Here is a 41393-nt window from a genome sequence, read left to right on the forward strand (position 1 = left end):
GGGCTCCGGTGCGGCAGCGGGTGCGGGTGCGGCGGCTTCTCCTGCTGCGCCGATCACCGCGAGCTCTCCGCCGATCTCGACGGTCTCATCCTCGTGCGCGACGATCTTGGTCAGCACGCCTGCCACCGGGGAAGGGATCTCGGTGTCGACCTTGTCAGTGGAGACCTCGAGCAGGGGCTCGTCGACTTCGACCGTATCTCCTTCCTGCTTGAGCCACCTCGTGACAGTCCCCTCGGTAACGCTCTCACCAAGAGCTGGCATCTGGACGGAGAAGGCCATGCTTTTGACTCCTCGACAGTTGTGTTCGGGTTGTTGAGTTTGCCGACTTGTGGTCGAAATTCATTGTGCGGGTCGTACTGGGTCCACGGGGCGTGTTGCGACGCGGATCCTCGCGGTCCCCATCCTGTCATTGATCGGATTCGCCCGTCCTATGAGGGCCTCGTCACATGTTCCACATTCGTTTCTCAGCAAGCGCTGGCAAACTCGAAACTGGACAGAACGGGCGGTCGCGCCACGGTGGGAGGAGGTAGGACGTGGGACTTTTCAGCAGGCTCTCGAGGGGACGTGCGGGTTCCGGCCGACACGGCATGCGGGGACCCGACGCCCAGTACCTGGCGAACTGGGCGCACACGCGCACCGGAGTCGAGGCCTACGTCGAGCCGCAGACCACCGTCACGCCGGTCACGGTCGTGCTCGTCGCGAACGACGGGGAATGGACGCGACGCCCGGTCGGTGGAGCGCACGGCGCCCGCCGCCTGGGCGAGGATCTGCACATTCCTGTGTACGACGTCCGCAAGACCGGGTATCCGCAGCGGATGCGCGACTACGACGCCCGGCAGAAGATCCTGCGCAACCGCGCCCGCGAGGCCTAGGCGACGGCGTCGCCCGTGAGTCTTTCCGGCCCGAGGAGGGGCCGGAAAGACTCACGGGGCGTCAGCCCTGCTGCTCGATGTCCTCGAGGACGCTGATCATGGTCCGCACCGGGACCCCGGTTCCGCCCTTGCCGGTGTAGCCGAACGGCCCACCGGTGTTGTACGCCGGACCTGCCACGTCGATGTGGGCCCACTGCACGCCCTCGGCGACGAACTCCTTGAGGTAGATCGCGGCGGCGAGCATGCCGCCCCACCGGTGGTTGGTGACGTTGGCCAGGTCGGCGACCTTCGAGTTTAGGTCCGCGCGCAGCTCGCCGGGCAGCGGCATCGCCCAGGCGTTCTCGCCGATCTGCTGCGAGATGCGGGCGACGCGGTCGCGGAACTCGTCGGTGCCCATCACGCCGGGCGTGCGGTTGCCGAGCGCCACCATCTGCGCCCCGGTCAGGGTCGCGGTGTCGATCAGGTAGTCGGGCTTTTCCTCGCAGGCACGAACGATGGCGTCCGCCAGGATCAACCGCCCCTCGGCGTCGGTGTTGATGACCTCGACCGTGGTGCCGCCGTACTGGGTGAGCACGTCGCCGGGGCGCTGGGCGGTGCTCGACGGCATGTTCTCGGCCATCGGTACCCAGGCGTCGACGCCGACCTTCAGCCCGAGCTTTGCGGCCAGCACGACCGTCGCGACCACCGCAGCGGCGCCGCCCATGTCGGAGGTCATGTTCTCCATGCCCGCGGCAGGCTTGATCGAGATGCCGCCGGTGTCGAAGGTGATGCCCTTGCCGACCAGGGCAACGGACTTCCCGCCGGATCCCTTGTGGGTGAGCCGGACCAGCCGCGGCTGACGCGAGGAGCCCTTGCCGACGCCGAGGATGCCGCCGAAGCCGGACTTCTCGAGTGCCTTCTCGTCGAGGATCTCGACCTCGAGCCCGGCCGCGGTGCCGAGCGCCTCGGCGCGGGCGGCGAACTCCGCCGGGTAGAGGTGGCTCGGCGGGGTGTTCACGAATTCACGCGCGGTGGCGACGGCCTCGGCGATCGCGGCGGATCGGGCGAGGGTGCTCGTGGACTCCTTGTCGCCGGGCTCCTCGACGAGCAGTTCCACCCGGGCCAGCGGCTTTCCGTTGTCCTTCGGCGCCGACTTGGCCGACTTGAACCGGGTGAAGGTGTAGGCGCCGAGGGAGAAGCCCTCCGCCGCCGCGCCGAGGTCGAGGACGGACAGCGTGGTGGCCGCGACGGTGGTCCCGGTCAGTGCGCGGGCCGCGACGCCGGCGCACTCGCGGATCCGCTGGGCGTCGACGTCGTCGGGGTCGCCGAGTCCCACCGCCAGGATGCTCGCGACGCCCGAGCCCGCGGGCGCCGGGATCCGGGTCAGCTCCTCCGCCTTGCCGGTGGCACCCACCGCGACCAGCCCGGCCAGCACCGCCTCGGCGGTCGCGTCGTCGAGCGCATCGCCGACCGAGGCCTCCGGGCCCTCGGTGCCCGTGGTGAGACCGATGACGAGGACCTCCGCCGACTCGGCGACGGATCCGGCCAGCGCGAGCTCGGGGCCGAGGGGTGCGGTGGGGGGCTTGGCGGCACTCACTTCGATCTCCTGATCTGTTGGTGAACAACTGCGCGCCAACTCTAGTGCGGGTGCGAAGCCCCGGTCGGCTAGCGTGGACGCCCATGAGCGACGCTGAACTCTTGCAGGGCCCCCTCCGCGCGGTGCACGCCGAACTGGGTGCCACCTTCGCCCCGTTCGGTGGCTGGGAGATGCCGGTTTCCTATGCGGGTGTGGTGGCCGAGCACACCGCGGTGCGCGAGAGTGTCGGCGTCTTCGACGTGAGCCACCTGGGCAAGGCGCTGGTCGTGGGCCCGGGTGCGGCGGAGTTCGTGAACGCCTCTCTCACCAACGATCTGGGCAAGATCGGACCGGGCCAGGCGCAGTACACCCTCTGCGCCACCGAGACGGGCGGCGTCACCGACGACCTGATCGCCTACTACGTCAGCGACGACGAGGTCTTCCTCGTCCCGAACGCGGCCAACACCGCGGCCGTCGTCGCCGAGCTGGCCGCAAAGGCGCCCGCCGGGATCACCGTGACCGATCAGCATCGCGAGTTCGGTGTGCTCGCCGTGCAGGGCCCGAAGTCCGCGGAAATTCTTGCCGCGCTCGGGCTTCCGTCCGACATGGAGTACATGTCCTTTGCCGACGCCACCTTCGGGGGAGTCACCGTCCGGGTGTGCCGCACCGGCTACACCGGTGAGCACGGCTACGAACTGCTCCCCGCATGGGACGACTGCGAGAAGGTGTTCCGCGCGCTCGTCGCCGAGGTCCGTGCTGCGGGCGGCGAGGTCGCCGGGCTCGGCGCCCGCGACACCCTGCGTACCGAGGCGGGCTACCCGCTGCACGGTCACGAACTGTCGACGGAGATCTCGCCGCTGCAGGCGCGCTGCGGCTGGGCGATCGGGTGGAAGAAGCCGGAGTTCTGGGGTCGCGCCGCGCTGGTCGCGGAGAAGGAGGCCGGACCGGCCCGCAAGATGTGGGGCATCAAGGCGCTCGACCGCGGCGTGCTGCGACAGGGCCAGACCGTCATGCGTGACGGCGCCCCGATCGGGGAGACCACCTCGGGCACCTTCTCGCCCACCCTCAAGGTCGGGATCGCCCTGGCGCTCATCGATTCGGATGCGGGTGTCGGCGCGGGCGATCAGATCGACGTCGACGTCCGCGGCAGGGCGTTGCGCTGCGAGGTCGTCAACCCGCCGTTCGTCCCCGTGAACACCAAGTAGCCGCCCGCACCCGGTTCGATAGGATTCCCGCCATGACTGGTGTTCTCGACTTCACGCGCATCCCGCACCCCTCGCCCGCCACCGCCGCGGAGCGCGATCAGGTGCTGGCTGCTCCCGGGTTCGGGAAGTTCTTCACCGATCACATGGTGACGATCGACTACACCGAGGGGCGCGGGTGGCACAGCCCGACCGTGCAGCCGTACGCCCCGCTGCAGCTGGACCCGGCGGCCATGGTGCTGCACTACGGCCAGGCGATCTTCGAGGGGCTCAAGGCCTACCGCCAGCAGGACGGGTCCATCGCCTCGTTCCGGGTGACGGCGAACGCGGACCGGTTGCGCGCCTCGGCCCGCCGCATCGCGATGCCCGAGCTGCCCGACGATCTGTTCCTCGCCTCGATCACCGAGCTGCTCGCGGTGGACCGGGACTGGGTACCGGCCGCAGGCGGTGAGGACTCGCTGTACATGCGCCCCTTCATGATCTCGACCGAGGTCGGGCTCGGGGTGCGACCGTCCACCGAGTACCGGTACCTGCTGATCGCCTCGCCTGCCAGTGCGTACTTCCCGCGCGGGGTCAAGCCGGTGAGCGTGTGGCTGTCCACCGAGTACGTGCGCGCTGCTCCCGGCGGCACCGGTGCGGCCAAGTTCGCCGGCAACTACGCGGCCTCGCTGGTCGCGCAGGCGCAGGCGGCCGACGAGGGCTGCGACCAGGTGGTGTGGCTCGACGCGAACGAGCGCCGCTACGTCGAGGAGATGGGCGGGATGAACCTGTTCTTCGTCTTCGGGTCCGGTTCCTCCGCCCGCCTGGTGACCCCCGAGCTGTCCGGTGCGCTACTGCCCGGCATCACCCGCGACTCGCTGCTGACGCTGGCCACCGATGCGGGGTTCGCGGTCGAGGAGCGCAAGATCAGCACCGACGAGTGGCGCGAGAAGGCCGCCTCCGGTGAGATCACCGAGGTGTTCGCCTGTGGCACGGCCGCGGTGATCACCCCCGTCGGCACGGTGAAGTCGGCCGCGGGTGAGTTCACCATCGGCGACGGGGAGTCGGGCGAGGTGACAATGGCGCTGCGCGACACCCTCACCGGGATCCAGCGTGGCACCTTCGCGGACACCCACGGCTGGATGTCCACGCTGGCCTGAGCGGTCGCAGCCTTGTGAGGCGCCGGCACCGGGTGTACATCTGGAGCCATGGGCGTCGCACGTCAGATCGGCTCGATGCGCCGGGTGTTCCCCACGGCGCGCCGCAACAAGTCGGACGCTTTCCGCTGGCTCGGCAGGCGACCGCAGCTGCTCGCGGCGATCGCCGTGCACGAGGCCGCGCTGGTGACCAGCGGGAGGGTCGACATGCGGCTCAAGGCGCTGGGTGAGATCAAGGCGGCCGCGCTGACCAACTGTGAGTACTGCCTCGACATCGGCTCGGCGTTCGCCCGCGACCTCGGCCTGACCGAGGCGCAGCTGCGCGCCCTGCCGACCTTCCGCGACAGCGGCGAGTTCGACGACACCGAGAAGCTGGTCCTCGAGCTGGCCGAGGCGATGAGCCGCACGCCTGCCCACATCGGCGACGATCTGCGCGCGCGGCTCCTCGGCAGGTTCAGCAGGACACAGCTCACGGAGCTCGCCGCGGCGATCGCATGGGAGAACCATCACGGTCGGCTGAACCAGGCCCTCGGTATCCGGCCATCGGGGTTCTCCGACGGCGGGTTCTGCGTCGTGCCGGAGAAGTAGCGCCTGAGCCCGACCCGACCCGGGTATCGTTCAGCGGGCTGGCGTCAGGCGCCGGGCGAGCATCCGTCCGACGCTGTGCAGTGGAGCCGGATCCTGTTGTGCCCTGGCGAGAACGAGCGCGCCCTCGAGTGCGGAGAGCGTCAGGACCGCCTCGTCGGCGGCCTCGTCGGGCGCCCAGCCGTCCGCCTCGAGCTTGGCGGCGAGCAGGGACAGCCAGGAGTCGTATCCGTCGGCGCAGGATGCCCTGATGACGGGCGATTCGGTCGCGGCGTCCAGGGTGGCGGTGGCAAGCGCGCAGCCGCGTTCGTAGTCGGATTCCACCAGCCGGGCCGCCAGTGCCGCGGCGAAGGCGGCCACCGCCGTTCCGGAGTCGGGCGAGCTGTCCAACAGGTGCGAGATGAAGGCCGCCATCGTCGAACCCCTGTGTCGCAGAGCGACTCCCGCGAGCTCCTCCTTTCCGCCAGGGAAATGGAAGTACAGCGATCCCTTGGTCGTGCCGCTCTCCGTCAGAACCTCGGCCATACCGGTTCCTGTGTAGCCGCGGCGCTGCAGCAGGTCCGCGGCCGCCTCGACGAGCTGATCACGAGTAGACATGTCGCACACTGTACCAGTCGGTATACATCGGTTCAGCGTTATACGTGCGGAAATGCTTCGAATCATTGACAGGCTAGACCGTTCGGTACAGGATTTGGCTCACCGCGGTGCACGGGTGCCGCCGAGACAGAAGGGTGGTTGGCATGAGCGAGACGATCGAACCGACGGTGCTCGGTCCCGACGAGGATCCGGCGGGCACCCTCGCGTCCTCCGGGGCGCGAATCATGGTGCGCGACAATCAGACCGACGGAGGCTTCTCCCTCGTCGAGCATCGGGTCCCGCCGAAGCGGCTGACGTCGCCGGTACACCGGCACGCCAGGGAGGACGAGTACACGGTGGTGCAGTCGGGGCGGGTCGCCGCGCTTCTCGGCGACCGGGTGGTCTATGCCGAGGCAGGCGCGATGATCTTCAAGCCGAGGGGGCAGTGGCACGCGGTGTGGAACCCCGACGACCGCGAGGCGCGATTCCTCGAGATCATCACCCCAGGGGGACTCGAGGGCCTGTTCGAGCAGGTTCCGGAGCTGCAGGCCGACGGCGGTGTTCCCGATACGACCGCCCTCGCCGAGCGTTACGGCATCGAGTTCGACCTGGTCGCCACCGCGGGCCTCGTGCACGCCCACGGGGTGAGCTTCGGCCCCCATTCCGGATAGCGACCACGTCCGGACGGGCGGGCCCTTGGGTTCGTGCTCAGCCGCCGAGCGCGAACCCAACGGCAACCACCGTCACCGTCACCTCGACCGCCGCGCCGAGCACGTCCCCGGTGACGCCGCCGAACCGGCGGACGCAGTGCCGCGTCAGCAGCGCCGTCGCGCCCAGCGCCGCGAGCACCACGACCGGGCCCTGCCACCAGCGTCCTGGCACCGCGAACGCGGCGGCCGCGGTCAGCGCCAGGGACCACAGCGCGCACGACCACCGGCCCTGGCTGTCGGCGACCAGCGCACCGAATCCGGTCGGGCCCGCCGCGGGAACCCCGCGCCTGCACACGAGCACGACCGCCACCCGGCCCGCCGCCACCGCGACACCGATCGCGATCCACTGCCCGGACTGGGCCAGCGCGCCGAACGAGAGCGCCTGCGCGCCGATGCAGACGATGAGGGCGACGACGCCGAAGGGACCGACGCCCCCGCCGCGCATCACCTCGAGGGCGCGCGCGGGCGGCCCGTAGCAGCCGAGCCCGTCGACGGTGTCCGCCAGCCCGTCGACGTGCATGCCGCGGGTGAGCAGGGCCAGTGCCGTCACCGCGACCAGCCCGGCCAGGGCCGTATCGAGCGAGGCCGCGAGCAGCAGCCAGAGCAGGCCGGCGCAGGTGGCGCCGAGCAGCAGCCCGACCACCGGGGTCGCGGCGATGGCCCGACGGCCCGCGGCCCTGTCGATCGGCTGCGCGTCGGGATCGTGGCGCGCGGGCAGCACGGTCAGCCAGGACAGTGCGAGCCGGATCCCGCCGAGTGCGGCAGTCACCGTCAGTGCGCCTCGGCTTCGGTCTCGTCGTCGGCCGTGGAATCGGTTGCGGACTCCCCGGATTCGGTGCTCACGCCCGCGTCGGCGAACGTCGCCATCTCGGCGAGGGTGGCGACCGCGGACTGCAGCACCGGCAGCGCCACCAGCGCGCCGGACCCCTCGCCGAGCCGCATGCCGAGGTCGAGGATCGGGTCGAGACGCAGGTGCTTGAGCGCGATGGTGTGCGCGGGTTCGGTGGAGCGGTGCCCGGCGACCCACCACTCGCGGGCGCCGGGAGCGAGGTCCTCCGCGACCATGGCGGCGGCCGTCACCACGACGCCGTCGAGGATGACGGGGGTCCGACGCAGCGCGGCCTGGGCCAGCAATCCGGCCATCGCCGCGAGATCCGCTCCCGCGCCCACCCGCAGCAGCGCGACCGGGTCGGCGGTGACGGGCCGGACCCGGCGCATCGCGTCGCGGATGGCGGCGGTCTTGCGGATCCAGCCGGCGTCGTCGACACCGGTGCCACGCCCGACCGCGGCGACCGGTTCGGTGTTGGTCAGCGCGGCGATCAGCACCGTCGCGGGGGTGGTGTTGCCGATGCCCATCTCACCCGCGATCAGCAGGTCGGCCCCGCCGTCGATCTCCTCGTCGGCGATGGCGCGGCCAGCGGCGATGGCCTGCAGCGTCTCCGACTCGCTGAGCGCGTCCTCGCGGTCGATGGAGCCGCTCGAGCGCCGGACCTTGTGTGTCGAGACGGTGGGGTCGGTGTCGGTCGCGACGGCGATGTCGACCACCCGGACCCCCGCCCCCGTTGTGGCGGCGAGCGCGTTCACGGCCGCACCGCCCGCCTGGAAGTTGGCCACCATCTGCGCGGTCACCTCGGCGGGGTATGCGGACACGCCGTGCGCTGTCACGCCGTGGTCGCCCGCGAAGACCACCACCCGGGGGCGGCCGAACGCCCGGGGCGGGCACTGGCCCTGGCAGGCCGCCACCCATCCGCCGAGCGCCTCGAGCCGGCCGAGCGACCCCGCGGGCTTGGTCAGCTGCTGCTGGCGGGCGTCGGCCTCGGCCGCGACGGCCGGGTCCGGGGGAGTGACGGCCTCGAAGGCCGCCTCGGATGGGATGCCCGATTCGGTTGTCACAGTTGACCTCTCACTTCAGCGCGGTACAGCTTGACCGTGCCACTTGAATTCGGCGTCACTTGAGTCTGGTCGCCAGCCCGGCAACCACGAGGAGCACCTCGTCGCAGACCTGGGCCATCCTCGCGTTGAGGGAGCCGATCTCGTCTCGGAACAGTCGACCGGACCGGGTCTCGGGGATCACCCCCAGCCCCACCTCCGGGCTGACCAGGACGAGTCTGCCGCGATGGTCCGCGACGGCGTCGACCAGGTCGTCGATGCGCGGGGCGAGGGTGCCTCGCGGGAGTTCCCAGGCCTGGGCCGCGTCCATCTCCGCGGTCAGCCAGGTGCCGAGATCGTCGACCATCGTCGGGGCTGCGTCGGTGCGCAGCAGTTCGGCCAGCCCGGTGCCGGTCGCGCTCTCGACGGTGGTCCACTCCCGTGGCCGGCGGCTGCGGTGCGCCTCGATCCGCTGCTCCCAGTCGGCGTCGGAGGCGTCGAGGCGGGCCGTGGCGATGTAGCGGACGGCGCTCGGCGCCGACCCGTCCATCAGGGCCTCGGCGTGGCCGGACTTGCCGGACCTGGCCCCGCCGAGCACGAGGGTGCGCAGCGGCGGTTGCGGGGCGGGGGACGGCACGGGCTAGACGGTACCAACGGCAGGGGCGCGGGCGCCGAAGCGTCGGCGGTAGTCGGCGGGTGCCAGCCCGACCTGCCGGTGGAAGTGGTGGCGCAGGAGCGCGCCCGACCCGAACCCGCAGCGGCCCGCGATCTCCTCGAGCCCGTATCCGGTCTCCTCGAGGAATTGCTGGGCCAGCAAGACCCGTTGCGTCGTCAGCCATTTGACCGGGGTCGTCCCTGTCTCGGCCGCGAACTTCCTCGCGAACGTGCGGGTCGACATCGTCGACCGCGCGGCCAGGGTCTCGATGCTGTGGGCGGCGTCGAGGTGCTCGCTCATCCATCGCAGGGTGTCGGTGATGCTGTCGTCGGCGCAGTCGACCACGGCCCGCTCGATGAACTGGCGCTGGCCGCCGTCCCGTTGCGGCGGTACCACCATGCGCCGCGCGATGGTGTTCGCGACGGCGCTGCCGAGTTCGCGCCGGACCAGGTGCAGGCAGGCGTCGATCCCGGCGGCGGTGCCCGCGCTGGTGATGAGGTTGCCCTCGTCGACGAAGAGGACGTCCGGGTCGACGGTGGTGGCGGGAAAGGCGCTGGCCAGCTCGTCCGCGTGGACCCAGTGCGTGGTGCACTTGCGGCCGTCGAGCAGCCCCGCGGCCCCGGCGAGGAACGCGCCCGAGCAGACCGTGAGCACGGTGGCGCCCGCGTCCGCGGCCTCCCGCAGCGCCGCGACGACGCCGGGCGGGAAGTCGGTGCGGGTCGCGGAGGCCGGGATCGCGACCAGGTCCGCGCCGCGCAGCCCCTCGAGTCCGTGCTCGGGGGTGATGGTGATGCCGGGGGTGACCGATGCAAGGGGCACGCCCGCCTCCGGGCCGCAGACGCGGAAGTCGAAGGCGGGCAGGCCCGCCGCGGTGCGGTCGACGCCGAACACCTCGCAGACCACACCGAATTCGAACATGGCTGCGTGGTCGACCAGGAGCACGGCGACCGAGGACAGCATGAGGACAGTCTATGGCGCGATATTGACGAAGTATGTCATTGCTGCCACTGTTGGCGGCAAATCTATGGTCGCAAAATTGCAGCCATGACCACATTCATTGCGCTCGTCCTGCTGATGATCGCTCTACAGGGAGTCTTCGTGGCGGTCGCCCGTCGCGGCCGGTACGGGGAACCTGCCGGCATCCGGCGGTACCGGTTCAACCACTTTCGGCCCGACAGTGCATCGGGTTCGGTGAACGTCGCCGATCGGGACGCCGAACGGATGCTCGCCGACCTCCAGGCCGTGCGGCACAGGGCGCCGCACAGCTGAGGGGTACCGGCTAGACGGCGTCGCCAGGGGAGACCCGGGGCTGCGGCGCCCGCATCTTCCGGATCTGAGAGGCCCGGACGAACGCGTACCAGCCCAGCTTCAGGCCGCCGTCCATGGTGTCGGGGAACCTCTCACGGACCTGCCGATTGATGGTGCGGCCCATGATGTACCCCTCGGCCAGCATGAACAACATCAGCACCAACATGGCCAGCGTCACGATCGACTGGATCGCGGGGCTCAGGAACATCGCCATGATCAGCAGCAGCGCCAACGGCATGAACAGCCCGACCAGGTGCCTGCGGGAGTCGACGAGGTCACGGACGTAGGCGCGCACGGGGCCCTTGTCGCGCGGCAGCAGGTACTTGTCCTCGCCCGCGAGCATCCGGGCGCGTCGATCGGCGGCGGTCGCCCTGCGCTCCGCGGAGGCCAGCTTGCGCTCCTCCTTGCTGCCCTGGTTCTGCTTGCGGCGAGCCCGCGCTTCCTTTGCGGTGAGCGGTGCGGGCGCGACCGGGCCGCGTCGCTTGCCCTCGGCCTCGCGGCGCTTCGGGGTGGGCCTGCCCTTGCCTTCGGTCTCGGACGTGGTGGTCAGTTCGACCGCGGTCGACTCGACGACCTCGTGGTCGCCGTTGTCGGGGGTGTCGGAGTTTCCTCGGCGCAGCAGCTTCACCCCTCCAGGTTACTTGCCGTGCGTGTGCATCGATTCGCACCCGTCCCATCGGGATGGACACGGGTCGTCCCGCTGTCGCGCTGCCGCGCGGAGCCACCGGTCCTACACTCGGCCGATGCGAGTGCTGATCGCGCCGGATTCGTTCGGGGACACCCTCACCGCGGTAGAGGCGGCCGCGGCGATGGCGGCCGGCTGGTCCGCGGGCAGGCCAGAGGACGTGCTGGCCCTGGCGCCGCAGTCGGACGGCGGACCGGGGTTCGTCGACGTGCTCGCGGCCCGGATCGGCGAGCCGATCGCGGCGACCGTCGACGGCCCGCTGGATCGGCCCGTGCAGGCGCGCTGGCTCGCCGCGGGGGACACCGCCTACCTCGAATCGGCACAGGCGTGCGGACTGGCGCTCCTCGGTGGACCGCCGGATCCGCGCACCGCGGTCGCCGCGCACAGCCGCGGCGTCGGGCAGCTGATCGCCGCGGCCGTGGACGCGGGTGCGGGCACGGTGGTGATCGGGCTCGGCGGCAGCGGCTGCACCGACGGGGGCAGGGGACTGGTCGAGGTGCTCGGTGGCGGGGCCGACCGCGCGGCCGTCGTGTCCGCGCGGGAGCGGCTAGCGGGGATCCGGCTGATCGCCGCCACCGACGTGCGGAACCCGCTGCTCGGCGAGCACGGCGCGGCCGCGGTGTTCGGGCCGCAGAAGGGTGCTGACGCCGTCGCCGTGGAGCTGCTCGAGCGGCGCAACGCCGAGTGGTCGCGGGTGCTGGAGTCGGCCGGCGGCCGCCGCGTGGCCGATGACGAGGGGGCAGGCGCGGCGGGCGGGATCGGGGCGGCGTTGCTGGCGCTCGGCGCGACCAGGGAATCGGGGGCCGCGGTGGTCGCGACCCACACCGGGCAGGAGGCGCTGCTGGCGTCCGCCGACCTGGTGCTCACCGGGGAGGGCCGGTTCGATCACCAGTCGCTGCGCGGCAAGGTGGTTGTCGCACTCGCCGAGGCGGCGGGCAGGCACGGGGTGCCCACCGTGGTGATCGCGGGCCAGGTGCAGCTCGATGCGGGCGCGGCCGAGGGTGCGGGCCTGCGCGCGGTGTATTCGGTGACCGACCACGCCGGCTCGGTTCGCCTGGCGATGTCGGATGCGGCCGGTCAGCTGCGCGCACTCACCGAGAAGGTGGCCGGGCAGTGGTCGCCCGGGGGCCGGTGACACGCCCGCTGGTGGCGAGGTGGGGGCGCGGCACGGCACACTGGAGGCAGTCCGGCCCGGAACAACGCCGACGGCGCTGTCATCGTCGTCGGCCCCGTCAGGAATACTGCACGGCAGAGTACCGTTGAAGCGTTCACGGGTTTGGTACGAGCGAACAGGGAGAGCCCATGACTGTGCAGAACGAGACGACAGCCCCGGTCGAGACGGAGGCGCACAAGGTCACCATGACCGACGCCGCCGCGTCGAAGGCCAAGGCGCTGCTCGACCAGGAAGGTCGCGACGACCTCGCGCTGCGCATCGCCGTGCAGCCGGGCGGCTGCGCCGGACTGCGTTACCAGCTGTTCTTCGATGACAGGAACCTCGACGGTGACCTGGTCGTGGACTTCGGTGGCGTCAGCCTGGCGGTCGATCGGATGAGCGCGCCGTACGTCGAGGGCGCCTCGATCGACTTCGTCGACACCATCGAGAAGCAGGGCTTCACGATCGACAACCCGAACGCCACCGGCTCCTGTGCCTGTGGAGACTCGTTCAACTGAGCCGACCCCGCGACGTGCGCGTCGCGCGAGTTCGTCGACACCTCTGACGCGGTGCCCCTCGGGGCCCGCGTCAGAGTCGTATCAGGGGGCGCCCCACGGGCGCTCTGGTCGCCGCGGCGGTGACCTGCCGGGTACCGTGGCACTTTTGCGGCACATTAGTGCCGCGGCCGACGGACGTGGCCGCGGTATCGACGAACTGAAAGGTCCCTGCGCGTGACAATTGCGGTCACCGGCTCCATCGCCACCGATCACCTGATGCGGTTCCCCGGGCGCTTCGCCGACCAGCTCCTCGCCGACCAGCTCAGCCACATCTCGCTGAGCTTCCTGGTCGACGACCTGGTGGTGCGCCGTGGCGGCGTCGGCGGCAACATCGCGTACGCCATGGGCGTGCTCGGTGGCACCCCGCTGCTCGTCGGCGCGGTCGGTGCCGACTTCGCCGAGTACCGGGCCTGGCTCGAGTCCGCCGGTGTCGACTGCGACTCCGTGCACGTCTCCGAGACCGCCCACACCGCGCGCTTCGTGTGCACCACGGACGAGGACATGGCGCAGATCGCGTCGTTCTACCCGGGCGCGATGAGCGAGGCGAGGGAGATCTCCCTCGACGGCCTGGCCGAGGGCATCGAGCTGGTCCTGATCGGCGCGAACGACCCCGCCGCGATGATCCGGCACACCGAGCAGTGCCGCGAGCTGGGGCTGCCGTTCGCGGCCGACCCCTCGCAGCAGCTCGCCCGGCTGTCCGGCGCGGAGGCGAAGCAGCTGATCGGCGGCGCGAAGTACCTGTTCACGAACGAGTACGAGTGGGGCCTGCTGCTGCAGAAGACCGAGCTCACCGAGACCGAGGTCGCGGAGCAGGTGGGGCTGCGGGTGACCACGCTCGGCTCCAAGGGCGTCGAGATGGTGGACCGCGAGGGCAACTGGGTCCGCGTCGGCGTCGTGCCCGAGAAGGCGAAGGTGGATCCGACCGGTGTCGGCGATGCCTTCCGCGCCGGGTTCCTGGTCGGGCAGAGCGCGGGCCTGAGCCTCGAGCGGTCTGCTCAGCTCGGCTCACTGGTGGCGGTGCTGGTGCTCGAGACCGTCGGCACCCAGGAGTGGACCCTCGACCGCGACGACGCGGTCAAGCGGTTGGCGGAGGCCTACGGCACCGAGGCCGCGGACGAGATCGGCGCCCTGCTGAAGTAACAGGCGGCTTCGCCGCCCGTGCGCGGTTGACGAGTCCTGAGACTCGTCAACCGCGCACAGGCGCGCAGCGCCTCTACACGTGGACCGGGTAGACCGGTTCCTGGATCTGCGGCACGATCCGCTTCTCCACGAAGATGCCGTGCCACACCATGAAGCACAGCACCGTCCACAGCCGACGGCTGTGATCCGACCCGCCGTCGCGGTGTTCGTTCAGCATCGCCGCGACCGCCGCCTTGTCGAAGATGTGGTCGGTCTGCGAGTCCGCGATCTGCTGGTGCGCCCAGTCGAACAGCTCGGTGCCGCGCAGCCAGTGCCGCAGCGGAACGGGGAAGCCGAGCTTGGCCCGGTGCAGCACGTGCGGCGGGACGATGCCCTCCAGCGCCTGACGCAGCGCGTACTTGGTGGTATGCGGCGCAGATGCGGCTCTCTTCGTTCGCCTGGTGGTGATCTTCTGCTCCAGCGGCACCCGGGACGCGACCTCGAAGACCTCGGTGTCGAGGAACGGCACCCGCAGCTCCAGCGAGTTCGCCATCGTCATCTTGTCGGCCTTGACCAGGATGTCGCCGCGCAGCCAGGTGAACAGGTCCAGGTGCTGCATCCGGGCGACCGGGTCCCAGTCCCGCGACTGCGCGTAGATCGGCGCGGTCACGTCCTGGTGCGTCCATTCCGGCCGGAAGTCGCGGAGGACGGCCCGCAGCTGCGTGTCGTTGAAGCTGCGCGCGTTGCCGTAGTAGCGCTCCTCGAGCGTCATCGAGCCGCGGTTGAGCAGGCTCTTGCCCCTGGTGCCCTCGGGGATGCGCTCGGACAGCTTGCCCGCCGCGCGGCGCAGGCCGCGGGGCAGGTACTCGAACGGCTTTAGGGAGAGCGGCTCCCGGTAGATGGTGTAGCCGCCGAACAGCTCGTCCGCGCCCTCGCCCGACAGCACCACCTTGACGTGCTTGCGGGCCTCCTTGGCCACGAAGTACAGCGGGACCAGCGCGGGGTCGGCGACCGGGTCGTCGAGATACCAGATGATCTCCGGGATCGCGTTGGCGAACTCGGTCGGGCTGACGACCTTGACGATGTGCCGGGCGCCGATCGCGGCGGCGGACTCGGCGGCCACGTCGACCTCGGAGTAGCCCTCGCGCTCGAAGCCGGTGGTGAAGGTGATCAGGTTGGGGTTGTGCCGCATCGCCAGCGCGGCGATCGCGGTGGAGTCGATGCCGCCGGAGAGGAACGATCCGACGGTCACGTCCGCGCGCATGTGCTTGGCGACCGAGTCCTCGAGGGCCTCGGCGATCTCCCGGTACCTGGCCTGCTCGGTGCCGGCCGCGAAAGGCCTGACCGGGAAGGTCGGCGTGAAGTAGCGGGTGATCTTCGGTGCCTCGCCGACCCGCACCCAGGCGTGGCAGCCGGACTCGAGGCGACGGATGTCGGCGTGCAGGGTCTCGGGCTCCGGCACGTACTGCAGCACCGTGTAGTGCTCGGTGGCGCGGGGATCGAGTTCGGTGCCGACACCGATCAGCTCGGCCAGCTCCAGCAGGCTCTTCTTCTCGCTGCCGAACGCGGTGCCCCCTGCTCCCGTCGCCAGGAACAGCGGCTTGATCCCGAACGGGTCCCTGGCCAGGAACAGGTCCTTGGTCTCGGTGTCCCAGATCGCGAACGCGAACATGCCGCGCAGCCGGCGGACCGCATCGGCACCCCAGTAGTGGAAGGCCGCGACGATCGCCTCGCTGTCGCCCTCGGTGGTGAACTGGGCGCCGTGATCCCTCGCCAGCTCGTCCCGGAGTTCGAGGTAGTTGTAGATCTCACCGTTGAAGGTGAGCGCGTACCGGGTCGGGTTCTCCGGCGGGCCCCAGCGCAGCGGCTGATGCGAGTGCTCGATGTCGATGATCGAGAGCCGGTTGAAGCCGAAGATCAGGTCGTCGTCGTTCCAGGTTCCGTGCTCGTCCGGCCCGCGGTGGCGCAGGCAGTGCATCGCCGAGTCGACGCGCGAGACGGCGTCTTCGGTGGTGCCGGAGGAGGTCAGTAGCCCGAGCAGTCCGCACACGGCGTCCATTACCTCAATTCGCTCTTGGGGAAGGCTCCACACTGATATGCAGCGGATTGCCGAATGACTATGCCGAGTATGCCGCAGACTCGCGGAACTGATGTTGTGACCCGACGGTGGAGAGGCGTCAGCTTTGGTCTACGCTGCGTAGTATTCGGGCGTCCGGCTGGGGCTGCCCTTATTCATTGCGGCGATCAGGAAGGCGTGAACGTGGCGCAGAGTCGGATCCTTCGACGAGCAGGGCTAGCAGCATCTTTGGGCCTTGCTGCCATGCTGCTGTCGGGATGTTCGATCGACAATTCGGTGCTTCGGTTCGGATGGCCGTCGGGCATTACCCCGCAGGCTGAGCGGATGCGCGAACTGTGGACCTGGTCGGTCATCGCCGCCCTGTTCATGGGCGTGATTGTGTGGGGCCTGACCTTCTGGGTGGTGATCTTCCACCGGAAGAAGAAGGATTCTCCCGAGTTCCCCAGGCAGACGGCCTACAACGTCCCGCTGGAGCTCTTCTACACCGCGGTGCCGTTCGTCATCATCGCAGTGCTGTTCTACTTCACCGTGGTCGTGCAGAACTACGTCCACGAGAAGAAGGACGACCCGAACGTGGTGGTCGACGTGACCGCGTACCAGTGGAACTGGAAGTTCGGCTACCGCAGCATCGATCTGCGTGAGGGCGGCGCCAAGTACGACGGCGTCGACGTCGCGGCACAGGCGTACGCCGAAGAGCCGGCAGGCGAGCAGGTTCTCCGCGGCGAAGAGGTGCCGCCGCCGAACGCGGGCAAGTCCGCGAACGACATCTCCTACCTGCGATTCGACAAGATCGAGACCGTCGGATCCAGCCAGGAGATCCCGATTCTGGTGCTGCCCACCGGCAAGCGCATCGAGTTCGTGCTCAACGCCGCGGACGTCATCCACGCGTTCTGGGTGCCGGAGTTCCTCTTCAAGCGCGACGTCATGCCGAACCCGGAGCAGAACCACTCCGACAACGTCTTCCAGATCAGCGAGATCACCAAGGAAGGCGCGTTCGTCGGCCGCTGCGCCGAGATGTGCGGCACGTACCACGCGATGATGAACTTCGAGGTCCGTGCGGTCAGCCCGGCGAAGTTCGCCGAGTACATCGAGCTGCGCAAGCCGGCCGACGAGGGTGGGCAGGCGCTGACCACCGCCGAGGCGCTCGCGAAGATCGGCGAGTCGCCGGTCGCCACGTCCACGCAGCCGTTCAACACGGAGCGGACGTACCGGCAGGCCACCACCGTCCTCGAGGGCGAATACCAGTAGCAGTGCCGACGGCACCCAGACCCATCAACCGCTGAAGGACTTGCTGAAATGAAGATCGAAGCCAAGCTCTTTGAGATCTTGACGGTGTTTTTCATCCTCGTCGCGATCGTCTACGGCGTCTTCACCGCCGCCTCCCGCACCGGAGTCGAGTGGGCCGGGCTGACCGCGATCGTGCTGTCCGCCGGACTGACCCTGATCGTGGGCACGTACTTCCGGTTCGTGGCACGGCGACTCGACACCCGCCCCGAGGACTACGACGACGCCGAGATCTCGGACGGCGCGGGCGACCTGGGCTTCTTCAGCCCGGGTAGCTACTGGCCCATCCTGCTCGCCTTCGCGGCGGCGTTCACCGCGGTCGCGCTGGCCTTCTTCCAGCCGTGGCTGATCGTGGTCGGCGTGGCGCTGGTCCTGGCCACCGCGGTCGGTCTCGTCTTCGAGTACCACGTCGGACCCGAGAAGCACTGAGCCGCACCACACCTGAACACGGCGAGGGCGCCGAATCCCCACTGGGGGTTCGGCGCCCTCGCCGTTTCCGGCAGGTCCGCACCCGGGCAATTCTCAGCGGCTCCTGGTCGTCGACGCTATCGTCGGTCGGGTAAGGCGCTGTCGGCGGTTCCGGCACGGGGCCGACGGGCGTTCCGATGGATGACAACGGAATGTGAGTAGCCATGGTGGATCGAGCGGGCGAGTTTCGAGGGGTTCTTCCGATTCCGGACCGGCAGCACATCGGTCTGACCACCTACGACGCGAAGGATCCGGACACCGCGTTTCCACCGATCGAGCCGCTGCTCCCGCCGGAGGGCGCCCCGAATGTCCTGGTGATCCTGCTCGACGACGTCGGTTACGGGGCCAGCAGCGCGTTCGGGGGACCGGTGCACACACCGACCGCCGAACGCCTGCAGCGCGACGGACTCACCTACACCCGGTTCCACACGACCGCGCTGTGCGCGCCGACCCGGGCCGCGCTGCTCAGCGGCCGTAACCACCACTCGGTCGGGATGGGCCTGATCACCGAGACCGCGACCTCGGCGCCCGGCTCGTGCGGGATCCGGCCGAACACCAAGGCCGCGTTGCCGATGACGTTGAAACTCAACGGCTACTCCACCGCCCAGTTCGGCAAGTGTCACGAGGTGCCGCCGTGGCAGACCTCGCCGGTCGGCCCGTTCGACGCCTGGCCTTCCGGCGGTGGCGGATTCGAGCACTTCTACGGGTTCATCGGCGGCGAGAACAACCAGTACTTCCCGGCGCTCTACGAGGGCTTCGCCCCGGTCGAGCCCGACAAGACGCCGGAGGAGGGCTATCACCTCACCGAGGACCTGGCCGACCGGGCCATCGACTGGGTGCGCACCCAGAAGGCGCTCGCGCCCGACAAGCCGTTCTTCGTCTATTTCGCCCCCGGCGCCACCCACGCACCGCACCACGTTCCCGCCGAGTGGGCTGACAAGTACGCGGGCCGGTTCGTGGGCGGCTGGGACGCGGAGCGCGAGTCCATTCTCGACCGGCAGAAGCAACGTCAGATCGTGCCGCAGGGTGCCGACCTGACGGCCCGTCCCGACGCGATCCCGGCGTGGGACGACATGGACGAGGCGCTCAAGCCGGTGCTGGAACGCCAGATGGAGGTGTATGCGGGGTTCCTCGAGCACACCGACTTCCACGTCGGCCGCGTCGTCGACGCGATCGAGGCGATGGGGGCGCTCGAGAACACCCTCGTGTACTACATCATCGGCGACAACGGGGCCTCCGCCGAGGGAACGCTGAACGGGGCGTTCAACGAGATGGCGAACTTCAACGGTCTCGCCGCGATCGAGACCCCGGAGTTCATGGCGGAGGTGAAGGACAAGTTCGGTACGCCCGAGGCCTACAACCACTATTCGGTCGGCTGGGCCTGGGCGATGTGCTCGCCCTTCCAGTGGACCAAGCAGGTCGCCTCGCATTGGGGCGGTACCCGCAACGGGACGATCGTGCACTGGCCCGACGGCATCAGCAGCAAGGGCGAGATCCGTTCCCAGTTCACCCACGTCATCGACGTCGCGGCGACCGTGCTCGAGGCCGCCGGGCTGCCCGAGCCCACGTTCGTCAACGGTGTGCAGCAGGCGCCGCTCGAGGGCACGAGCATGCTGTACAGCTTCGACGACGCGGCCGCGCCGGAGCGGCACGACCTGCAGTACTTCGAGATGGCAGGCAATCGGGGTATCTACCACAAGGGCTGGAGCGCGGTCACCAGGCACAGCACCCCCTGGCTGCCGAACGAGGAACTGCCCGCGCTCGATGACGACGTGTGGGAGCTCTACGACGGCACCACCGACTGGACGCAGGCCCACGATCTCGCCGCGGAGATGCCCGAGAAGCTCGCCGAGTTGCAGCGACTGTGGCTGATCGAGGCCGTGAAGTACAACGTGCTGCCGATCGACGATCGCCGGTTCGAACGACTGAACCCGACCATCGCCGGTCGCCCCCAACTGATCTCCGGCAACAAGCAGGTGCTGTTCCCCGGGATGAGGCGTCTCAGCGAGCACAGCGTCCTCGACATCAAGAACCGGTCGTTCTCGGTGACCGCCGCGGTCGAGACGGCGGCGAACGGCACCACCAACGGTGTCGTCGTCGCGCAGGGCGGTCGCTTCGGCGGCTGGGCCCTGTACGTCAAGAAGGGGCGAACCGCGTTCGTCTACAACCTGCTCGGCATGAGGGAGTTCACGATCGAGGCGACCGAGGACATCCCCTCGGGTAGTCATCAGATTCGGGCCGAGTTCGCATACGACGGGGGCGGCCTCGCGAAGGGTGGCGATGTCACCCTGTATCACGATGGCCGCCCCGTCGGTTCCGGGCGGGTCGAGCAGACCCAGCCGATGATCTTCTCCGCGGACGAGACGACGGACATCGGCGACGACTACGGAATGCCGGTCAGTGTCGGGTATCTGGGAGAAACCAGGTTCAACGGCCGCATCGATGTCGTGCAGATCGAGGTCGGCGACGACGACCACTCCCATCTCATCGATCCGGAGGAGGTCGTCCGGGTCGCTACCTCCCGTCAGTGACGGCGGGCAGGCCCCGGTTCCCGCCGTTCCCGACCTGATCGGCCGGGTACATCCACGAGGGGCGGGCCGCCTGCTCGGCCGGATACTGCTGCGGGGCAGGCGCCGCGTGCCCGGCCGCGAGGGCCGACGCTTCGGTGTCCGTTGCGGTCGCCTGTCCGTGCACCACCAGGGCGTAGGCGAGCGCGGCGAAGGCGGCGGTGCTGACGACCGCCCGCACGATATTCCATGTGACCCAGCGGGATTCGAATTGCTCTCGGACCGCGCCGGGATCGGTGATGTGCTCGCCTGCGGCCGCGAGCTGATCGTTGAGGGGCACGTTGATGGCGGCGGTGATGACGAGCATTGCGATGTAGAGCACGAGGGCGGCGATGATCCAGGGGAGCGCGCTGCGCGCGGACCCCAGGTGCAGCAGCAGCGTCGTGACGGTGAGTGCCAGTGCGCCGAGGAAGCAGATCATGAACCAGCCGTTGAGGATTGCGACGTTGATCCTCTGCATGGCCGAGATGAACGTCAGGTTGTCGGTGCGGCCGAGGCCCGGCATCACCGCGTAGGCGAACGCGGCGAACAGACCAGCCATGAGTCCTGCGGTGACGGAGGCGCCGAGCAGCGTGATCGTCTGGAGGAATTTGGTCGTCATCGTGGTCACCCTACGTTCCAGATACCGGTGGCTGCGGCGGAAGCGGCGTACTCGGTGAAGTCGCGGGGTGCGCGGCCGAGCGCACGCTCGACCCCGTTGCCCGGGTTGATGTTTCGGCCGTCGAGGACGGTCGTGAACAGGTACGTCAGCAGCTCGATGACATCGGCGGGTACCTGTTCGGCTGCGAGGCCGGCGGCGAAGTCCTCGACGGGTACCTGCACATAGTCGACGGTACGGCCTGCGGCGGCGGCGATGGTGGCGATGGCCTCGGCGAAGGTGATCGCGCGGGGCCCGGTGAGTTCGTAGATCTCGCCGGTGTGCCCGGGCTGGGTGAGGGCAGCGAGGGCGACGTCCGCGATGTCGTCGACGTCGACGAACGGTTCGGGGATGTCCCCGGCGGGCAGGTACACCTGGCCGGCGAGGATCGGCTCGAGCAGGTAGCCCTCGCTGAAGTTCTGGCCGAACCAGCTCGCGCGCAGGATGGTGGTGTCGGCGCCCGAATCGGTCAGTGCCTTCTCGCAGGCCTGCGCCTCGGCCTCGCCGCGACCCGAGAGCAATACCAGGCGACGCACACCGCAGTCGACGGCCAGCTGGGAGAACGAGGCGATGGCCTCCACGGCGCCGGGGGCGGCGAGGTCGGGCTGGTAGGAGATGTACGCCGCGGTCATGCCCTCGAGGGCGGGCTCCCAGGTCTCGGGGTCTTCCCAGTCGAAGGGCACCCCGCCGGCGCGGGTGCCGATGCGCACCGGCAGGTCGAGGGAGGTCAGTCGCTGCGCGACGCGGCGACCGGTCTTGCCGGTTCCGCCGAGGACGAGGGTCGTGGGTCGCGATGTGTGAACGGTCATCGTGCTCTCCTTGCTGATCGAATGGTGTTGTGCCATCTACGATCGGCCAGGGGAGGGTCGTCAACAACGGCCGTTTGCTCAAGGATCGTTAACCTGTGGCCATACGAAGGGGGTTGCCGCATGGAGCGGCGCGACATCGAGATCTTCCTGACCCTGTCCGAGGAGCTTCATTTCGGGCGCACGGCGGAGCGTCTGCACGTGTCAACCGCGCGGGTCAGCCAGACCATAAAGGCGCTCGAACGCCGCGTCGGAGCACCCCTTTTCGAACGGACCAGCCGCCGGGTGGTGCCGACCCCGATCGGTCGACGGCTCGAGGAGGACCTCAGGCCGGCGGAGGAGCAGATCCGCCAGGGCATCGCCAGGGCGATCGCCGCCGGGCGCGGGCTGGACGGTGTCCTGCGGGTGGGTTTCGTCGGGACCGCCCTTGGGCAGTTCGTGCTCGAGGTCGCGAACACCTTCCACGAGCGGCACCCGAGTTGCCGGGTCCAGATTCGGGAGAGTCACTACAGCGACGGTGTCGGGTTGCTGTTGGCCGACGAGATCGACGGCCTGGTCGCAGCGGCCGATGTCGGACACATCAGGGAGCTCGAGCAGAGTCCGGTGTTGCTGCGCGAGCAGCCCTCACTTGCGGTGTCGGCCCGACACCCGTTCGCGCGCCTCGAATCGGTGATGGTCGAGGATCTCGCGCGGACGAAGGTATTGCGCCCAAGGGGAATTCCGGACGATCTCGACGAGGCCGTGGTGCCGAGGTCGACGCCGAGCGGCAGGGTCATCGAGCGCGGGCCCGACTTCGGAACGGTCCAGGAGATGCTGGCGTTGGTCGGCGCCGGGCAGGGGGTGTTCCCGGTGCCGACCCACGCCAGTCGATACGACGCGCGCCCGGACGTGACGTACGTGCCTGTCGTCGACGGCACCGCCCTCGAATGGCGACTGATCTGGCTGGCGGCGGGCCAGACGAGCCGGATCCGTGCCTTCGCGGAGGCCGCCCAGGATTTCGTTGCGGTGCGGGGAAACCCGTTGCTGGAGGGATGAGCGACGGCGGCCGCGCGTGCCCCGGGGGAGGGGAGCGGCGCGGCGCCTGGCCGCAGGAACGACGAAGGCCCCGAACCCAATGGGTTCGGGGCCTTCGCCTGGTTCTGACCTGGGTCAGTGGCCGTCGTCCGTGGACGGCTTCTCGAGCTCGCCCTTGGCGTACGCGCCGTGACCGTGAGCCTTGTCCTGGTAATCCTTGAGGATCGCCAGCTGGTCGTGCTCGTTCTTGTGCTCGGCCGCGAGCAGTGCCGCGGCCTCGTCGGCCGGATCCGCGAAGAGCAGGGAACCGGAGCCGGGCTTGCCGGCGGAACCGAGCTTGTTCATCTTCTTCGGGATCGCGGCACCCTGGTACTCCAGCGGGATCGGGTGGCCGTGGTCGTCCACGGGTCCGAGCGGCTGGTGGACCTCGACGTACTCACCGTGCGGCAGACGCTTGATCACGCCCGTCTCGATGCCGTGCTCGAGCACCTGGCGGTCGCTGCGCTGGAGGCCCAGGCAGAACCGGTAGGTGACGAAGTAGGCGATCGGAGGCAGCACCACGATGCCGATGCGGCCAATCCACGTCGTCGCGTTGATCGAGATGTCGAACTTGAACGCGATGATGTCGTTGATGCACATGATCGTCAGGATGGCGTAGAACGTCAGGGCCATCGCGCCGAGCGAGGTGCGCACCGGAACGTCGCGCGGACGCTGCAGCAGGTTGTGGTGAGCGTCGTCCTTGGTGAACCTCTTCTCGATCCACGGGTAGGCGATCAGCACCGTGAACACCAGGCCCATGATGATCGCGACCGCGAACACCGCCGGGACCGTGTAGGTGCCCCACAGGTAGAGCTCCCACGCAGGCCACAGACGCGCCATGCCGTCGGTCCACATCATGTAGATGTCGGGCTGGACGCCCGCGGACACCTGGGACGGGTTGTACGGGCCGAGGTTCCAGATCGGGTTGATCTGCAGCAGGCCACCCATCAGCGCGAGGATGCCGAAGGTGAAGGCGAAGAACGCGCCACCCTTCGCCGCGAAGACGGGGAGGATGCGGACGCCGACGACGTTCTGCTCCGTGCGACCGGGGCCGGGGAACTGCGTGTGCTTCTGGTACCAGACCAGCGCAAGGTGCGCGCCGATCAGCGCCAGGATGATGCCGGGCAGCAGCAGCACGTGCGCAACGTACAGACGCGGGATGATCAGCTGGCCGGGGAAGTCGCCATCGAAGACCAGCCACTGCATCCAGGTACCGATCACCGGGATGCTGAGCGTGATGCCGGACAGCGCGGCGCGGAGGCCGGTGCCGGACAGCAGGTCGTCGGGGAGCGAGTAGCCGAAGAACCCCTCGAACATCGCCAGGATCAGCAGCAGGCAGCCGATGACCCAGTTCGCCTCACGCGGGCGTCGGAACGCGCCGGTGAAGAAGATGCGCAGCAGGTGCACGATGATCGACGCCGCGAACATCAGCGCCGCCCAGTGGTGGATCTGCCGGACGAAGAGGCCGCCGCGCACCTCGAACGAGATGTCGAGTGTCGTGGCGTACGCCCGCGACATCTCGACGCCGCGCAGCGGCTGGTAGGCGCCGTCGTAGACGACCTCCGCCATCGACGGGTCGAAGAACAGCGTCAGGTACACACCCGAGATGAGCAGGATGACGAAGCTGTAGAGCGCGATCTCGCCGAGCATGAAGGACCAGTGCGTCGGGAAGACCTTGTTGATCTGCCGCCGCATGCCGGCCGCGAGGTGATACCGCGAGTCCATGCTCTCGCCCGCCTTCGCGGCGTGTGCCGCGACCTTGGACTGGCCAACTGTGGTGGTTGTCATGACGGACGCTCCCAAAATCCGGGGCCAAGAGCCTCGACGAAGTCACCGTTGGCGACCAGGAAACCCTCTTCATTCACTGTGATCGGCAGCTGCGGCAGTGCACGGGCAGCGGGACCGAAGATCGGCTTTCCGTACTGGAGAGCATCGAACTGCGACTGGTGGCACGGGCACAGGATCCGGTTGGTCTGCTGCTCGTAGAGCGAGGTCGGGCAGCCGAGGTGCGTGCACAGCTTCGAGTACGCGAAGTAATCGCCGAAGTTGAAGCTCTCCTGGCCCTTGCGCTTGACGGCCTTGTTGGCATCCTCGGTCCGCAGGCGGATGAGCATGACCGGGTTGTCGGCGCGCTTGAGGGCGTGCGCCAGGGCGCGCTCGCTGCCACGCTCGGACTCACGGAACGGGAAGACCGTCTCCATGGCGCCCGCGTCGAGATCCTCGGGGCGGACCAGGACGACGTCGTCGGTGCGACCGGTGTAGCGACGCAGGTAGATGGTCTCGCCGGGGAACGTCGGGGTCCAGCCCGAGGTCCACAGGTCGGACTTGTCGCCCTTCGCCCACGGGTTCTTGATCAGTCCGCCGAGCGGCATGATCGCCATGATGCCGAGGGCACCTGCACCGAAGCCGAGGCTGCGGGTGATCAGCTTGCGGCGACCGATGGTCGAGGTGTCGAGCGTGTCGCTCAGCTCCGCGACGATCGTCTTGCGGTCCTGCTCCAGGGAGCCGCCGTCGTGGCGGTCCTGGATGGAGACCTCTTCGGGGATGAACTTCTTCGTGAACTGCACCGCGCCGATACCGACACCGAGGATGGCGAGACCCATGGTCAGGCCGATCAGCGGCGTGTACAGGTTGTACGCGTTGTAGCCCTCCTCGCCCATGCCCTTGTACTCCCAGGGCCAGAAGAGGTAGATCGCGATGAACGCGAGGGCGGAGATGCCGGCGATCGTGAACCAGATGGCCACGCTCCGCTCGGCACGCTTCTCCGCCTTGGTGCCCTCGACGGGCCACCGCTCGCGACGGAATGCGATGTCGACGCCATCGAGGTTGGTACCGAGTTCGACGAGTTCGTCGCGACTCATCGCGGCGAGCTCTTCCTCGGTGTGCTTCTTTGGCGTATCGCCGTGACCGGCGTCGCTCATGACTTTGCTCCGATCCAGAGTGCTGCGCCAACAACCGCAACGATTCCGATGGCCCACATGGCCATGCCCTCGGGGCCGGTGCCGAACCCGCCGAGGCCGTAGCCGCCGGGGTTCTTGGACTCGGTCGCGGACTTGACGTAGGCGATGATGTCCCGCTTCTCGTCCGGGCTCAGCTGCCGGTCGGAGAACTTGGGCATGTTCTGCGGACCGGTGGCCATCGCCTGCCAGATCTGCTGCTCGCTCGCAGGCTCGAGCGGCGGGGCGAACTTCCCGGAGGACAGGGCGCCGCCCTTTCCGGTGAAGTTGTGGCACGACGCGCAGTTCAGACGGAACAGCTCGCTGCCGCGGGCCACGTCGTTGCCGCGCAGCGACGACTGGGCGATCTCGCCGTTCTCGTCGCGGACCACGGTCGGACCGCCGCCGTTGGCCTGGATGTAGGCGCCGAGGGCGTCGGTCTGCTTGGTGTCGAACTTCGGCGGCTTACGAAGCGCCTGGGCCTCGTTGCGCACTGCGGGCATGCGGCCGGACGACACCTGGAAGTAGACAGCCGCCTCGCCGACGCCGATGAGGCTCGGGCCGCGGTCCTGGACACCCTGCAGGTTCGCACCGTGGCAGGTGATGCAGGACGTGTCGTAGAGCTGCTTACCCTCGCGGATCAGCGCTGCCGAATCGTCGGACGCGGTGGCCACCTGCGGAGTCGGTGTCAGCGCCGCGGCGAGGAAACCGGCTCCGACAAGGCCCATCATCAGGACCATGGCGCCGGTGACGCGCCGCCGGAACTTTCGCTGCCGACGGGCTTTCGTGGCAGACGCGCTACCGGCGGCTGCTGAAGGGGGGGATGAACTCATCTGTATCCCTTTGGTCTCGCGGGACGGACTGAACGGGCTTGGGCTGTGAACTGCGTTCAGCTTCTTAACGGATGAAATAGATGGTGGCGAACAGGCCGATCCACACGATGTCGACGAAGTGCCAGTAGTACGAGACAACGATCGCAGCCGTTGCCTGTGCCGGGGTGAACTTGCTGACCTTGGTACGCGCGATCAGGAAGACGAAGGCGACCAGACCACCGATCACGTGCAGGCCGTGGAAGCCGGTCGTCATGTAGAAGACCGAGCCGTACGCGCTGCTGGCGAGCGTGGTGCCCTCGTGAACCAGGTGGTAGTACTCGTACGCCTGGCCGAGCACGAAGATGATGCCCATGACCAGGGTGATCGTGTACCAGCGGCGCAGCCCGAAGACGTCACCACGCTCAGCGGCGAAGACGCCCATCTGGCAGGTGAAGGATGAAGCCACCAGCACCGCGGTGACGGGCACCGCGAGGCCGAGGTTCAGCTCGGTGGGCTCCGGCGGCCAGTGTCCGTCCGCCTGCGCGCGCGCGACAAAATACATCGCGAACAGGCCGGCGAAGAACATCAGCTCGCTGGACAGCCAGACAATGGTGCCGACGCTGACCATGTTCGGCCGGTTCAGCGAGTGCACGCGCTGGGTGATTGCGGATCCTTGGGTCCCTACTGCGCTCGTCACAGACAGAAGTATGACGCTTCGTCGTAAGCGAGTACTACCCGGGTCCGTTCTTGGCGCGTCGCGGCCTGCGACCAGTATGCCGTGGTCTGTGATTGTGCAGGTAGTCGGGCATGCGACGCTGGTGTCATGGAACGAGTGCGGTGGTGGCGCAAGCGGTTCGGGCGGCGTCGGGCGGTGCCGCTCGACGCGACGCGGGCCGATCTGGTGGTGGTGGCGTCGAGCTTCGACGATGCCGAGGCGTGCAGCCGGGCGCTGGAGCGGGCGGCGGCGTCGGAGCCCGGCTGGATAGCCGAGGCGGACGCCGTCCTGCGGCACCATCTCCTGCTGCCCGCGGACCAGGTGCGAACCGCCGTCGAGCTCGCGGGGCAGGACCGCTACACCGTCGCGGCGCAGGACGCGCCGGTGTCGGGCGGTGTCGACCCGGCCGGGGCGGAACAGGGGGCCGAGGAGCTGGTGGCGTTGGTCCTGCAGCGGGTGCAGCTACTCGACGCGCTGCACTGCTCGCAGGAGCGCTCCCGGATGGCGGGGCTGGCGCAGCGCGCCGGTGGCCGTGTCCTCGGATGGGACGCGCTGCAGCCGCCGCGGAAACCGGTTGCCCGTAGTGACTAAGCTTCGTCCTCGATTGTGCTGACGGCGACGACAAGAGGCGGTTGCGATGGGGAGTTGGCCAGAGGTGCTCGGTGCGCTCACGGACGGACGCGATCTCGATCCGGGGACCGCGGCATGGGCGATGGACGAGATCATGTCGGACAACGCCACCTCCGCCCAGATCGCGGCGTTCGGCATCGCACTGAAGATGAAGGGCCCGACCCCGTCCGAGGTGACCGGTATCGCCGACGCCATGCTCGCGCACGCGCGCACGATCGACGTCGACGGTGACGCGGTTGACGTCGTCGGCACCGGCGGTGACCGGCAGCAGACGGTCAACATCTCCACGATGGCCTCGGTGGTGGTGGCCGCCGCGGGCATCCGGGTGGTCAAGCACGGAAACCGGGCCGCGTCCTCGAAGAGCGGCGGCGCCGACGTGCTCGAGGCGCTGGGAGTGCGGATCAACCTGAGCCCGGACGCCGTCGCGCGGTGCGTGCGTGAGGTGGGGATCGGGTTCTGCTTCGCGCCGACCTTTCATCCCGCGTTCCGGTTCACCGCAGGCCCGCGCAAGGAGATCGGCATCCCGACGGTGTTCAACGTGCTCGGACCGCTGACCAACCCCGCGCGGCCGCGAGCCGGGCTGATCGGCTGTGCCTTCCAGGACCTGCAGCCCGTGGTGGCGGGGGTCCTGGCCCGCAGGGGCAGCAGTGCGCTGGTGGTGCGCGGCGACGACGGACTCGACGAGATCACCACCTCGACCACGAGCACCGCGTACGTGGTGTCCGGTGGACAGGTGCGCGAGGACAGCATCGACCCGACGGCGCTCGGGATCGAGCGGGTTCCGCTGTCGGCGCTGCGGGGCGGGGATGCCGAGGCGAACGCGGTGATCGCGCGGGCGGTGCTGGGAGGCGAGCGTGGCGCCGTGCACGACGCGGTGGTCCTGAACGCGGCAGGCGCCATCGCCGCTCACGGCGGTCTGTCGGGTGAACTGGACAGCGACCTGCGCGCGGGCATCGAACGGGCCGTGCGCGCGATCGACAGTGGCGACGCGGCGGCGCTGCTCGACCGCTGGGTCGCGGTCTCCACCGAACTGGCGGACTGACGCCCGCCCGGTGCGGGAACCGCCGTCGGCCGAAGCCGAACGGCGGGCCCGCGCCGAATCACTCGCCGATGGAGAAGGCTGCCTCGACGTCGGCGCTGGCGTAGGAGCGGAAGGCGATGTGGGTCGTTGTCTGCACGACGCCGTCCACCTTGTTGATCGCGCCGGTGACCACCTCGGCGATCTGGGCATGGTCTCGGACCTTCACGATGGCGATCAGGTCGACGTCGCCCGCGCACGAATAGACCTCGGACACCCCGGGGATGTCGGCCACCGCCTGCGCGGTCTCCGGGATCCGGTGCGCTTCGGCGTGAATGAGGACGATGGCGTTGATCATCTCGCTCCTTGGCTGCGGTGGCGTCCTATCTATAGGGAGGGCCGCGTGGGTCCCTCCCTATAGATGGGCGTCCGACTCTGTTCTTTCCCCTGTCACCCTAGGCGGTGCCCGCTGCTGCCGCGGCGCCCCGCGCCACGGCGCACCATTGCAGCCAGCCGCCACCGCCGAGGGCGGGTTCGGCGTAGCCGTGGCTCGCGCGCACGATCCGGACCCCTGGCGTCTCGAGCCAGCCGGCGATGAGCCCGGCCTCGCCCGCCGTGGCGCCCCGCATCGGTGACGGCTCCTCTATGACGGTCTCGGCCGACAGGGTCAGCGCCTCGACGACCGGCATCGGCGGCACGCCGCGCTCCGCGACCCCGGCGGAGGCGAGCCTGCCTGCCCGGATCACCGCCAGCTCCCATCCGCCGGAAGGGGACGGGCGCGCGGCGACGAGCTCGTCGACGGCGGCCAGGCTCGCGAGGCGCTGGGCTCGCCGGAGCGCGAGCGCCAGCGCCGTGGTGCGGTCACGAAGCCGCGCCGCGCTCTCGAACAGTTCGGCCGCCGCGAGTTCCTCGATCCGGGTCCGTAGCCGGTGCAGCGGCGCGTCGTCGGTTCCCCGGATGAGCGCGTGCACGGAGTCCGGCGCGTGGCGGTACTCGGCCGCGCTCTGTGGCGTGCCCCCGGCGGGACAACCGCCGACCGCGCTGTCCGGACAGTCGGGGCCATGCGGCTGGTCGTCGCGAATTCTCTTGGTGCACGTCCTGATTCGGCAGATGTCGGCGATCGTGGCGGCAACCTCCGCCGCGTCCGTTCGCGAACCGAACGGGCCGAGGGCGTCGTAGGTCGCTCTGCGGGAGATCGCGAGCCGGGGGAACGGCTCGGCAGTGGGGGTGATCCACCACGCCCGGCGGGGGAACTTCGAGCGCCGGTTGTACGGAGGGGCGTGCGCGCCGAGCAGTCGGAGTTCGCGCACCGACGCCTCGAGTGCGTGCGCGCACTCGACGTGGTCGACCCTGGTGGCCATTGCCACCATCTCCTTCATCCGTGCGCGCGTCTCGGATCCCGTGAAGTAGCCACGCACCCGGCGCTGCAGATTGACCGCGGTGCCGACGTAGAGCACCTCGTCGGACGGGCCGCGGAACAGATAGACGCCTGGGGTGCGGGGGAGGTGCGCGGCGAGCCCGCGCTTGCCGCGCTGCGCCGCGGAGACGTTGGGGAGATAGTCGACCAGCTCCGCATAACTGTGCACGCCCAGGTTGCCGACCCGTTCGATGAGCCCGTGCAGCACGTCCACAGTCGCCCTGGCGTCGTCGAGGGCCCGGTGGGTCGGCTTGGTGCTGACGTCGAAGAGGGCGGCGAGGGCCGAGAGCTTGACGGAGGGCGCCTCGTCCCTACCGAGCACCCGGCGGGCCAGCTTGACGGTGCACAACACCTGGAACGGCGGCCAGGGCAGTTCGCAGCGGGCCGTGGCGGCCTTGAGGAAGCCGATGTCGAAGGGCGCGTTGTGGGCGACGAGGACGGCGCCCCGCGCGAACTCCAGAAAACTCGGGAGCACCCGCTCGATTCGCGGTGCCCCGATCAGCATGGCGGTGGTGATCCCGGTCAGTTCGACGATGTACGGGGGCATCGACCGGCCGGGATCGACGAGGGTGGACAGCTCGCCGATGACCTCGCCGCCACGGATCTTGACCGCGCCGATCTCGGTGATCGCGTCCTCGCCCGGCGCGCTGCCGGTGGTCTCGAGGTCCACGACGACGAAGGTGGTGTCTCGCAGTGGGGTGTCGAGCTCGTCGAAGCTCAGCTGGACGTTCGGCGGACTCTGCGGGCTCACCCGGCTGAGGCTAGGGGTGGCCACCGACAGCGCCGGCCGGCCGCGGTCGTCGCCTCGTCGGTGTCGGACCTGGCCGCTAGTTTCCGTCGCAGAGGTCTCCGAAACGCCGCGAGGCCACCGGCAGAGACGAGGATCACAGTGATTGTCGATTGCAACGACTGCGAGGTTCGCAATACCGCGTGCGGCGACTGTGTGGTGACGGTGCTGCTCGGGCCGCCCGGTGTCCGGCCGGGGATGCGGGCGGTGGACTCCGCCGGGTCGGCCCGGATCAGTATTGAGCAGGACGAACGGGTTGCTCTGGACGTGCTCGCCGATGTCGGGCTGGTGCCGAGGCTTCGGTTGGTGCGGGCCGTGGATGCCACGCAGACCGCTCGGTCGTTATCTGTCCGTGACCCAGGAGTGGCATAGCGCGTATTTCTGGGCGATATGTCCGAATCGGCCCACTGGTCGGGCGTGTTGGGTCGACAGGGGCTGGACGCTTTCGTAATCTTCCTGAGACCTAGCGGAGTCTTGCCACACCATCCGGTGCGGCATCGCCAGGTACCGCCTAATCGATCACTCGCGAGAGCGATCGTGCCGGGAACCCAAGTTTCTCTGGGGTGAATCCCGTCGGAGCGCGATATGCGTGCCGCCGGGTAGGGCTGATCTTCCCAGCCCGAACCCGTCAGCTAACTCGGTCGGCGGATGAACGGAAGAAACGGAGTAACCCTTCTCGTGGCTTCATCCACTACCCAGCGTTCCGTGCGCCGCATCGCCGTCGCCAGCGCGCTGACCTTCGGTGCCATCGCAGTCTCTGCCGGTCCGGCGCTTGCCGAGCCCGTCACCATCTCTGGCATCGGAACCTTCGACATCCCGGGTGTGCCTGCCCAGACCATCCAGGTCCCCGGCCTCCCCGCGCTGCCCGGTGCCCCTGGCGCTCCTGCCCCCGCGCCCCTGGTCTCCGCAGGTGACAAGGCCGTTCAGGCCGCCGCGAGCAAGATCGGTTCGCCCTACGTGTACGGCGCCTCCGGCCCGGATGCCTTCGACTGCTCGGGTCTTGTGCAGTGGGCGTTCAAGCAGGCCGGCATCAACCTGCCGCGCACCAGCTACGACCAGGCCTCGGCGGGCACGCCGGTCTCCACCTCCGCCCTCAAGCCGGGCGACGTGGTCTCCTTCTACGGTGGCTCGCACTCGGGCATCTACGCGGGCAACGGCGAGGTCATCCACGCCGCGACCTCCGGTACCCCGGTCAAGCGCGCGCCCCTCTCGTCCATGCCGATGGACGGCGCCCGCCGCTACTGAGCGTCGCGCACGAACCCCCGTGGTGGGTCCGAACCGTCTGTGACGGTTCGGGCCCACCACGTTTTTGTCGGTGGTCCCGTGCCCGTCGCGCGGTGCTCGGCGTGAGCGGAAATTGCCCCCGCAGTTCGGGTGGACATCGCCGTATGCCATTCCGTAACCTGTCTGAGACCTTCCGAAATCTTGCCGCGTCACCCGGCGTGGCATCGGTGGTCACCACCACGCGGGATCGGGCGCCGTAGGCGCCGGTCCGGTACCGGGGACGCAGTTCGCCGGGGTGCATCTCCCGCTCGGACCTCGGTTCGTTGGGCAGGGCTGATCTTCCCAGCCCGACCCGTCAGCCAATCCGGTCGACGGGCAGTGGAAGAACGGAGTACCAGCTTTCGTGGCGTCACAGAGACTGAAGCGATCCACCAGCGCAGTGCTGGCAACGGGCCTGCTGTCCCTCGCGGCTGTGGCGGTCCCCGCGGGCACCGCCACCGCGGATCCCGCGCTGGAGAATCCGACAGCCGCGCTCGAGAAGCTCTCCGAACTCTCTCGCACGTCCGAGCAGACCAACGAGGCGTTGCACAACGCCCAGATCGACCTCGAATCCAAGACCGCCGTCCAGCGCGATGCCGAGGCCAGGCACGCCGCCGACGAGCACCTGTTGACCGAGGCGAAGGCCAGGATCGCCCAGTTCCAGCCCGCGGTCGACAAGCTGACGACGGCCAGCTACCAGGGCGCCCGCGTCAATCGACTGTTCGCGGTGATGATCTCCGATTCCCCGCAGCAACTCCTCGACCAGATGTCCACACTCAGCGTGCTCTCCGCGGACACCGCGGCCCAGGTTGGTCACTTCAAGCAGGCCACCGACGAGGCCGCGACCGCGGCCGAGGCCTCGCGTCAGTCAGCCGATGCCGCGCGCACCGCCACCGAGCAGGCCAGGTCGATCAGCGACGACCTGCAGAACAAGCAGAGCGACCTGCAGGCGCAGATCGCCCAGGTCACCCAGGCATTCGGCGCGCTGAGCAGTTCGGAGAAGTCCGCGCTCGCGGGCACCCCCTTCCCCCCGGGATTCGATCCGCAGACCATCCTCAAGGGGCTCACTCCCGGGTCGAACTCCGGCGCGCTGCAGGCAGGCATGACCCAGGTCGGTAAGCCGTACGTCTGGGGTGCCACCGGCCCGGACGGGTACGACTGCTCCGGACTGATGGTGTGGGCGTACAAGCAGATCGGCAAGACCCTGCCCCGCTCGAGCCAGGCTCAGGCCGCAGGCGGCGTGCCGGTCTCGCGCTCGGAACTGCAGCCGGGCGACCTGGTGCTGTTCTACCCCGACATCTCGCACGTCGGCATGTACGCGGGCAACGGCAACATCCTGCACGCGTCCACCTTCGGTGTTCCGGTCAAGGTCGCGCCGATGGACGCGTACCCGTTCTACGGCGCCAGACGGTACTGAACGCCGTACCGGACGTCCCGCCGCGGCAGCCACGGCGTCGGATCCGGAAATGGGAGGCGGCTGCGCTCGGGGGGTTGCTGCTCGCCGTCGTCGCGGTCGGCGTGTTGACGGCCCGGTCGCAGCCGGCGGAACCGGAGCCGCGTGGCTCCGGCGGCGCCGCCAGCGTCAACCCGTACGAACAGGCGCGCCGCGCGGGCGTCCAGGACCTCCTGAACCGCTGGGCGGCCGCGGTCAGGGAGGGTGACACCGCCGCACTGGCCTCGTTGTTCGATCGCGCCGCCCCGCCGGAGTTCCTCGCCTCGGAGATCCGCCGCAGTGAGCATCTCGCCGACGTGCCGTTGGCGGACTGGGGCTACGAGATCGGATCCGACCCCGAGACCCCGGTCCCGACGGACCTGGCCGAGCAGCTCGACGCCACCGACGTGTGGGCGGTGCCTGCGTACCTGCGCTACGCCATCGAGGGCGCGGACACCGGTTCCACGCGCAAGCCCGTCGCGCTGATCGTGGCCAGGCGAGGGGAGAGCTGGACCCTGGTGTCCGACCGGTCGCTGCCCGAGTACGGGCGCCACACCTGGCGAGGCCCTTGGGATTTCGGTCCGGTGGTGGTGCGCGAGGTGGACACCGGCTCACATTCGTCGGTGGTGCTCGGTCACTCCGATCAGGAGGAACTGATCGACGCGATCGCGGCGGATCTCGCGGACGCGGTGTCCTCGGTGACCGAGCTGTGGGGCCAGGACTGGTCGCAGCGGGCCCTCGTGGTGGTCAGCTCCTCCCAGGACGAGTTCATGGAACAGGTCGGAGCAGACCACAGCGGGTCCGATATCGCCGCGGTCGCGGTCTCGGACGTCGTCGAACCAGGGGCCGACTCCGCGACGGGCCAGCGCGTCGTGTTCAGCCCGGCCGCGTCGGAGCGGCTCAACGATGAGACCCGGCACTCGGTGCTGCGACACGAGCTCACCCACGTGGCCGCCCGCGTCGCGACCACCGACGGATCGCCGATGTGGATGCTGGAGGGCTTCGCCGACTACGCCGGTCACCGTGACGCCGATGTCCCCGTCGGTCGGGCCGCGCCGATTCTGGCGGCGGCGGTCGTCGCGCACGGGCCACCGACGCGGCTTCCCGTCGACGCGGACTTCATGGCGGGCGGGGAGCGCGCCCAGGCCGCGTACGAGCTGGCCTGGTCCGTATCGGCCTATGTCGCAGACCGATTCGACGAGCGGGCGCTGCGCGAGCTGTACGTGGACCTGGCGACGGGACCCGTCGACAGCCACGAGCTCGACGAGAAGCTGCACGAGGCCGTCGGGCTGTCCGCGTCCGAGTTCGTGACAGACTGGGGCCGCTGGGTTGCGGAGGGCCTCGACTGAGGGCCTGCCGACTCGACCCTGCGCAGCGGCCGCCCGCGTCCGGCAATTACGGTGGACCTATGCGCCGAACCCTGTTGGTGACGAATGACTTTCCGCCCCGACCGGGAGGCATCCAGTCCTACCTCCAGTCCTTTGCGAACGCGCTGCCCGCCGACGAGTTGGTGGTGTACGCCCCGCGCTGGCGCGGTGACAGCCACAAGAAGTTCGACGCGCGTCAGCCGTTCGAGGTGGTCCGCCACCCCACGACGCTGATGCTGCCGACACCGCTGGTGGCCCGCCGGGCGGCGAAGCTGGTGCGGTCGCGCGAATGCGACAGCGTGTGGTTCGGCGCGGCGGCCCCGCTGGCACTACTGGCGCCCGGGCTGCGCCGGGCGGGCGCCGAGCGGGTCGTGGCAAGCACGCACGGTCACGAGGTCGGCTGGTCGATGCTGCCCGGTGCCAGGCAGGCGCTGCGCCGGATCGGGAACACCACGGACACGGTCACCTTCGTCAGCAAGTACACGCGCGGCCGGTTCGCGTCCGCGTTCGGGGCCGGGGCCGCGCTCGAGCACCTGCCGCCCGGGGTCGACACCGAGGTGTTCCGACCGGACCCGGCGGCAAGGGCGGAGCTGCGGGCGCGATACGGACTCGGCGATCGCCCGACCGTGCTGTGCCTGTCCCGGCTGGTTCCGCGCAAGGGTCAGGACGTGCTGATCCGGGCGCTTCCGCGGATCCGGGAGTCCATCGACGGCGCGGTGCTCGTCATCGTCGGCGGCGGCCCGTACCAGGGCCGGCTCCACACGCTGGCGAGGGACACCGGCATGGAGGAGCACGTGGTGTTCACGGGCACCGTCCCGTCCGCCGAGCTCGCGGCACACCACACGATCGCCGATGTGTTCGCGATGCCGTGCCGGACCAGGGGAGCGGGCCTCGACGTCGAGGGGCTGGGGATCGTGTTCCTCGAGGCCTCGGCCGCGGGTGTCCCCGTGATCGCCGGTCGATCCGGTGGCGCGCCGGAAACGGTGCGGGAGAACGAGACCGGGCACGTCGTCGACGGGCGGTCGGTTCGGCAGGTGGCCGATTCGGTGATCTCGGTGCTCGCCGACCGCGACCGCGCGGCGGCGATGGGTGCCGCAGGCCGCGCGTGGGTGTCCGAGCAGTGGCGCTGGGACGCGCTGGCGGCCAAGCTCAGCGGCCTGCTGCACTAGGCGCTTCGCGCCCGTGCGCGGTTGACGAGTGCCTGGACTCGTCAACCGCGCACAGGCGGCGCAGCCGCCTGCTTACTTGGCGTAGATGGCCTCGATGTCGTCCGCGAAGCTCTGGTGGATGACATTGCGCTTGAGCTTGAGGGTCGGCGTGAGCTCGCCGGTCTCCTCGGTGAAGTCCACCGGCAGGATCCGGTACTTCTTGATCGACTCCGCGTGCGAGACCAGCTTGTTGGCCTCGGCGATGGCCGCATCGACCTCGGCGATCAGGTCGGCATCGGCGATCAGATCGGCGACGGTGGCCTCGGCCGGCTTGCTGTTGCGCTGCTTCCAGCCCGTCCACGCGTCGGGATCGACGGTGATCAGGGCGCCGATGAAGGGTTTCTGGTCGCCGACCACGAGCGCCTGGCTGATCAGCGGGTGCGCGCGGAGCTGGTCCTCGAGCTGTGCGGGCGCGACGTTCTTGCCGCCCGCGGTGACGATGATCTCCTTCTTGCGCCCGGTGATCGTGATGAAGCCCTCGGTGTCGACCGAGCCGAGGTCGCCGGTGTGGAACCAGCCGTCCTCGAGCGCCTCGGCGCTGGCCGCCTCGTTGCGCCAGTAGCCGCCGAAGACCACCGGACCGGAGAGCAGGATCTCGCCGTCCTCGGCGATGCGAACCGCGTTGCCGGACAACGGCCTTCCGACGCTGCCCACCTTCTGGTTGCCCGGCGTGTTCACCGCGACCGCCGCGGTCGTCTCGGTCAGGCCGTAGCCCTCGAAGATGGTCACGCCGATACCGCGGAAGAAGTGGCCGAGCCGGGCACCGAGAGGGGCGCCGCCGGAGATCGCGAGCTGGCACTGTCCGCCGAGCGCGGCACGGAGCTTGGAGTACACCAGCTTGTCGAACACCGCGTGCTTGATCTTGAGGCCGAAGCCGGCGCCGCCGGCGTCCTGGGCCTCGCTCCACTCGATCGCGACCTCGGCGGCGTTGTCGAAGATCTTGCCCTTGCCCTCGGCGTGTGCCTTCTGGCGAGCGGTGTTGAAGACCTTCTCGAACACCCGGGGCACCGACAGGATGAAGTCGGGCTTGAACGTGCCGAAGGTGGGGACCAGGTTCGGGATGTCGGAGGTGTGGCCGACGGTGGCGCCCGCATCGAATGCCGCGAGGGAGACCGCGCGGGCGAGCACGTGCGCCAGCGGCAGGAACATCAGGGTGCGACGGCCGGGGCGCAGCAGCTCGCCGAATCCGGAGGTGCTGATGCCGCGCGACTCCGCGATGAGGTTGGAGTGGGTGAGCTGGCAGCCCTTGGGGCGACCGGTGGTGCCGGAGGTGTAGATCAGTGTCGCGGGGTCGCTCGCCTTGATCGCGTCGGCGCGGGACCGGACCTCCTCGTCGCTGACGTCGGCGCCGAGCGTGATCAGCTCAGCCACCGCGCCGGGGGCGCCCTCGATCTGCAGTACCTTGCGCAGCGCGGGGGACTCGGCCGCGACCTGCTCGAGTGCCTTCGCGTGGCCGTCGTTCTCGACGAACAGCGCGACGGCGGCGGAGTCCTCGAGGATCCACCGCACCTGCTCGGGGGCGGAGGTCTCGTAGACAGGAACGGTGACGCCGCCCGAGGCCCAGATCGCGAAGTCGATCAGCTGCCACTCGTACCGGGTGGCCGACATCAGCGCGACCCGGTCGCCTGGCTGCACGCCGAGCGCGATCAGGCCCTTGGCGACGGCGGTCACCTGGTCGGCGAACTCGGCCGCAGACACATCGGTCCACGTGCCGCCGGTCAGCCGCGTGAAGACGGCCAGGCCGGGCGTGTTCGCCGCGTGGGTGAACACCGAGTCGACGGCGGACGCGTCCTCAGGGATGGTGAAAGTTGACGGAACGCTGAATTCACGCACGAAGACCTCCGGCACTGCGGGTGTACTGACGAGTAGGTTTTGCTGCGGTTCCACTTTAACCCGTGTGGATCGGCCCTGGCCCGCACCCGCCACGCGGAGTGTGTGAAGCTAATCCGGTGAGCAGCATTCAGGTCTCGGACCAGACCTTCATCGCGGCGCCGCCGGCATCGGTCGCGGAGTCGATCGGCGTGGTGTCGAAATGGCGTCGCTGGTGGCCGGATCTCCAGATCACCGTGCGGGAGGACCGAGGCGAGAAGGGGATTCGCTGGACGGTCACGGGCGCGTTGACCGGAACCATGGAGGTCTGGCTGGAGCCGGAACTCGACGGCACGATCGTGCACTACTTCCTGCATGCCGAGCCGACCGGCGTAGGCCCCGCGGAGCTGGCCGAGCTCGATCTCGCGGCCCTCACCCGGGCGCGCCGTGTCGCGGGCAAGGTGATGACCTTCGGCACCAAGCGTGAGCTCGAGGCGGGCAGGCCTGCGGGAGAGTCGCCGACCGCAAGGTGATCGCCCGACCGACGGTGTCGCACGGTGCCGCCGGTCGTTGTGCGCGCACGTCGGTTTCGTGTGTGATGGGTTCGAGTGCATTCGTGGCTGTCCTGGAGTGAAAGGAAGCGTTGGTCGTATGGCCGACAAGACCAAGAGGTCGATCAGCATCGCCGCTCCCTCGAGTCGGGTGATGGACGTGATCGCCGATTACGACGCGTACCCCGAGTGGGTGGCCGCGGCGAAGTCAGTCGAGGTGCTCGCCCGCGGGGCGAACGGTCGCGCGCGGCGGGTTCGGTTCGTGCTGGACGCCGGGATGGTCAAGGACACCTACGAACTCGACTTCGACTGGGCGTCTGACGGGAAGTCCGTGCGCTGGTCGCTGGCCTCTGCCGAGATCCAGAAGTCGCAGGACGGCTCGTACACCCTCGAGGACCTGCCGGACGGGACCACCACGGTCACCTACGAGCTGACCGTCGACCTGAACATCCCGATGATCGGGTTGTTCAAACGCAAGGCAGAGAAGGCGATCACCGACACCGCCCTCAAGGAATTGAAGAAGAGGGTCGAAGGCTGACCGGGCGCGGCTCCGATGCGAACACCCAGATCCGGTTCTTCATCGGTAAGGGAGGCGTCGGGAAGACGACACTGGCGGCCGCGACCGCGATTGCGCTGGCGCGCACCGGAGACCGGGTCCTGCTCATCTCCCTCGATCGAGCGCATTCGCTGACCGATGTGCTCGCGCTGGACCGGGCGGACGCAACGGCGGGGACGGGAATCGTCGCCGCTGCCCATGGGCTCGAGGTGCTCGAACTCGACACCCTGACCCTGCTCGAGGATCGACTGGTCGCGCTGTCGGCGCTGATCCCGAGCGGCGCCGAACACGAGCACGGTTCTGCGCTGTCGCTGCCCGACCCGCAGGAACTGACGGGGCTGCCGGGCGCCGAGGAGTTGCTCGGGCTGGCCGAGGTCGCCCGGCTCGCGCACGGAGGGGACTGGGACGCCGTGCTGGTCGACTGCCCGCCGACCGGTGATCTGCTGCGCCTGCTCACGGTTCCCGACATGGTGCACGACTACCTCGAGCGGATCTGGCCCCGGTACCTCAGGGCGACGGTGCCCGGCGCACAGCGCTCGCAGGCGATCGCCGCGCTGCTGGTCGACCGTCTCAGTGACTTCACCCTGCCGGTCCGGGCGATGCTCGCGGACCGCCAGAACACCTGTGCGCGAATGGTGCTCACCGCGGATGCGGTTGGCGTGGCGCAGGCGCGGCGTCTCGCGGCGGCGATGTCCGTGCTCGGCGTGCGAGTCGACGGCGCGATCGTGAACAAGGTTCTGCCGCAAAATGATCCGGGGTCGGACACCGGCACGGACCATCCGGCACTGCGCTGGTATGCGGAGCGTGCGGAGCGCGAGCGTGCGCAGCTGGATTCGCTGGCGGCCGCGCTCGGCGGGTTGCCGGTTCGCACGGCCGACGAGAATGCCGTCGAGCCGGTAGGGTTTGACTCTCTCGCCGCGCTCGCCGATGCGCTGTATCCGGCCGGGGTCGATCCGCTGACCGCCGCGGACGACGATTCGACGGCGGCGAGGGTGGAACTGGAGTCAGGGTCGGGGGTGGAATCGGTGTACGCGCTGCGACTGCGCATGCCGCTGGTCGACCCGTCCACGCTGACCCTCGGCAGGGTCGAGGACGATCTGGTGGTCGGCGCGGCAGGGGTTCGGCGCAGGGTCAGGCTGGCGTCGGTGCTCCGCCGCTGCACCACGGTCGGCGCCCAGTTCGAGGACGGCGATCTAGTGGTCCGATTCCGGCCCGACCCGCAGGTCTGGCCGCTGTGAGCGACGATCACGCGGACCTGGTCGCCGAGCTGCGGGCGCTCACGCACGCGGCGTTCGATCGGCTGGAGCCGCTGCTGCAGAAGGCGTCCGAGGCCGCCGCTGCCGCCGCGAGCCCCGACGGCGGCGAGCCGGGGCCCTACGGGTGCAGTTGGTGCCCGGTGTGTGCGCTGGCGGCGCTGGCCCGAGGGGAGCAGCACGACCTGATCACGCTGCTCGGTTCGCAGGCCGCGGTGCTGCTCGCCCTGCTCCGGCAGATCCTGGACGAGCACGGGGCGCATCCCGACCCCGACGGCGGGCCAGACGGGTCGGCGCCCGGTCCCGGCGCCGACGCGCAGGGTGCTCGCCCGAAGTTCGTCCCGATCTCGGTTCAGGTCGAGCACAATCGGTGACCATGGGCACGCGCACCGGCGGTCGGACCGCTCTCACGATCGGCATCGACGTCGGCGGAACCAGCATCAGGGCGGCGGTGGTCGACGCCGACGGTCAGGTGCTGGACTCGGCCTTGGCACCGACCCCGCGGTCGGCGCAGGCGCTGGAGGACGGGCTCGACCGCGCGGTTCGGGAGCTCTGCGCGCGGCACGGCTCCGACCGCGCGCAGGCCGGTGAGCACCACGGCGAAGGAACTGGTGAAGCCGACGAGCGCGGTGACCACGCCCGCGCTGATCGGGTGCGAGAGTCCCGGATCGCGCGCGACCGCGGGCTCCGCCTGTTCGGCTCCCGTCGGTTCGGGCTCGAAGGTTCGTGACACGACCGCCATCTTGCCGCAGTCGGGGTGCGCGG

General features: G+C 69.5%; 42 protein-coding genes and 1 riboswitch. Of the genes, 24 read left to right on the plus strand and 18 right to left on the minus strand.

What is annotated here, in order from left to right; all coding sequences use genetic code 11:
- Window positions 1–279, minus strand: a 279-nt coding sequence (locus RM1_RS23400; RefSeq protein WP_305793857.1) for a biotin/lipoyl-containing protein, incomplete at its 3' end; no start/stop codon positions are given.
- Between the two features lie 254 nt (window positions 280–533).
- On the opposite strand from RM1_RS23400, the gene RM1_RS23405 reads away from it, so the two are divergent.
- Window positions 534–872 carry an oxidoreductase gene (locus RM1_RS23405; RefSeq protein ID WP_072754033.1) on the plus strand — a complete coding sequence of 113 codons (339 nt, stop codon included), beginning with the start codon at window positions 534–536 and terminating at the stop codon, window positions 870–872.
- A gap of 61 nt (window positions 873–933) precedes the next feature.
- Here RM1_RS23405 and RM1_RS23410 read toward each other — a convergent pair whose 3' ends face one another.
- On the minus strand, window positions 934–2448 hold the full coding sequence (locus RM1_RS23410; protein ID WP_072754034.1) for a leucyl aminopeptidase: 1515 nt from the start codon (window positions 2446–2448) through the stop codon (window positions 934–936).
- 83 nt (window positions 2449–2531) lie between these two features.
- On the opposite strand from RM1_RS23410, the gene gcvT reads away from it, so the two are divergent.
- From gcvT to RM1_RS23425, 3 genes are read left to right on the plus strand one after another with little or no spacing between them, the layout of a single operon-like run.
- Window positions 2532–3632: a glycine cleavage system aminomethyltransferase GcvT gene (gene gcvT / locus RM1_RS23415; RefSeq protein ID WP_072754035.1), complete on the plus strand. Its 1101-nt coding sequence runs from the start codon at window positions 2532–2534 to the stop codon at window positions 3630–3632.
- A 32-nt stretch (window positions 3633–3664) separates the two neighbouring features.
- On the plus strand, window positions 3665–4768 hold the full coding sequence (locus RM1_RS23420) for a branched-chain amino acid aminotransferase (protein WP_072754036.1): 1104 nt from the start codon (window positions 3665–3667) through the stop codon (window positions 4766–4768).
- Between the two features lie 48 nt (window positions 4769–4816).
- Complete coding sequence (locus RM1_RS23425) at window positions 4817–5353, plus strand: carboxymuconolactone decarboxylase family protein (RefSeq protein WP_072754037.1); 537 nt, start codon at window positions 4817–4819, stop codon at window positions 5351–5353.
- Between the two features lie 30 nt (window positions 5354–5383).
- Here RM1_RS23425 and RM1_RS23430 read toward each other — a convergent pair whose 3' ends face one another.
- Window positions 5384–5947: a TetR/AcrR family transcriptional regulator gene (locus RM1_RS23430; RefSeq protein WP_072754038.1), complete on the minus strand. Its 564-nt coding sequence runs from the start codon at window positions 5945–5947 to the stop codon at window positions 5384–5386.
- A gap of 143 nt (window positions 5948–6090) precedes the next feature.
- Between RM1_RS23430 and RM1_RS23435 the strand changes: the two genes are divergently transcribed.
- Entirely contained in the window at window positions 6091–6597 is a 507-nt protein-coding gene (locus tag RM1_RS23435; protein ID WP_072754039.1) for a cupin domain-containing protein, read from the plus strand.
- Between the two features lie 37 nt (window positions 6598–6634).
- On the opposite strand, the gene RM1_RS23440 is transcribed toward RM1_RS23435, so the two are convergent.
- The 4 genes from RM1_RS23440 to RM1_RS23455 are packed head-to-tail and all read right to left on the minus strand — an operon-like array spanning window position 6635 to window position 10120.
- A complete protein-coding gene (locus RM1_RS23440) occupies window positions 6635–7405 on the minus strand; it encodes an adenosylcobinamide-GDP ribazoletransferase (RefSeq protein ID WP_072754040.1) in 771 nt (256 codons plus the stop codon).
- Between the two features lie 2 nt (window positions 7406–7407).
- On the minus strand, window positions 7408–8529 hold the full coding sequence (cobT, locus tag RM1_RS23445; RefSeq protein WP_072754041.1) for a nicotinate-nucleotide--dimethylbenzimidazole phosphoribosyltransferase: 1122 nt from the start codon (window positions 8527–8529) through the stop codon (window positions 7408–7410).
- A 55-nt stretch (window positions 8530–8584) separates the two neighbouring features.
- On the minus strand, window positions 8585–9142 hold the full coding sequence (locus RM1_RS23450) for a bifunctional adenosylcobinamide kinase/adenosylcobinamide-phosphate guanylyltransferase (protein WP_072754042.1): 558 nt from the start codon (window positions 9140–9142) through the stop codon (window positions 8585–8587).
- 3 nt (window positions 9143–9145) lie between these two features.
- A complete protein-coding gene (locus RM1_RS23455; RefSeq protein WP_072754043.1) occupies window positions 9146–10120 on the minus strand; it encodes a GlxA family transcriptional regulator in 975 nt (324 codons plus the stop codon).
- 84 nt (window positions 10121–10204) lie between these two features.
- On the opposite strand from RM1_RS23455, the gene RM1_RS23460 reads away from it, so the two are divergent.
- Window positions 10205–10429: a hypothetical protein gene (locus RM1_RS23460; protein ID WP_072754044.1), complete on the plus strand. Its 225-nt coding sequence runs from the start codon at window positions 10205–10207 to the stop codon at window positions 10427–10429.
- A 10-nt stretch (window positions 10430–10439) separates the two neighbouring features.
- On the opposite strand, the gene RM1_RS23465 is transcribed toward RM1_RS23460, so the two are convergent.
- On the minus strand, window positions 10440–11096 hold the full coding sequence (locus tag RM1_RS23465; RefSeq protein WP_072754045.1) for a DUF3043 domain-containing protein: 657 nt from the start codon (window positions 11094–11096) through the stop codon (window positions 10440–10442).
- A gap of 115 nt (window positions 11097–11211) precedes the next feature.
- Here RM1_RS23465 and RM1_RS23470 point away from each other — a divergent pair, with 115 nt between their 5' ends.
- The 3 genes from RM1_RS23470 (at window position 11212) to RM1_RS23480 (ending at window position 14003) form a co-directional block, all read left to right on the plus strand.
- Window positions 11212–12288 carry a glycerate kinase family protein gene (locus tag RM1_RS23470; protein WP_072754046.1) on the plus strand — a complete coding sequence of 359 codons (1077 nt, stop codon included), beginning with the start codon at window positions 11212–11214 and terminating at the stop codon, window positions 12286–12288.
- A 167-nt stretch (window positions 12289–12455) separates the two neighbouring features.
- A complete protein-coding gene (locus RM1_RS23475; RefSeq protein WP_027500065.1) occupies window positions 12456–12824 on the plus strand; it encodes a HesB/IscA family protein in 369 nt (122 codons plus the stop codon).
- A 213-nt stretch (window positions 12825–13037) separates the two neighbouring features.
- Entirely contained in the window at window positions 13038–14003 is a 966-nt protein-coding gene (locus tag RM1_RS23480; RefSeq protein WP_072754047.1) for a carbohydrate kinase family protein, read from the plus strand.
- Window positions 14004–14076: 73 nt separating this feature from the next.
- On the opposite strand, the gene asnB is transcribed toward RM1_RS23480, so the two are convergent.
- Window positions 14077–16032, minus strand: coding sequence for an asparagine synthase (glutamine-hydrolyzing) (asnB, locus tag RM1_RS23485; protein WP_072754066.1), 1956 nt, complete (start codon window positions 16030–16032; stop codon window positions 14077–14079).
- A 204-nt stretch (window positions 16033–16236) separates the two neighbouring features.
- On the opposite strand from asnB, the gene ctaC reads away from it, so the two are divergent.
- The 3 genes from ctaC (at window position 16237) to RM1_RS23500 (ending at window position 20342) form a co-directional block, all read left to right on the plus strand.
- Window positions 16237–17307 (plus strand): aa3-type cytochrome oxidase subunit II, encoded by a 1071-nt coding sequence (gene ctaC / locus RM1_RS23490; protein ID WP_072754048.1) that lies wholly within the window; start codon window positions 16237–16239, stop codon window positions 17305–17307.
- Between the two features lie 48 nt (window positions 17308–17355).
- Window positions 17356–17772, plus strand: a complete 417-nt coding sequence (locus RM1_RS23495; RefSeq protein WP_072754049.1) for a cytochrome c oxidase subunit 4 — start codon at window positions 17356–17358, stop codon at window positions 17770–17772.
- A 203-nt stretch (window positions 17773–17975) separates the two neighbouring features.
- Window positions 17976–20342 (plus strand): arylsulfatase, encoded by a 2367-nt coding sequence (locus RM1_RS23500; RefSeq protein ID WP_072754050.1) that lies wholly within the window; start codon window positions 17976–17978, stop codon window positions 20340–20342.
- Here the strand turns inward: RM1_RS23500 and RM1_RS23505 are convergent.
- Together RM1_RS23505 and RM1_RS23510 are read right to left on the minus strand one after the other, a co-directional pair.
- Window positions 20326–20979: an anthrone oxygenase family protein gene (locus RM1_RS23505; RefSeq protein ID WP_083576926.1), complete on the minus strand. Its 654-nt coding sequence runs from the start codon at window positions 20977–20979 to the stop codon at window positions 20326–20328. The two genes, RM1_RS23500 and RM1_RS23505, sit on opposite strands and share 17 nt — an antisense overlap.
- A 5-nt stretch (window positions 20980–20984) precedes the next feature.
- Window positions 20985–21824, minus strand: coding sequence for an NmrA family NAD(P)-binding protein (locus RM1_RS23510; RefSeq protein WP_072754067.1), 840 nt, complete (start codon window positions 21822–21824; stop codon window positions 20985–20987).
- 120 nt (window positions 21825–21944) lie between these two features.
- Between RM1_RS23510 and RM1_RS23515 the strand changes: the two genes are divergently transcribed.
- Window positions 21945–22856 (plus strand): LysR family transcriptional regulator, encoded by a 912-nt coding sequence (locus tag RM1_RS23515; protein ID WP_072754052.1) that lies wholly within the window; start codon window positions 21945–21947, stop codon window positions 22854–22856.
- A 114-nt stretch (window positions 22857–22970) separates the two neighbouring features.
- On the opposite strand, the gene qcrB is transcribed toward RM1_RS23515, so the two are convergent.
- From qcrB to ctaE, 4 genes are all read right to left on the minus strand, one after another.
- Window positions 22971–24662 carry a cytochrome bc1 complex cytochrome b subunit gene (gene qcrB / locus RM1_RS23520; RefSeq protein WP_072754053.1) on the minus strand — a complete coding sequence of 564 codons (1692 nt, stop codon included), beginning with the start codon at window positions 24660–24662 and terminating at the stop codon, window positions 22971–22973.
- Window positions 24659–25795 carry a cytochrome bc1 complex Rieske iron-sulfur subunit gene (qcrA, locus tag RM1_RS23525; RefSeq protein WP_072754054.1) on the minus strand — a complete coding sequence of 379 codons (1137 nt, stop codon included), beginning with the start codon at window positions 25793–25795 and terminating at the stop codon, window positions 24659–24661. Before qcrA ends, qcrB begins: the two co-directional genes overlap by 4 nt.
- The gene (gene qcrC, locus RM1_RS23530; protein ID WP_083576921.1) at window positions 25792–26643 is read right to left on the minus strand and encodes a cytochrome bc1 complex diheme cytochrome c subunit; all 852 of its coding nucleotides are present in this window, start codon (window positions 26641–26643) and stop codon (window positions 25792–25794) included. The genes qcrA and qcrC overlap by 4 nt, the downstream gene beginning before the upstream one ends.
- 64 nt (window positions 26644–26707) lie before the next feature.
- A complete protein-coding gene (ctaE, locus tag RM1_RS23535) occupies window positions 26708–27319 on the minus strand; it encodes an aa3-type cytochrome oxidase subunit III (protein ID WP_072754055.1) in 612 nt (203 codons plus the stop codon).
- 126 nt (window positions 27320–27445) lie between these two features.
- On the opposite strand from ctaE, the gene RM1_RS23540 reads away from it, so the two are divergent.
- Entirely contained in the window at window positions 27446–27928 is a 483-nt protein-coding gene (locus tag RM1_RS23540; protein ID WP_072754056.1) for a hypothetical protein, read from the plus strand.
- 46 nt (window positions 27929–27974) lie between these two features.
- Entirely contained in the window at window positions 27975–29009 is a 1035-nt protein-coding gene (trpD, locus tag RM1_RS23545) for an anthranilate phosphoribosyltransferase (protein WP_072754057.1), read from the plus strand.
- A 58-nt stretch (window positions 29010–29067) separates the two neighbouring features.
- Here the strand turns inward: trpD and RM1_RS23550 are convergent, their stop codons facing one another.
- Entirely contained in the window at window positions 29068–29343 is a 276-nt protein-coding gene (locus RM1_RS23550; RefSeq protein ID WP_027502223.1) for an Lrp/AsnC family transcriptional regulator, read from the minus strand.
- A 97-nt stretch (window positions 29344–29440) separates the two neighbouring features.
- Entirely contained in the window at window positions 29441–31153 is a 1713-nt protein-coding gene (locus RM1_RS23555) for a DEDD exonuclease domain-containing protein (protein ID WP_072754058.1), read from the minus strand.
- A 534-nt stretch (window positions 31154–31687) separates the two neighbouring features.
- Window positions 31688–31852, plus strand: a riboswitch (cyclic di-AMP (ydaO/yuaA leader).
- 15 nt (window positions 31853–31867) lie between these two features.
- On the opposite strand from RM1_RS23555, the gene RM1_RS23565 reads away from it, so the two are divergent.
- The 4 genes from RM1_RS23565 to RM1_RS23580 all read left to right on the plus strand — a co-directional run bounded on the left by RM1_RS23565 (window position 31868) and on the right by RM1_RS23580 (window position 36420).
- On the plus strand, window positions 31868–32434 hold the full coding sequence (locus RM1_RS23565; RefSeq protein WP_072754060.1) for an NlpC/P60 family protein: 567 nt from the start codon (window positions 31868–31870) through the stop codon (window positions 32432–32434).
- A 382-nt stretch (window positions 32435–32816) separates the two neighbouring features.
- Window positions 32817–33869 (plus strand): C40 family peptidase, encoded by a 1053-nt coding sequence (locus tag RM1_RS23570; RefSeq protein WP_027502226.1) that lies wholly within the window; start codon window positions 32817–32819, stop codon window positions 33867–33869.
- Between the two features lie 77 nt (window positions 33870–33946).
- Complete coding sequence (locus RM1_RS23575; RefSeq protein ID WP_425528710.1) at window positions 33947–35233, plus strand: hypothetical protein; 1287 nt, start codon at window positions 33947–33949, stop codon at window positions 35231–35233.
- A 59-nt stretch (window positions 35234–35292) separates the two neighbouring features.
- Window positions 35293–36420 carry a glycosyltransferase family 4 protein gene (locus tag RM1_RS23580; protein ID WP_072754061.1) on the plus strand — a complete coding sequence of 376 codons (1128 nt, stop codon included), beginning with the start codon at window positions 35293–35295 and terminating at the stop codon, window positions 36418–36420.
- Between the two features lie 72 nt (window positions 36421–36492).
- Here the strand turns inward: RM1_RS23580 and RM1_RS23585 are convergent, their stop codons facing one another.
- A complete protein-coding gene (locus RM1_RS23585) occupies window positions 36493–38292 on the minus strand; it encodes an AMP-dependent synthetase/ligase (RefSeq protein WP_072754070.1) in 1800 nt (599 codons plus the stop codon).
- Between the two features lie 116 nt (window positions 38293–38408).
- Between RM1_RS23585 and RM1_RS23590 the strand changes: the two genes are divergently transcribed.
- The 5 genes from RM1_RS23590 to RM1_RS25985 all read left to right on the plus strand — a co-directional run bounded on the left by RM1_RS23590 (window position 38409) and on the right by RM1_RS25985 (window position 41358).
- Window positions 38409–38801 (plus strand): polyketide cyclase / dehydrase and lipid transport, encoded by a 393-nt coding sequence (locus tag RM1_RS23590; RefSeq protein WP_072754062.1) that lies wholly within the window; start codon window positions 38409–38411, stop codon window positions 38799–38801.
- Between the two features lie 118 nt (window positions 38802–38919).
- Entirely contained in the window at window positions 38920–39357 is a 438-nt protein-coding gene (locus tag RM1_RS23595) for an SRPBCC family protein (protein ID WP_072754063.1), read from the plus strand.
- A 41-nt stretch (window positions 39358–39398) separates the two neighbouring features.
- Window positions 39399–40613 carry an ArsA family ATPase gene (locus RM1_RS23600; protein WP_281252203.1) on the plus strand — a complete coding sequence of 405 codons (1215 nt, stop codon included), beginning with the start codon at window positions 39399–39401 and terminating at the stop codon, window positions 40611–40613.
- Complete coding sequence (locus RM1_RS23605) at window positions 40610–41002, plus strand: hypothetical protein (RefSeq protein ID WP_072754065.1); 393 nt, start codon at window positions 40610–40612, stop codon at window positions 41000–41002. The genes RM1_RS23600 and RM1_RS23605 overlap by 4 nt, the downstream gene beginning before the upstream one ends.
- A 2-nt stretch (window positions 41003–41004) precedes the next feature.
- Window positions 41005–41358: an ROK family protein gene (locus RM1_RS25985; RefSeq protein WP_083576924.1), complete on the plus strand. Its 354-nt coding sequence runs from the start codon at window positions 41005–41007 to the stop codon at window positions 41356–41358.
- Window positions 41359–41393: the final 35 nt, after the last annotated feature.

Origin of the sequence: Rhodococcus maanshanensis NBRC 100610, assembly GCF_001894865.1 — a bacterium.
Taxonomy (GTDB): Bacteria; Actinomycetota; Actinomycetes; order Mycobacteriales; family Mycobacteriaceae; genus Rhodococcus_G; species Rhodococcus_G maanshanensis.

Bases quoted from the DNA above. Each gene is read 5' to 3' on its own strand.
- RM1_RS23550 (WP_027502223.1), bottom strand. From the start codon at position 29,343: ATGATCAACGCCATCGTCCTCATTCACGCCGAAGCGCACCGGATCCCG.
- RM1_RS23455 (WP_072754043.1), bottom strand. From the start codon at position 10,120: ATGCTGTCCTCGGTCGCCGTGCTCCTGGTCGACCACGCAGCCATGTTC.
- RM1_RS23425 (WP_072754037.1), top strand. From the start codon at position 4,817: ATGGGCGTCGCACGTCAGATCGGCTCGATGCGCCGGGTGTTCCCCACG.
- qcrB (WP_072754053.1), bottom strand. From the start codon at position 24,662: ATGACAACCACCACAGTTGGCCAGTCCAAGGTCGCGGCACACGCCGCG.
- qcrC (WP_083576921.1), bottom strand. From the start codon at position 26,643: ATGAGTTCATCCCCCCCTTCAGCAGCCGCCGGTAGCGCGTCTGCCACG.
- RM1_RS23460 (WP_072754044.1), top strand. From the start codon at position 10,205: ATGACCACATTCATTGCGCTCGTCCTGCTGATGATCGCTCTACAGGGA.
- RM1_RS23430 (WP_072754038.1), bottom strand. From the start codon at position 5,947: ATGTCTACTCGTGATCAGCTCGTCGAGGCGGCCGCGGACCTGCTGCAG.
- RM1_RS23510 (WP_072754067.1), bottom strand. From the start codon at position 21,824: ATGACCGTTCACACATCGCGACCCACGACCCTCGTCCTCGGCGGAACC.
- trpD (WP_072754057.1), top strand. From the start codon at position 27,975: ATGGGGAGTTGGCCAGAGGTGCTCGGTGCGCTCACGGACGGACGCGAT.
- qcrA (WP_072754054.1), bottom strand. From the start codon at position 25,795: ATGAGCGACGCCGGTCACGGCGATACGCCAAAGAAGCACACCGAGGAA.
- RM1_RS23505 (WP_083576926.1), bottom strand. From the start codon at position 20,979: ATGACGACCAAATTCCTCCAGACGATCACGCTGCTCGGCGCCTCCGTC.
- RM1_RS23595 (WP_072754063.1), top strand. From the start codon at position 38,920: ATGGCCGACAAGACCAAGAGGTCGATCAGCATCGCCGCTCCCTCGAGT.
- RM1_RS25985 (WP_083576924.1), top strand. From the start codon at position 41,005: ATGGGCACGCGCACCGGCGGTCGGACCGCTCTCACGATCGGCATCGAC.
- RM1_RS23470 (WP_072754046.1), top strand. From the start codon at position 11,212: ATGCGAGTGCTGATCGCGCCGGATTCGTTCGGGGACACCCTCACCGCG.
- RM1_RS23540 (WP_072754056.1), top strand. From the start codon at position 27,446: ATGGAACGAGTGCGGTGGTGGCGCAAGCGGTTCGGGCGGCGTCGGGCG.
- RM1_RS23500 (WP_072754050.1), top strand. From the start codon at position 17,976: ATGGTGGATCGAGCGGGCGAGTTTCGAGGGGTTCTTCCGATTCCGGAC.
- gcvT (WP_072754035.1), top strand. From the start codon at position 2,532: ATGAGCGACGCTGAACTCTTGCAGGGCCCCCTCCGCGCGGTGCACGCC.
- RM1_RS23580 (WP_072754061.1), top strand. From the start codon at position 35,293: ATGCGCCGAACCCTGTTGGTGACGAATGACTTTCCGCCCCGACCGGGA.
- RM1_RS23475 (WP_027500065.1), top strand. From the start codon at position 12,456: ATGACTGTGCAGAACGAGACGACAGCCCCGGTCGAGACGGAGGCGCAC.
- RM1_RS23420 (WP_072754036.1), top strand. From the start codon at position 3,665: ATGACTGGTGTTCTCGACTTCACGCGCATCCCGCACCCCTCGCCCGCC.
- RM1_RS23495 (WP_072754049.1), top strand. From the start codon at position 17,356: ATGAAGATCGAAGCCAAGCTCTTTGAGATCTTGACGGTGTTTTTCATC.
- RM1_RS23435 (WP_072754039.1), top strand. From the start codon at position 6,091: ATGAGCGAGACGATCGAACCGACGGTGCTCGGTCCCGACGAGGATCCG.
- RM1_RS23515 (WP_072754052.1), top strand. From the start codon at position 21,945: ATGGAGCGGCGCGACATCGAGATCTTCCTGACCCTGTCCGAGGAGCTT.